Here is a 49,607-nt window from a genome sequence, read left to right on the forward strand (position 1 = left end):
AACATCCCTGTGCATAGTTTTCGGACTTTGTTGGAAGACCTGGGGACAATTTGCTTGAATACAGTAGAATGTACGATTAGAGAGGGAAGTTATCGTTTTTCTAAGATAACTCGACCGACCCAACTGCAACAATCATGCGTTAGATTTATTAGGGGTTTCCCTGATTTGTACCCAGTAACGGGGCATCAGAAATTCTCTTAATCCCTCCTACAGCATAGGTTATGGCCTTTTGTCAACGGGGAAGTCCAGTTATTAAGCTGACGTGGAGATGCTTAAAGGGAGCATCTTGCTTTTCCAAATAAGTTTTTGGACAATTCACAGTAAATATCTACAGATTTGACCGTTGGGCGGGTCTAGGCTTAACCATAGTCTCTGTATCGGTTTCAGGCTTTTCTTCTCATTTTAACTCTCTTAGATTGATGAAAGAGAGATAAGTTGTGTTGAGAAATGTGTAGAGTTGCGGCCGACCCTTGACTGGAACCCAAGCTCTCGTGATAACTTGTAAAGGAGTTATCGACAAGACACCATCAGCTAGACAACCCTTCCAGTTTCTCTATGTTTCATCCTAACCAATCGGAAACCCGTGAAGATATCCGCGAGTATGTAGCTCAACTACAGCTTCACATGGCTTTACAAGCTCGTAATCTCGTGCCTAGTCTGACTAATACTAGCGATAGTCGCGAGAAACTGCTGCAGGATACCCAAGCAACCATCGAAAAAATCGTTTCCCGTCATTTCTAGTTGACCGATTTTACCATAGTCAATTGAGCGGCAGGACAGGCAATACAATTGCCACTGCGCCAAGGGATTATCTAATGCAACCTGGGGAGTATTTTCGCCTCTCTTGGGTTTATGGTGATGGGCAAATCTTATGCAAGAGGGGGATTATAGGCCCCCACCAATCATAGCAGCCGCAGTGCAGGGTCGCAAAGTGGTCAGTGCTTGCGCCCATAATGTGATGCGGTCAACATTTTTCACCCAAGGACCCAGAGGGCCATCTTTTCTTGATTAGGTAAAAATTTCCCGACTGTCTCCTCAATTCTAGTCTCAACTTTACCATCGCTCTCGGGAATCTTATCTTTAGAATGACTGCCTAGCTAAACGGCTGCCCATTTATTGACTTAAATCTGTAATATGCCAGCAATTTTTTTCATTATTAACCACATGACAAAGTGGCCACTGCTGTGGTATTAATTTAGGATAGGAAGTTTTCGGGAGTCAGTCGTCGGTCGTTCATACCAAATTAGCCTACACTTCATCTTGATAAGAAAGGCTATATTTTTTGCAGCTTCTTAGGGAAATTATGACCACTAATCCTCTTAACTCGCTCATTTTAGAGCAGATTATAGCGTTTTTCAGTCGGCTGAGGTACAAAAGTTATGGTTTTTAGGCAAAAGGCAAGGGGCAAAAGGCTTCGGCCGTTAGCTCAGCATTCGACTTAGCTCGCCGAACGTCCGAAGTCTCACGCCGAAGTCCGAACGGCAAAAGGGAAGAAAAATAGGCGTACCTCACTAGCTTAGGAAACGCTATAAGATTTTTTTTAAAGGTCTAAAAAAACTATTTACCAACGCTATATTATAGATAGAAAAACTGCGTGGATATTAGAAAGTAAAATGGAAGAGCTAGATGAGGATCGGCTTGAACTTTTAGAACGACGGCTTGCTGATCGGGTGACGGAGCGAGTTCGTTCAGAGTTGTTGAAATTGTATGCAGCTATGGGGGCAACAGCGTTTAGTGTACTCGGTTTGGTCGGCTGGAATGTTTTCCAAAATCTTGAGTCTGGTATCAAAGAAAATATCAAAGATAATTTAGAGAAAGAGATTAAACCAACACGAATCCAAATCAATAAGCAGCTTGCAGAGACGGAAGTTTTAGCAAAACAAGCAAACGGGATTGTGGAAAAGGTAAAAAAACAATTAGATGCCTTCCAGCCGCAAGCTGAGAACCTGGACAATAACATTAAACTGATGGAAGAACTGAGTGTAGGAGTACAAGAACTGAGTGTAGGAGTACAAGAACTGAATACAAACTTAAGATCAGTACAAGGTTCAACTGAGAGAGATTTGGAGCCGACCGCCTCAAGCGTAAAGTCTCTTCAACGCCAACTGACAGAGTTAGCTATACAGGTAGATAAACTGAATACTATCGTCACAGTTAGTGTACAAAAACCGGGGGGCGAATCAGCACAGGCTGCCCAGCAAAGGAAAGCTGCTATTCAGTCCGTGATTTCAGCAACCCAGAAAGCAGAGCAAAGTTTAGCAAAAAAACGTGAAAGGACAACGGTGTTCTTCCAGTTCGCAGGGGGGAAACGTGAGCAGGCAAAGGCTCTATCGAAGGCCCTCAAAAAAGCAGACTATATTGTTCCTGGAGAAGAGAGGGAGGGTGGAGCCGCTGGTAAGCACCAAGTTCGATACTTCTACACTCCAGATAAGGAGGCAGCAGAAAATCTCGCCCAAGATGCGACCCGTGCTTTGCGGAATCTCGGATATTCTATTAGTCAAGTTCCTAATATTGAAGCAATACCTTTTGTATCTTATAGCGGGAAAAAGCCTAGTCAGGGAACTGTTGAATTATGGTTAGAAATTCCTTCAAGGTAGATTATTTATCGACGATAGGATATTCCTCTTTGCTGATAAGCATATTGTGTTGTTTGTCAACGAATCGGGCTATTTTCACTTAATGCGGCGTGCAGTGCCATTGTAAGGACTCTTAACCACAGGTAGGAAAGCGATCGCTTCTTATTGGGCGATCTGGCTCTGAGGTTGGGGAGGGCGAGTGCCAACGCAGTCAGACTGGCAATGCTACAGTCAGGAGGTTGGCAAAGTTCATGGCATAGGCGAGATGCTGAGAGGTTTATATCATTTCTCTAAATGAAAACTACATATCGAATTTAAGTCCCCCCAAATCCCCCTTAAAAAGGGGGATTTAGGGGGATTAAACTTCTGTAGTCAGACTTTGGAGAATTGGTATAAGAAAAAACTGGAAAAATTAGCTAAATAATCATTCAATTTCGGGGGGTGAATAGCTCCAAGGTGATTCTCAATTTTTTTAGGGAAAGAACGACCACATCTCATCATGAGCGATAATTAATTTATCTTGAGGTTTTGCCAAAACCCCGATCTGACGAGGAACAGCTGCATCTAAATCATTGGCAACTATTGTCAACTCCGCCCATAGTATATATGATAGTTGAACTCTAATTTAGGATCTAGCTGGGTCTAGAGAGGATAACATGGATAAGATCAAGGTAGGATTGTTGTTTGGTGGTCGATCGGGAGAACACGAGGTATCTATCAATTCGGCTCGATCGATCCTGCAAGCTTTTAATTATCCCGAAAATCTTGACAAATACGCCGTTACCCCCTTCTATATCGATAAAAATGGCTGTTGGCATTCGGCAGCAACTGCTAGACAAATTTTAACCTCTGGGCAACCCCTAGCTATTGAGAGTAATATAAAAGTCAATATCTGGCAATTTCCCCCAGAAGTGAGGGAAATGGAGGTTTGGTTTCCAATTCTCCACGGACCGAATGGAGAAGACGGCACTTTACAAGGATTACTCACTCTCATGCGGGTTGCTTTTGTGGGTAGTGGGGTACTGGGTTCATGCCTAGGCATGGATAAAATTGCCATGAAAACTGCTTTTGCAGCCGCTGGATTACCCCAAGTTAAGTATAAGGCTATAACCCGCTCGCAAGTGTGGTCAAATGCCTGTGTTTTTCCGCAATTGTGCGATCAAATCGCCGAGGAAATAGGTTATCCTTGTTTTATTAAACCGGCTAATTTAGGTTCTTCGGTGGGTATTAGTAAAGCACGCAACCGGCAAGAATTAGAGGCTGCTTTAGATAGTGCTGCTAGTTATGATCGACGGATTATTGTTGAAGCAGGAGTAACCGCAAGGGAGATCGAATGTGCGGTTTTAGGTAATGATAATCCCCAAGCTTCTTTGGTGGGAGAAATTACTTTTGATAGTGATTTTTATGACTATGAAACTAAATATACTGACGGGCGATCGAGTATGGTGATTCCCGCTAATATTCCTGATAAAATTGCTAATCAAGTGCGAGAAATGGCTGTAGAAGCATTTAAAGCTGTGGATGCTGCGGGATTGTCGCGGGTGGATTTTTTCTATGTGGAAAAGACTGGGGAAGTGTTGATCAATGAAATTAATACTCTGCCGGGGTTTACTAATTTTAGTATGTATCCCCAACTCTGGAAAGCCACCGGTTTAGAGTTTGATAAATTGGTCGATAAGTTAGTACAATTAGCCTTAGAAAGACAGGAAAAATAAGGTTAAATTACCAACATTTCTAGGATAGGAATTACCTATCCTAGAGATATTTATCAATTAGATAGTTTCGGGATCAATGCCCAATTCTCGTAATTTTTGGGCTAATTTTTCCTTTTCTAAGATAGCTTGTTCTTTTTCGAGGATAGCCTGTTCCTTCGCTTGTCGTTCCTGTTCCCTTTCTAAAAGAATCTGTTCCTTTGCTTGTCTTTGCTCTAATTCAGCTTCTTGGGGAGTGGGAACCAATTGACCATCGGTGGTAAAATAACGCAGTTTACGGTCAAAAATGCCTAAATAGAGTTCTAATTGTTCACTCCATAAATAGCCGTTTTCATTAGCAGCAATAGCCTGATATTGTCCCGCAATTAGTCTAAATCCTTGCAATTCTAAGGTATTAGGATCGAACCAGAAATAGTTAGGAGTGCGAAAGGTATTTTGATAGAGAATTTTCTTTTTAGTGCGGTCAATATTGGCCGTAGAATCGGAAAGAATCTCCACGATCACATTGGGATATTTACCCTGTTCTCCCCAGACTACCCAACTTTTGCGGGGACGTTTTTCTGTATCTAAAACCACAAAAAAATCAGGACCACAAAAATCACGTTTTTTCAGTTGTTCTTCGTTATAGTAGATAGTCAGATTACCGGAAGCATAGTAATCGTTTTTCTCTTGCCATAATAATTCTAGACAACTGAGGAGAATTATGATCTGTTGCAGGTGTAAATCACTTTCCAAGGGTGGTTCATCACTCCATAAATCGGTGGGGGGACAGGTAACTTCCGGTAAAATGTCGAGAGTTGTCATAGTTTTTCCCCGTTATACTAGCTTGGTTTAATTATAACTGTTACGCTCTTTTCTGGTCATAGAAAACTAACTTTTGGCTGACTCACGAGTAAAACTGTAGATAATTTGGGTAGCTAATTGTGGTAATTGTGAGAAATCTTCATCGGACATTTTTTGACGATCAAGTTTCATTTGTAATCCCGTCATCGAATCGTCTCCGTCGGAAATTAAAAATTCTAGGCGTTCAATTTCCGACCAATCTTTAATGTCATTTAATATCTTGTCAATAACCAGAAGATAAGGATGGGAAGGATTTTTATACCAATTACTGCTGACACCCTGACGAATATCTAAACCTAAATGTACGATCAAAGGGGCGCGATCAAAAAGGGCATTGGCTACCGGTCGGGTTTCTTCTTGGAGAGATAATTGATTAGCGCGACTTAACTGCCGTAATTTCTCTAATTGATGATATCTTTGCGAAATTGACGGCGGATTTTCCCCCCAACTGAGAGCGATGGTGACTAGATAGGTTTGTAGGAATAGATGTCCTAACTTTTCCGCTTTTGTGGCCAGATAATTGGAATTATAATCATTAGCCTCGATCAGCAAAGGTACTCGCTCGACTATTTCCAAACCATAGCCTTTTAATCCGGCAATTTTACGGGGATTATTGGTAATTAAACGAATATTTCTCACCCCCAAATCGTTGAGCATTTGCGCTCCCATGCCGTAATCGCGCAAATCGGCGGGAAATCCTAACCTTTCGTTGGCTTCCACCGTATCTAGTCCTATATCCTGTAAAGAATAGGCTTTTAGCTTATTAATTAAGCCAATTCCCCGTCCTTCCTGTCGCAGGTAAACCACCACCCCCAAACCGTTTTTTTCGATCATTTTTAGGGCAGTTTGTAACTGTTGGCGACAATCGCAACGCAAGGATCCCAAAGCATCCCCGGTCAGACATTCTGAGTGCATTCGTACCATTACAGGTTGATCGCCAAAGAGAGCGGGATCGCCTTTCACAATAGCGATGTGTTCGGTTTGATCTAATAAATTTCGGTAGGCATAAAGCTGAAAAGTGCCGAATTGACTGGGAAAATCACAGACCGTTTCCCGATGGACAAAGCGATCGTGTTTTAAGCGATAACCGATCAGATCGGCAATGCTAATTAACCTGAGATTATGTTGACGAGCGTATTCAAATAGTTGCGGTAAACGGGCCATGGAACCATCGGGATTTTGGATCTCACAGATAACTCCCGCCGGATACAACCCGGCTAACCGAGCTAGATCCACGGCCGCCTCCGTATGACCGGCACGTTTTAAGACCCCACCGGCTTTAGCACGAATCGGGAAGACATGACCGGGACGGGTGAGATCGTCGGGACGAGTGACCGGATTAATGGCAACTTGCACGGTTTTCGCCCGATCTTCTGCCGAAATGCCAGTTTTAACCCCTAAATGGGGAGCGGCATCGATGCTAACAGTAAAAGCGGTTTGATTGCTATCGGTGTTTTTTGTCACCATCAAGGGTAATTCGAGAGCATCAAGACGCTCTCCTGTCATGGCCAGACAGATTAAACCGCGAGCTTGCACTGCCATGAAGTTAATCAGATCGGGGGTGGCAAATTGGGCCGCACAGATTAGATCTCCTTCATTTTCGCGATTCTCATCATCAACTACGACAATGGCACGTCCGGCTTTGATTTCCGCTAAGGCAGTATCGATAGAGTCAAAAGCGATCGAAGTGACAGTCACAGGCATTAAAACGAGGGAATTATTTTCATTCTACAGGTTTGCTCGATCTGCTGAGGGTCAATTTCTGCCAGTTCCCTAGAAAAAAGTCTCCCGGTGAACCTGACGGCTGCCCGGGAGACTTTTAGTTATCTTAAGCTAGAAAATTAGTTCAAACTAGCGGGGGTGATGCTGGCAACTTTGCCACCGAGACGGTTGATCTGTTGCAGGGTGTTATTTAACTGTTCAAAGGGGACGATAACCGCTTTGCTACTGCGACGGACACTGGGATAACCCGGTTTGCTGATGGCGGCAATTTCCACGCGATAGAGCTTACCCACATTACCATAGGCCACACTACCACCAAGAGCTTTACTGGGGGTGTTGCGTTGACCGGAGGGACGATAGGCCCAACCATCGCTGCCACCAGAGGGACCGACCACTGCCGAAGCGCCGTTTTGAGCTAATTCCACCGCTAAACGGGAGGTTTTGCCGGCAATCTGAGAGCGATCGCTGTTGGCATAACCGCGATAGAGTTGGAACATCCGGGTAAATCCCACGGTTTTTTGACCGGGTTGGCTGGCAAAACCGCGATAGTAGGGAACGATGCTATCGCCGAAGTTTTCGGTATATTCGGCGGAATCGATGTAGGAGTCGATATCGGCCTCGAATCCTTTGTTTTCGTAGAGATCGAGGTGATAGACCACTTCCGACTCATCGTAGGGAGCGCGACCTAAAAGATGTTTGATATTAAGTTCGATGACGCGGGTTTGGAAGTTACCGTAGAAGAATTTGTTCTTATACAGTTCCGATTTGGCCACGGCGCGGACGAATTCCCGCACGGTGATCGAACCATTGCAGAGTAACGATTCGGCACTGGTAAGGCGCTCGGAACGCATGATATAGTCATTGCCTAGCACCTGACGATAGACAGCGCGAATAACCGCCTGTGCGTCGTCACGGGACCAATCGGGACGTAATTCCACGGGAGCAACCTCGCTAAAAGCGGTTGTCCCTAAACGGGAAGCTGCGGTAGTAATTGCCACTAAAGTTCTCCTACAAAAAAATGATCATTTTCTGACCGCTCAAAGCTAGGCGAGGATCAGTTCGATTACCTGGCCGCCTTGACGGTTGATTTCTTGCAATTTGTTCGATAGTTGCTCGTAGGCAACGAGATACTCGCTCACACTGCGACGCACACGGGTTTTTCGTCCCGCTTTTGCGCCACTCACCACGCGCAAGCGATAGAATTTGCCCCGATCGCCCCCAGCTAATCCGGTTAAGGATTGACCAGTTCCGTTAATATAAACGGGGGAAGCACTGTTATAGGCTAGTTCCCTGGTCAGTTTTCCCTCTTTTAACGGCGCCCGATCGCTGGTCGCATAACCGCGATAGACTTGGAACAGCCGACTAAAACCGACGGTTTTCTGACCGGTTTGGCTGGCGAAACCGCGATAGTAGGGGACAATGTTCTCACCGAAATGTTGGTTGTATTCGGGGGAATCGAAATAGGAATTAATTTCTGCTTCGTAACCCTGTTGATTGTAGAGATCGGTGTGGAAAGCGATCTCAGCTTGATCGTAGGGAGCGCGACCGAGCAGGTGTTTATAATTCAACTCGATCAAGCGATTTTGGGGATTGCTGTGGAAAAATTTCTGCCGATATAATTCTGATTGAGCGATCGCCCGAACAAAATCCCTGACGCTAATCGAACGATTGCGTAAGAGGGATTCTAGGCTGATCAGGCGCTCGCTGGACATCAGATGCTCGTTGCCCAAGATCTGTCGATAGGCCCCGCGGATCACCACTTCTACCTGTTCATCACTGTCGGTGGAGCGTAATTCCAAGCGGGGGGAACCGTTGTAGGGTTCAAATCCCAGTCTTTGGGCCGCTATCAAGCTAGTCATCGTCGATCCTCCTGAAACTAACCTTTAATGGATATAACAAGGTCTGGAAGAACAGGTGATTGCTAACCCTTTTGCTAACAACCTCCTGTCTTTCCAGACCAGCAGTTTTTTCGATCGGACTAGCTGAGAGCGTTGATAGCGTAGTCGATATAGGAGTTGGCTTCTACCGCAGGGTCGCCACTTAAACCATGGTTGGCTTTGATGTATTTGAGGGCTTCGATGTACCAGCTAGGAGACAGGTCGAAGGTGCGGTTGATTTCGTCGATACCAGCGATGAGGTACTCGTCCATCGGACCGGTTCCACCAGCAACTAAGCAGTAGGTCACCATGCGGAGGTAGTAACCGATGTCACGAGCGCATTTGTCTTTACCGCGTTGATCCGCCGCAAAGTTAGCCCCTTGCATTTGGGTGGTGTAGGGGTACTTGTTGTACACGGCTTGAGCAGCACCAGAGATCAAAGAACTGGCTCTTTCGGTCAACACTTTAGCGGCGCTGAGGCTGGCAGAAGCTTGACGAAAACGACCGAAAGCAACTTGGATTTCGGTGCTGCTTAAGAAACGTCCTTGAGAATCAGCGGCTGCTACGGCTTCGGTAAGGGGGGTTTTCATTGTTTGGTATCTCCCAATAATCTTGCAATAAGTTTCCTACGGTTCAATTGAGACTAGCCCCAGGGACTAGGCGACAGCAGCGGCGGCGCGGTCGAAGTAGCTGGCAATTTCAGACATTAAAGCACTGCAATCGCCGGGGGTGACACCGTTGCGATCGTTAGCGATGGACAAAGCAGCTTCTTTCATTTTGCTTACGCCAGCAGCTACGGAAGCTCCTGGTACTCCTAAAGCTACATAGGTTTCGCGCAGACCATTTAAGCAACGATCATCGAGAACACTGCCGTCGCCAGAGAAGGTAGCGTAGGTGACATAGCGCAAGATGATTTCCATGTCCCGTAAGCAAGCGGCCATACGACGGCTGGTGTAGGCATTACCACCGGGGGTGATCAGTTGGGGCTGTTCAGCGAACAGGCTACGAGCGGCGTTGGCAACGATGGTGGAAGCGTTACTGGTGATCCGGTTAACAGAGTCCATCCGTTTGTTGCTGTCGGCAACCATGGCGCTGAGAGCGTCTAGTTGGGAAGAGCTTAAATATTCGCCGCGAGCATCAGCTTGGGATACTACCCGGGTGAATGCGTCAAACATTGTGACAATCTCCTAAATTTAAATGGGATTTGCTTGCAATTAAAAGGTTTTCCCTCTTAAGGGATTTCACGGTGAGCCTAGACTAGCCTTGACCGCGATTGTTGCGACCTACTTTAAGAAACCTGAAAAAACTTCATGGCTCTCTCATAAATCACCTAAGGAGGTTAAACAAGTATCCAGCTTAACTTTTGTCTGTTATCTTGGCCCCTCAAATTAAATTTATACACTGCTGTCGAAACTTTGTTTGTTACATATTATTAAGTTTTTTGCTGTCTTTTTGTAACAGTCACTTAACAATAACTCGATCGAGTTGGTCATCAATTCCTGACCATGGCTCAAAGCCTCTCACCGTCGGGAAATCAGAGACAGCAAGGCTTTAAGGGTATAAAGGGCAGCAAGATAAAAATTTTAAGTTTTTTTTAATATTTCCCCGCTTTCCCTTCCCCTATTGCCCAAGGATTGCCCTTTCCGGCGCTCAAATTACGATGAAGTTTTGTAAAGAAGGGTGTGGGGAGTGGGGAGTGGGGGAGTGGGGAAGTGGGGAGCGGGGAAGTGGGGGTGTGGGGAAGTGGGGAGCGGGGAAGTGGGGGTGTGGGGAAGTGGGGAAGCTGTCTCATCACCCTATCACCCCAAAACCCTATCACCCCAAAACCCTATCACCCTATCTCCTGACGACCAACGACCGACGACCGACGTTAAACTAGAAATCGGTGCTCAAAAAATCTAGCCGTCCGAACCCGATGATTTCCTCCTTTCCCGTTCCTAATAGCTTAAATTGCCCTCAAATTCGCCTTGCCATTCGTTGCCTGCAGCCGCAATTAGTCCACTGGCGCCGACAAATACACCAAAAACCAGAACTAGGCTTTCAAGAACATCTCACCGCCTCCTTAATCAGTCAAACCCTGACTAAATACGGAATTGAGCATCAAACCGGCATCGCCGGCACCGGAATTGTCGCCACCATCGAAGGCAGTCAACCGGGGCCAGTTTTAGCCCTGCGGGCCGATATGGATGCACTACCGATCGCCGAAGAAAACCAAGTCCCCTATCGTTCCCAACATCCGGGCCAAATGCACGCCTGTGGTCACGATGGCCACACAGCGATCGCCCTCGGCACAGCAGTTTACATAGCACAAAACCGTCACGATGTCAAGGGGACAGTAAAAATTATTTTCCAACCCGCCGAAGAGGGGCCGGGGGGGGCGAAACCGATGATCGAAGCGGGAGTGCTGAAAAATCCCGACGTGGAGGGAATTATCGGGCTGCATCTCTGGAATAATCTGCCTTTAGGGACAGTGGGCGTGAAAAATGGTCCGTTAATGGCGGCGGTGGAATGTTTCGATCTCCAGATTCAAGGCCGGGGCGGCCACGGGGCAATTCCCCATCAAACCGTCGATTCACTACTGGTGGCGGCCCAAATCGTCAACGCCTTGCAAACCATCGTCGCCCGCAACCTCAACCCCCTCGATGCTGCCGTGGTGACTGTGGGTAAATTAGCAGCGGGAACCGCTAGAAACGTGATCGCCGATAGTGCTAATCTCAGTGGGACGGTGCGCTATTTCAATCCCCAGTTAGGGGGCTATTTCCGACAACGGATGGCAGAAATTATCGCGGGCATCTGCCAAAGTCAGGGGGCTAGTTATCAATTCGATTACTGGCAATTGTATCCCCCGGTAATCAATCATGATCAGATGGCGGAATTAGTGCGCTCAATCGCCGCACAAGTGGTGGAAACCCCGGCCGGAATCGTTCCCGAATGTCAAACCATGGGAGGGGAAGATATGTCATTCTTTTTACAGGAAGTACCAGGCTGTTATTTCTTCTTGGGGTCTGCCAATCCCGAATTAGGATTAGCCTATCCCCACCATCATCCCCGCTTTGATTTTGATGAATCGGTGTTAGCGATGGGAGTCGAGATTTTTGTCCGTTGCGTCGAAAAATTCGGCAACTCTAGGACTTTCTAGAAATCCGTTCAAGGTGAACAGTTTTTGTCAAACCTGAAACCGCTAAACTGATCACTGAATCAGACGAGTAAAAAAACGCATGAATAATAATATCCAGGAAAACGATGCCCAACGGGTGAAAATCCTCAGCGAGGCCCTACCCTATATACAAGAATTTCGCGGTCGTACCGTAGTGGTTAAATACGGTGGTGCGGCCATGAATAACAGCGATATCAAAGACACGGTCATGCGAGATATCGTTTTTCTCTCCTGTGTGGGGGTTCGTCCCGTTATTGTCCACGGCGGCGGTCCAGAAATCAATAGTTGGCTGGATAAATTAGGCATTGAACCCCAATTTAAAGACGGTTTACGCGTCACCGATGCCGACACCATGGATGTGGTAGAAATGGTGCTGGTGGGACGCGTCAATAAAGAAATTGTTGCCCTGATCAATCAAGCCGGCGGTAAAGCGGTAGGATTATGCGGTAAGGATGGCAATCTGATCACTGCTCGTCCCGTGGGTAAAGAGGGCATTGGTTTTGTTGGAGAAGTCAGCAGTGTCGATACTAGCGTCGTCGAATCCTTGGTCAATAGTGGCTATATTCCCGTGATTTCCAGTGTGGCCGCCGATGAAACCGGCCAAGCTCATAATATCAATGCCGATACGGTAGCCGGAGAAATAGCGGCGGCTTTAGGGGCAGCTAAACTGATTTTGATGACCGATACAGCCGGAATTTTAGAGAATTACAAGGATCCTTCCACTTTATTGGCTAAATTAGATATCCAACAGGCCCGGGAGTTGATTCAAAAAGGCATCGTTGCCGGCGGGATGATTCCCAAAGTTGGCTGCTGCGTGCGATCGCTAGCCCAGGGAGTTCAGGCTGCTCATATTATCGATGGTCGTCTTCCCCACGCCCTTTTACTGGAAATTTTCACCGATCAAGGCATCGGTTCCATGATTGTGGCCTCCAGTTATACTAATCTATAGTAGTAATTACCGTACTTTTGGTTAAAAAGACTTGCCTAAAACCAGAGATCTGGTGTACAAGTAAGTTAATAAACGCGCTTCTCGCTCCTTTGTAATGGCAAAAGTCTTAGTCTTGAGTTAGTTTAGCCGGGAAGCGCAAAATCCGAAGTTTTCATAGCAATTGAATTTATGACCAAACAAGCTGTAGCTCACCCGATGGTGAAGTTTCAACGCAAGGTTAGCAAGTGGATAGATGCAAAAGTAGTCAAACCTAGCGATAGTATCTGGAAACTGGCTCTTTTATACGGAGATGAGTGGGGATACTGGAAGCAAGAGTTGCTCGATTTCGGTTTCTCCATGCAAGACCCTCTCAGCGAAGTGGTAGCGGTAGAAGCTTGGGACGAGGAATAAGCGACCATCGACTCAAAAGCCGCTTTCTACCAAGATTATCGCCATGGGATCGACTCCGATTATCCTTTCCGCTCTGGTTATCTTATCCTTAAGCGCGAGTTGTTCTCCCGGGACCGAAACCCAACCACCGCCACCGGCGGCCCGTACTACTACCGTCAACGTCACCAGGGCTAAACCAGCAACCATCGAACGCAATCTCGATTACACAGGAACCACCCGACCTTTAAAAGTCGTTTCTCTGCGATCGCAAGCCACGGGTCAGTTACTCAATCTCCTCGTCGATGTGGGAGATGAGGTGCAATTAGGGCAAATCCTCGCCCGTGTTGATGATCGTCTCCTCGCCACCGTTGTCCTGCAAGAAAAAGCCGCCTTGTCGGCCTTAGAAGCGGAATTAGCCCGGGCGAGAATTGAAGTCAGTAACGCTGAAATTGAAGTGGAGCGCCTACAACTACAATACCAACAGACCAAAAATGATGCCGAGCGCCTGCAAAAATTAGCCCTAGAAGGGGCGATTCCCCTGCAACAGGGCGAAACAGCCCAAACCACGGCGGCAGTAGCTTTAAAAGCCGTTAATAGCGGGCGATCAAGAATTAAAGTCGAGGAGCAGGTAGTGGCGGCAATTATCGGGAGAATTGCCGCCCAAAAATCGGTCATCGCTCAGGAACAACAACGTCAGGCCTACGCTATTCTTAAATCACCAGCGACGGGGATAGTTATCGAAAAACTGAAAGAGCCGGGGGATTTAGTCAGTATCGGCGATGAAGTCCTCAAAATTGGCGATTTTCAACAGGTCAAGGTGGTAGTATTATTATCGGAATTGGATTTAAAAACGATTAATTTAGGACAAAAGGTTAATGTCAGCCTTGATGCTTTCGGTGAGAGAAATTTTTCCGGTCGCATCACCAGGATTTTTCCCCTCAGCCAAGGCACGGCCCGGCGGATTCCCGTGGAGATTGCTCTACCCAATGGGGATGGTTTAATCAAAGGGGGATTATTGGCCCGGGTACGGTTTAATAATAATTCTGCCCCTCAGGTGATTGTTCCCGAAACAGCAATTGTCAGTCAAGGGGAATCCTCGGCCATTTTCGTCCTTTCCGAGGAGAACTCGCAAGTAGAAAAACGTCCCGTTCGTCTCGGTCAAGCGCTTGACGGTCAAGTAGAAATTATCACTGGACTCGAACCGGGGGAGCGTTTCGTCGTTAATAGTAGTAAACCTTTGCAAAATGGTGAAAAAGTCCGGGTCAGTATCCTGAGTAATCCTTGAGCAAACCATTGGAGATACCTTTGAAGAGGTTCAGGAAAATATTAAAGAAGCGATTGAACTTTACCTTGAGGTTTTGCAAGAACGCGGGGAAACCATTCCAGAACCCACAACTAAAGTCGGTGGTTGGAGTGGCTGCAGGAGGGTTCTTGCCGACTACCCAAAAACTGCTGGGGTTTCACTGACGAAGAACAAGGGCGACCTGATCAGCTACGATTGACAGGGCAATCGCACGGGTTGTCTTGCTCTTTTTTCTCACAAATTTAATTTTCGCACAGGTCTAAGTAGGGAGGCACAATTATTTGTAGGATGGGTTAGCGGTAGCGTAACATGAGCAGGCGTTGGGTTTCATGCTTCAACCCAACCTACGTTCATCTTATATTTAATTCCACCCACCCACTTAATTGGTCTATAGTAGTGATTGTGGCTGTCCTTCTAGGTTGAGCCAAAATGGGGGGGGTCTTTTTGGCGCCAAAAATGTCCTTAAAGATGATAACCATCTCCCTTGATCTTTAGGGTCAATTATTGCCAGAAATAACCAAAATAAAGTAATTTCTTGCCATCCCCTTGCATATTTTCTCGATCGAGCGGCTTTTCAGTCCCGAAAATCCTTACAATAGGAGATGAAGATAGCCTGAAAAGTTGGAGAATATGAATTATCTCATTGCCGTGTTAGCTGATCGCATAGAAGCAGAAGAAGCTGCCGTTGCCCTCGAAAAAGCGGGAATTCCCCAATCTCAAGTGACCATTCTCGGTCGCGGCTATAAAAGTGCCGATGAGTTCGGTTTGATCGATCCCTTCCAACAGGCCAAAAAACGGGCTACTCTCATGGCTTTTTGGCTAATTCCCTTCGGTTTTGCCGGTGGCTACCTTTTTAACCTGATTACGGGATTGCATACCTTTGATTGGGCCGGAGAACCGGGGAATCATATTGTTGGCGGCATTGCTGGGGCGATTGGGGGGGCGATGGGTAGTATTTTCGTCGGTGGTGGCGTGGGTTTGTCGTCCGGCAGTGGCGATGCACTTCCCTATCGCAATCGTCTCGGCGCCGGAAAATATATTATTGTCGTGCAGGGTTCCGAAAACTTGAAAAATCAAGCGACTCTTATCCTCCGTCAATTTAACCCCGAAAATCTGCAAGGATACGCCCTAGAACAGTGAACGGTTATCGGGAATAAGTTATCGGTCATTTGATTTTTTCCTAAGAATTTTTGATTAATTACCAGAAAACAATGTCACCAAGAGAAGAATTACTAAAGGGTGTCGAGAATCGCGAGGAGATAGCGAAAGTTATTGATAAAGCCGAACAAGCGATCAAGACTTGGGAAGTGACGGTGACAGACTTTCTTTCTCCCGCGGTTTTAGCGGAAGTAGAACGGGTTTTTCAGCGTTTAACCGATGTGTCAATGCAAAAATGGGGCGGTTATCCCCAAGCAGAAAGACAGCGCCTCGGTATTGCTAGAGTTGATCTACCTTTGACAGTAACAGATATTCCCCTATCTGCCCTTGATATTGCCGGTAATTTTCTTTTTGATACCGCTAACCACCGGGATTTTTTAGGGGCGATGTTGGGGACGGGTATCGTCCGGGAAAAAGTCGGCGATATAATCGTTTTAGGTGAGCGAGGAGCGCAGGCGATTGTAGTGCCTGAATTGGCAGATTTTTTATGTGCTAATTTACTACAAGTGCGTTCAGTTCCCGTGAAAACTAGCCCGATTCCTTTGACGGAATTAAAAGTTAGACCACCGCAAAAAAAAGAAATTAATACGGTGGAAGCTTCCTTGCGTTTAGATGCGATCGCCTCGGCGGGTTTTGGCATTTCTCGCAGTAAAATGGCCGAAGCAATTAGCGCTGGGGATGTGCGAGTTAACTGGAAAGATATCAGTCAATCTAGTTATAATGTTAAAACCGGTGATTTGATTTCTTTTCGGGGAAAAGGTCGTCTAGAAGTGGGTGAGGTTACTGTGACAAAAAAAGAGCGCTATCGGGTTCATTTAACTAGATTTATTTAGTTTTTTCTGTCTCTAGAATTTGTGATTAGACAGATTAATTGCCATGGCTGAGAATTTCGCCGTAATCGTGCAACTGTGTCAAGTTAGTCCCATCGGTAAACTATTACCGGGGGCGCTTTATGTTCATCGAGAAGCATTACATCAACTGGATCCTATCCTCCAGAATTACGAACAAAAAGCAAGAATTAATCAGCATTTATCCGAGGCAACAATAATTAAATTTAGCACCGATAAACCGAAAATATCCTATCTTTTTTATCCCGATTTTGATCGGGAACCTCACCCAGCTTTAACTAAAAGTTTAGTGGTAGATATGGGGACATTAATCTTAAGTGAATGGAATTATCAAAATGCCGATAATCCGCCCATTTTACACCGAAAAGAAACTTTTGTTACTAGGGACTATCCCCTTTATCAAGAATTCGAGCATCTCACAAAAATCGAGAGTGCTTTAGGACTTTTAAACAGTTCTTATCCCATCGGTACTAAACAGGAATGGCAACGGCTTTTAAGAAAGCATAACCTTGATTTTGCAGGAGATTATTTAGTTTGTAATCTAGAGGGAAAAAAGGAAAAATCGATAATAATTGATCGCCACAAAGCCGCTCTTGTTCGCAAAACCCTTTCTCGTCCGACAAGATTAGCATTAGCGGCGGGATTATTCCTTCCTGAAACCACTTTTTTTGATTACGGTTGTGGTTATGGAGGTGATATAGAACGCATAGCCGAACAGGGTTATCAAAGTGAAGGTTGGGATCCTTATTATCGTCCCGATAGTCCTTTAATTGAATCTGATATTGTTAATTTAGGCTATGTAATTAATGTTATTGAATCCGCCGAAGAACGGCAGGAAGCCTTATTAAAAGCTTGGCAACTAACCCGTCAAGTTTTAATTGTTTCGGCACAGATCCTAATTGATGATAGCGAACGGGGTTTAATGGCTTATGAAGATGGAATTATAACCCGTCGTAATACTTTTCAAAAATACTATCAACAGGAAGAACTAAAACAGTATATTGATAGCACTTTGGGGGTTGATTCTATTCCGATAACTTTGGGAGTTTATCTAGTTTTTCGAGAGGAAGAAAAAGCGGAAGCTTTTCGTTTATCCAGATGGCGTTCCCGCGCTACCACTCCTAAAATTAAAACCCATCTCAAATGCTTTGAAGATTACGAAGATTTATTGACTCCCCTGATGGAATTTTACACCCAGCAGGGACGTTTACCCGTCGCGGGAGAATTATTACAAGAGGAAGAAATTAAGGCAGAATTTGGCACTTTTAGACGAGCTTTTCAAGTGATTTTACAAGTAACAGAAGCGGAAGAATGGGAGATAATTGCCGATAAAAGACGCGCCGATCTTTTACTTTATTTAGCTTTAAGTCAATTTAGCCACTGTCCGAAAGTACGGGAATTATCTCCCGCTACCCGTGCCGATTTTAAAGCTTTATTTGGCAGTTATCGCAATGCTTGCGCTTTAGCAGAAGAAGTGTTAATAAGTGCGGGAAATCTGCCAGCGATCGCTTGTACTTGTGAAAATAGTTCTTTAGGCAAACTTTCCCGTTATTCCCTAACTATTCATATTAGCATTCTGGAAAAATTACCGATGTTATTACGCTTATATGAAGGTTGTGCTAGTCAAACTATCGGACGGTTAGAAAATGCTAATGTTATTCGTTTATCCTTTCGTCAACCCAAAATTTCCTATCTCTATTACCCCAATTTTGATACAGAAATACATCCGATTTTAGCCACTAGCATGGATGTATATTTAGGTTCGGCTGATTTTAGTTTTCGGGATTATCGGGATAGTCCTAATCCGCCAATTCTACACGAAAAAGAGCTTTTAGTAACGGCGGATTATCCTAACTATGATAAATTGCTTCGCTTAACTAAATTAGAAAAGGATTGGGGATTGTTAGAAGATCGAAAAGCGATCGAACGTTTACAGGGTTGGCAAAAATGTTTAGAGGATCATTGTGCTACAATCAAGGGCCATCAGATCCTGTGGCGAAAAGATGCTGATCCCTATAAAGTTAGGATTTTACGCGCTAAAATTCAGACCAGAAGAAATCAAAATAAGTCTTCCTGAGTAATTAAGTAAAATAGATGAGGTAATTAATTTTATGATGACTACGATTCGGTTACAAGGATTAGAAGGTTTCGAGTTAAAAGCTAATGATCCTGAACAAAGAATCTTTATTTCTGGGGTGAATTGGCAACAGTACGAAACCCTCTTAAAACATTTAGAAGATAGTTCCAGTTATCGCATTACTTACTTAGATGGAATGGTAGAAATTATGGCTCCTAGTCGTCGTCACGAAGTTAGCAAAAAAAATATCGGTAGATTGGTAGAAGTTTATTTAGAATATGCTGAAATTGATTTCTGGGGATTAGGTTCCACCACTTTGCGAAAACAGGAAAAAGAAGCGGGAAAAGAACCAGATGAATGTTTTTGTTTATTCACAGAAAAAGAGTTTCCTGATTTGGCGATCGAAATAATTTTAACCAGTGGCAGCCTGAAAGTCTTGGAAGTTTATAAAAGATTGGGAACTCAAGAGGTTTGGTTTTGGCAAGATAATCAGTTAAAAATCTATTCTTTGCAAGAGAATGGCGAATATATTTTAATCCCTAAAAGTGCTTTATTACCGGATTTAAATTTAGAATTATTAGCCGAATATGTCAACCATCCTAATCCCCGTCTTGCTGTCAAAGAATTTCGCTCGCGTTTACCAGAAAATTCCTAGTTATAATAACTATTATCTTGCCGTGAATTCTCAAGTAAAATTTAACCTATCTATCCTAGCAATATTTTTATTTTCTCTGGTGATAAGATTCTGGAATCTCAGTCAGTTTAATACTCTTGTTTTCGATGAAGTTTATTATGCTAAATACGGCAATGAATATCTAATCGGTAAAGAATTTTTCCAGTCTCATCCACCGTTAAGTCAATATTTAATTGCTATTAGTATCTGGATTGGTTCCCATTTTCCTGCCGATCCTGAAACCATTAATAATTTAACAGGTTCCCCGCGCTCAACTTTTAGTTATCGCTGGTTAAATGCTTTCACTGGTTCTTTTATTCCCCTAATTATTGGCGCAATTGCTTATCAATTAACCCAGAGAAAAACTGTATTTTTAATCACAACTTTTCTGGCTAGTTTAGACGGATTATTTCTGGTGGAATCCCGCTATGCTCTCAATAATATTTACTTAATTTTATTCGGTTTGTCTGGACAATTATTTTTTTTATTAGCGCTCCAGAAAAATCAAAAACTCAATTGGTTATTATTATCGGGGGTTTGTTTCGGTTTAGCGGCAAATATTAAATGGAATGGCTTAGGATTTTTACTGGGAATATTTATTTTTATCGGTATTGCTTGGTTAATAAAATTATTGAAGCAAGAGCAGTCAAAAGATAATCTTTGGACAAAGGCAACTAACCTGAGATTAGAGGACATTTTTATCGCCTTAATTGTCTTTCCCCTAGTCACCTATAGTTTGCTGTGGATACCGCATCTTCTCGTCAACCATCAATATAATTTTTGGCAAGTACATCAAGAAATTTGGTCATTTCATCAGAGAATAAAAGGTAATCAATCTGATGTTCACCCCTATTGTTCTCCCTGGTATAGTTGGTTAGTAATGGGGCGACCTGTGGCTTATTATTTTGAGAGAGTAGGTGATAAAATTTATGATGTTCACGCTATGGGAAATCCGTTTTTATGGTGGTTTTCTACGGGAGCAATTCTAGTAGTTTTTAGTCGATTATTTAACCGAAAAGAGCGAGTAATTTCCGCCTATCTTATCTGTAACTATATTGCTAATCTGCTGCCTTGGTTAAAAATTAGTCGCTGTACCTTTCTCTATCATTATATGGCTGCCTATAGCTTCACTTGGATTGCCCTAGCTTGGCTCTTAGCCGATGGTTTAGAAAGTTCCAGTCCTATTTATAAAAATTGCTCGCGCTACCTCATAATTTTGATAATTTTTGCTTTTATCCATTGGCTACCAATTTATTTAGGCATTCCCCTGTCAGTGCGGGATTATTATCTGAGAATGATTTTTCCCAATTGGATTTAGGATGAAATTAGCGGCAAAAACTGATACAATAAAATCATGAAAAAAAGCGATCGCAAGAGTTATGGGTAAACAAAGAATCTTATCTGGTGTGCAACCAACCGGCAATTTACATTTAGGCAATTATCTCGGTGCGATCCGCAATTGGGTGGAGGGACAAAAAGACTACGATAATTTCTTTTGTGTGGTCGATTTACACGCGATCACCGTTCCCCATAATCCCGCCACTCTTGCGGAGGATACTTTAGCAATTGCCGCTTTATATTTAGCCTGCGGAATTGATTTAGAATACGCGACTATCTTTGTCCAATCCCACGTTAAAGCTCATACAGAATTAACTTGGTTATTGAATTGTATCACCCCTTTAAATTGGTTAACTGATATGATTCAATTTAAAGAAAAAGCGATTAAACAGGGGGAAAATGTTGGCACGGGTTTACTCGATTATCCCGTGCTGATGGCTGCCGATATCCTACTCTACGATGCCGATAAAGTACCCGTGGGAGAAGATCAAAAACAACATTTAGAATTAACCCGCGATATAGCCGTTAGAATTAATCATCTTTTTGGGCAACCGAAACAACCAATTTTAAAACTGCCTGATCCGATGATCCGCAAGGAAGGAGCGCGGGTGATGAGTTTAACCGATGGCCGGAATAAAATGTCTAAATCCGATCCTTCCGAGATGAGTCGGATTAATATTCTCGATAGTCCCGATGTCATTGCCAAGAAAATTAAACGCTGTAAAACCGATCTAGTTAAGGGTTTAACTTTCGATGATCCGGAACGTCCGGAATGCCATAATTTATTAACTCTCTATAGCATTTTATCGGGAAAAAGTCAAGACGTGGTTGCGGGAGAATGTGCCGAGTTAGGTTGGGGACAATTTAAACCGATGTTAACAGAAGTCACCATAGAATCTCTGCAACCTATTCAGGAAAAATACACCGAAATTAGAGATGATAAAGATTATTTAGGCACAGTTTTGCGGCAAGGTCGTCTCAAAGCAGAAGCGGTGGCCAATCAAACTCTCGATCGAGTCAAAAATGCCATGGGTTATTTACCACCATTTTAGGGATAATTTTCGGGTGCATCCCCTAATTATCAATCTACTCAGTTGAGATTTTTCAAGGAAAACTCGCTGCTTTATCAGTCAATCTTTAACTCTTGGTGGGGTTCTACCTCCCCATCCAGGGTAAGGGAAGGAGAATGATTACAAAAGTTATTAAATTAAGCACAACTCCAGTGATATTTTGGTAAAATAAGGGCATAATTGAAACTATCAAAATACTTACCTGTCCTTTGAAATTATGGTTGTAGAGTCCCAGGGGAAACAAAAAAAACTATCGTCTAGGGAAGATGAGTCTCGTCCAATTGCCAGCAAGGAACAAAACTCTTATCTAGCAGAGGGAATTGTTGATCATCAATCAACTCAGATTGCTCCTTCCTCCTTACTACAGCCATTTTCTCCAGAGTTAGAAAAAGATAGAGCCAACAAATTTAATTCTCTTAAAGAAATTCTGGTTAGTCATCTTGGTCAACCTTTTTACTCGGACAACGGCTTTATTCTTTATCAAGGAGATGCCACAGACTTTTTGTCTAAACTATCTCATAGTGACATAAAAATTGACCTCACTGTTACATCACCACCTTATAATATTGGCAAAGAATATGAACGAGTTCTTTCAATCAATGACTATGTTGATTGGTGTGCTAATTGGCTAGGGCAAATTTATCAAATTACTCAAGATAACGGTGCTTTTTGGCTAAATGTTGGTTATTTAGAAGTACCAGAAAAGGGATTATGTGTTCCGATTCCCTATCTTCTTTGGGATAAGTCTCCCTTTTATCTTTTACAAGAAATTGTCTGGAAATATGGGGCAGGTGTTTCTACAAAAAATCGTCTTAGTCCTCGCAATGAAAAATGGCTTTTTTATCTCAAAAATTGCCAAGAATATACTTTTAACTTAGATAATATTCGTGACCCTAACGTTAAGTATCCCAATCAAAAGAAGAATGGTAAATATCGTTGTAATCCCCTCGGTAAAAATCCTTCTGATGTGTGGGAAGTTCCTAAAGTCACTACAGGAGAAACGCGCAGTTCTAAGGAAAGAACTGGACATCCCGCACAATTTCCTTTAGCAATTGTCGAGAGAATTATACAAGCTTCATCTAACCCCGTAGAAATAATTCTTGATCCCTTTGCTGGTTCTTGTTCTACAGGAATAGCGGCCTTGGGATTAGGAAGAATTTTTGTGGGTTTTGAAATTCGACCAGACTATTGCGAGATAGCTGCAGAGAGATTTAAAAGATTTAAAAAAGAAAGAAGCAATACTTATATTCAAGGATCATTATTATAGTATTAAAAACGGATTTAGTATGATTAGCCTTTTTAAACTTGTTTTCGCAGTTGCAATCCTTGGCAATGCGATCGCCAATAAAAATAGCAGAGTCCGGCAGTTACCCCAAGACTAAGAATTGTTATCCCCGTGAGAATTTACCACATCCCCGACTCGGTTGCTAATATGTTGTACTATTGTAATAAGAGGATTTTTTTCCTGAAAAATTGTCATATTTGAGGTTTTGATTATGCCTTATACAAACGAAGAAGGTGGACGCTTAAATAATTTCGCCGCCGAACCGAAAGTTTATCAAGCGGCTCCCCCGACTAAATCGCAACAACGTAATTATCTTGTCTGGGGCGTTGCTGCGATCACACTTGTGGGTGGACTGTTAGCCGTCGCTTTTTACGCATCTCAAGCTGGCTAAAATTTAGTCCCTCGTAGTTGCGATTTAGCCCCTTTCACTCCTCTTTACCGCTAATATCACAACTACTCCCTATTTTAAGGCTTTTGACCCTGAATTAATGCCACTGCTGACTGAGACTTAGCCGCAGTCCCCTGTTTACCCTGAGATAACGCTAGACGGGCTGCTTCCTCTAAATCAGCGATCGCTTTTTCCCTGTTTCCCAATTTATAATAGGTCAAACCCCGATTGTGGTACGCTTCGGCAAAATTAGCATTGATTTTCAGACTCTCATTATAGTCCCTTAAAGCCATTTCCTGCTGTCCGGCTCGGTTATAGGACAGGGCGCGATTATAGAAAATGCGATCCTGTCCTCTAGTTCCCTGTAAACTCAAAGCTTTTGTGTAATCCTCGATCGCTTCTAGGTGTCTTCCCAAGTCATCCTTAGCATTACCGCGATAAATAAAGAAATCAGCAAAATTTCCGTTTAAAGCGATCGCTTTTGTGCAATCTTCCACCGCTGCCTCGTATTTTTTCGTCAGATAATGCACATAACAACGATTACCGAGAGCATTAACATAATTGGGGTTGATTGTCAAGGCCTGGGTATAATCTGCGATCGCTCGCTCGTACTGGCCGAGAACTAATTCCGCGTAGCCGCGATTATAATAAGCATCGGCATCCTTCGGTTCTAATTGTAGAGCTTGAGTAAAATCAGCGATCGCCCCTGAGTAATCCCCTGCGGTTAAACGATCCACCCCCCGATTATAAAATTCTACAGCTTTCACGGGGTTAGCGGTAGTTTGAGCGCTTAGGGGAGAGATAGTCAGTAAAAAAGTCGCTATAGCTATAATAATTGTCAATTTTTTCTTAATTTTCATAATCCGTTCACCTAAACAATTCAAGGTAAAATTAAACAGCCCTACTTACAGGTCAAAATATCATGATTAAATCTCTTTTGGCGACTTTCCTCCTAATTACCACCCTTCTCTTAACTGGTTGTGCAACTCCCATCGCTGGACTGCAAGGATACACCAGTGGCAGCCAAGGCTATCAATTTTTATATCCTAAGGGTTGGACGCAGGTGGATGTGAAAAAAGTTGCAGGAGTAGATGTGGTTTTTCATGACCTGATCGAAACGAGCGAAAATTTAAGCGTTATTATCAACCCCGTCCCCGACAATAAAACCTTAACAGATTTAGGGACTCCCTCGGAAGTTGGCTATCGTCTCCTGAAAAATAACAGTCTTAACCCCAATCTCGATAAGGAAGTAGAATTAATTCGCTCAGAATCCCATCAAATCGACGGTCAAGATTATTATATCCTCGAATATCAAGTTAAATTAGCCAACGGCCAAGAACGTCATAATCTGGCCAGCGTCACGGTTAATAATAATAAACTCTATTCTTTTAATCTTTCCACTTCCCAAAAACGTTGGACGCAAATTCAAGAACTCTTTGAAACTATCGTTGATTCTTTCTCGGTTAGTTAGGGAAACTGGCAACAGGCAATAGTAAAACGTAGGGTGCGTTAGACGGCAAAAATTCCTGTTTTGACTTAAAGGTAAAAATCCGTCGTAACGCACCACCTATCATCAACTAGGTAGCCGGTCACAATTAAAGATAAAATACTTACTTAATCAGTAATCAGTAATCAGTAAACAGTGAAAAGACAGTAGGAAACTTCTATTTAATACTGTCACCTAAAACTCAAATCTAATAACTGGTAACTGATAACTGATAACTGATAACTGATAACCGGTAAATGAATATGAGTAACTCGGAAGAAAATAGACTAGATAGACTCGAATCTCTTGCTGAAAATACCCTAACAGAACTACGGGAGATTAGATTAGGATTACAGGAGATTAAATTAGGACTACAGGAAACCAATCAGGGATTAAAAGAAACTAGAGCGATCGCTAATTCTAACGCCACATCGATCGAAGCGTTAACTAATAGTCTTGCTGAGTCTAAAAAAGAATGGGAAAAAGATAGACGGGGACTTTATCAACTGCTAGGACAATTAACTCGATCGAGGTCGGATTTTTATGAGGTTCAGTCGGATTTTTACAATCGATTTGACAAAATTGAAGAAAGAGAATCACGCATGGTTGAGATTTTAAATCGTTATTTCCCCCCCGAAAATCCTGCCAATTCCTAGCAGAAATAGCTAAAAAACTGATAACTGATGGTGGGTTACGGCAAATAGATAAATTGATAATTAAGTCTAATAATTTGTCATTGCCTAACCCACCCTACCTAACTATCTCCTATCTTGTTTACTGAAAAAACTTATGTCCATTCCCTTGATTCTTGCTTCCGCTTCTCCTGCGCGTAAAAAACTATTACAAATGGTCGGAATTGATCCGATTGTGCGGGTGAGTAACTTTGATGAATCGACAATTAATGCTGATGATACTCTCCATCTTGTCCAAACTTTAGCCCAATGTAAAGCGCAAACGATCGCCCCCCAATTTGATACAGGATTAATTCTTGGTTGTGATTCCGTCTTAGAAGTAGCGGGGGAAGTCTATGGCAAACCCAAGGATAAATCAGAAGCGATCGATCGTTGGCAAAAAATGCGCGGTCAGGTGGGTACACTCTATACAGGTCATGCTTTAATCGATCGAGTTAATAATCGAACTTTGACTCGTTGTGGGATCACTAAAGTTCACTTTGCCAATATCAGCGATGAAACAATTATTGCCTATGTTGACAGCGAAGAACCCCTCAAATGTGCTGGCTGTTTTGCCCTAGAAGGAAAGGGGGGTCTATTCGTGGAAAGATTGGAGGGATGTCACAGTAATGTTATCGGTTTAAGTTTGCCCCTATTTAGGCAGATGTTAACGGATTTTGGCTACCAAATCACTGACTTTTGGTGATCTTTTTGCCGATGATTTCCCCAAATTTATTGACAAAAAGACTTGACAAATTCTCAGATTTGTGTTAACCTTTTATTATAATGGGAATCCGTGTCGCCCTGCGAACCCCTCTTTTTTCTATCCGATAGCTCCAAAATTTTTAACCCTTTCCTTGTCACTTTTTCCCGAAAAAACTATGTCTTGCTTGCGCGTGGGAATTGCCGGTCCGGTGGGTTCAGGAAAAACAGCCCTGCTCGATGCCCTGTGTAAAAATTTGCGGGATCAATATCCGATCGCCGTAGTCACCAATGACATTTATACTCAAGAAGATGCCCAATTTTTAGTGCGATCGCAAGCTTTAGCTCCGGAAAGAATTTTAGGAGTAGAAACGGGAGGATGTCCCCATACAGCTATTCGCGAAGATGCCTCAATTAACTTAGTTGCCATTGAACAGTTAGAGAGAAAATTTACTAACTTAAAGCTAATTTTTCTGGAAAGTGGTGGTGATAATTTAGCGGCAACCTTTAGCCCCGAATTAGTAGATTTAACCATCTATGTGATTGACGTGGCAGCCGGAGATAAAATCCCTCGCAAAGGAGGACCAGGTATCACCAAATCGGATTTATTGGTAATTAATAAAATAGATTTAGCCCCGATGGTGGGGGCAGATTTAGGAGTGATGGATAGAGATGCAAAAAAAATGCGCGGGGATAAACCCTTTATCTTCACCAACTTGAAAACACGGGAAGGATTAGAGCGAGTGATTGCCTTTATCGAAAAGAATTTATAATAACTATTACTAGGAATAAAAAAGAGAGCGCCAGAAAAATTTAGGTAAAGCTAACATTCTTTTCCAACGCCAAGGTTCCTGATAGAGTCGATACAACCACTCTAAATTATTGTCACAGAAAAAGCGAGGGGCGCGGATTTTTGTCCCAGACCAGATATCAAAACTACCCCCCACACCTACCCAGATAGCTTGGGGACAGAGATGGCGATGTTCCCTAATCCAATATTCTTGTCGGGGTACTCCTAAACCAACTAAAATTAACCGCGGTTGTTGATCTTTTAATACCTCGATCCAATCGGACATTTCCTGGGAGGATAGATAACCGTGGTTAGACAGAATACGGATATTAGGTATCTTTTTTTGCCAATTACTTGCCGCTTTTTCCGTAATCCCCGGTTGACCACCAAAAAAAGCAATAGGAAAACTCTCTCCCTGCATTCCTAACTCAGTAATTAAGGATTCTGATAGTTCAATACCGGGGCAGCGGGTTTGTTTTCTGCCCCTTAATTTTAAGTAAATAACAATCCCCGCGCCGTCGGGAATAACTAAATCTGCTTCCCGAATAACTTGGGCTACTTTAGCATCATTTTCCCCTAACATTGCCATTTCTGCATTGAGAGTGACAACGTGGGAACCAAAACCTTGATAGAGGCGATCAATTAGCCAACGACTGTAGTTATCGAGGAGATGAACTGGTAAACCAAGAACAGAATATTTGGGGGGAGTTTCTAACATATAAGTCATCTTGATTTAGTTGTCATTTTATCGAGAAATTGGCACAAAATCCACCCCAAAACTAGAACGAGAACCGGGTTGAACTACCACTAATTGCACGGATTGATTGCGATCGCCAGAGGGTAAAAATCGCACGGGATTAGTCGCCCCAGGCACAGAAAAATCACTGCTTCTTAACGCCTGTTGAACTCCCTCTCGGCTAGATTCTGCCTTAATTCCAGCGATTAAAGCCTGGGTAGCGTCATAGGCGGTGGCAGTGCGCCAATTTACGTCTCCTTGCCACAATTGGCGGGAATTATTCACAAAAGTACTGTTCGGATTAGCCCCTAAATGCCAAGCGACAGCGACAATCATGCCAAGGGCATTTTTTCGGCCTAGATCCAGAGTTTTGGGGCTATAAACGTCATCACCCGCCACAATCGGTAATTTTTGACCATTGATTTGAACCACCTGCAAAGCCTTATCTAGGGTACCACTATCCCCAAGAAGGGCGATTAGATTTGCTCCCTCCTGTTGAGCTTGTTGGAGGCTTTTAGAAGGGGTAAAAGTGAGGGAAGATAGATCAAATTCACTCACCGCTTGACCTCCTCCTAATCCTAAAGCGGTGATAAATTCAGATTTTAGGGATTGACTATAATTACTTTGGGAGTTAAAAAATACCACTGCCTTGACGTTAGGAATTTTTTGCAAGCTGGATTCGGCTAATGCCCGTGCCGCCACAAAATCACTGGGAACAGAACGAAAGATATAGTCACCAAAATTGGAGAGTTTAACTGAGGTACTGATGGGGGAAATCATTACTAATCCTGCTTTTTGATAGATAGCGGCCGCCGCTAAAGAGGTGTCACTGCTAGTGTGTCCTACTACTCCTAAAATGCTGTTGTCAGCCGTTAATTTTTGGGCAATTTGAGCGGCAATTTCGGGACTATCAGCATCATCAGCAATGAGAACTTTTAAAGGAATGCCATTAATTCCCCCAGCTTGATTGATTTGATTTTGAGATTGGGCGACTCCTCGTAAAACTTCTAGGGCAGTGTTGACATCGCTCCCAATTGGCACGGAAACGGCGATAGTATAGGACTTAGCTTCACCAATACGGGCGTTATTTAAGTAGATGAGAGCTTCCGGATCATTTTGATTAGCTCGCAGGGATTTTTCTAGGAGGTAAACTGCTTGCTGAAAGTCTCCTTTTCCGAGGGCCTGTATAGCAGCTTGTTTGTCAGAAGAAGCCCCGTCAACTATTAATAAGTTTTCCCCTTGACTAAATTTTGCTTGTGCCGATACCGATTTTTGCTCTGGTGATATTTTCTCGATTTCAGAACGATTGATTGGGTTATTTTTTCCTTGAAAACGATTGTATAACCACCAACTACCTACCCCAAAAAATAATAGGGTAATCAGCAGGGATAAAAGCAGGGTAACTGTATCATTTTTCTGGCTCATGGGCTGATCAACTAAGATTAAATTAATGGTTTAATCGAGATTGATAGTTAATAAAAACACCAATTCAATTCTGAATTGCACCACTATCCGATCTACCTTGATAGAATACCTCATTTGGGGTCTGATAGTCAAGACATTGTTTAAATGTGTCTTAGCTTATTAGCCATATTTTACCTTTTTGTTTGGGATTGTTCAAAATGTTTTATTAAAACATTCGAGGATAAAGGACCGTGTAAATGACTCCAGGGTAAAACCTGTTCTAAACGCCATTGCTGATGGACGTAATAATCTAGAGGGGGAATTTGTCCTTTTAGTTCCTTAAAAGCCCGTTTATAACTGCCTAAAGAATCACCGTAGCCACGGGTTAATTCTAACAGGGAAGTCAAGCGGCGATCGCCTCTAGATAATAAAGCTTGAATCACTGACCAATTATAACTTTCTGGTCGAAATTCTATGCCCTGTTTACCTAATTGTTTCTCTAGATATTTTAATCTTTTTTCGGCCATTTTATTAACGCCAAACCACTGAAAAGGAGTATGGGATTTAGGCACAAAGGTGCTGCAACCGAAAGAGATTCGCAGTCCAGAGGCGGCTTTTTTTAAGGCTATTAACATTTCCACAGTTGCCCCAATATCTTCAGTTTCTTCTCCCGGTATTCCCACCATACCATAGAGTTTTATCCCTTTTAAACCGCCAGCTTTGGCATTAATAGCAGCTTGGATAATTTCATCATTGGCTAACTTTTTGTTGATAATTTCCCGCAAGCGATCGGAACCACTTTCTACGGCAATAGTAATTGATTTGGTGTCTCTTTGGGATAAAATTCTAGCTAATTTTTCCGTGACGGTATTAGTTCTAACTGAAGCAATCGAGAGTCTAACTCCCTCAAATTTTGGTTGAAAAAGATAATCGAGTAAGGTGTCAAATTCGGGATGTTGACTGACGGAAGCACCTAATAAACCCAGGCGATCGGTCACTTTTAAACCTTTTTCAATGGCAGGGATTAAAGATTCTAAACTAGCGGTACGAAAGGGTAAAGTTAGATAACTAGCTAAACAAAAACGGCACATTTCTGGACAACTTCGCACCACCTCTACCATATAAATATTCTCCCATGCCGCTTGTTTTGTTACCACCGTAGAAGCAGAAAGGGTATTACTGCGATAGGTTTGTTTACTAACAAAGGTAGGAACATTATTATCTATGGGTAGAATTGCTGTAATTTCACCTTCAGAACTATCATAATTAACGGTATATAAACTAGGAACATACACCCCCGGAACCTGGGCCAAATGACGGAGTTTGGTCGGTCGATCGGCGTTTCTCACCTCTTGATAGGCATTAATAAAATCGGCAATTAAATTTTCACCATCTCCCAATAAAATTACATCAAAAAAAGCGGCAAAAGGTTCGGGATTAGCAGTTAAAACTGGTCCCCCTCCAAAAATTATCGCTTGCCGATCTTGCCGTTGATGACTGTGGCAAGGAATTTCTAAAGATTCTAACAGCGAGAGGATATTAACATAGTCTAATTCCCAAGAAAAGGAAAAGCCGACTAATTCGGGATAACGGGGTAAAGATTCTTGAAAATCCGTAAATAAACGACTAACTTGTATATCCGATCGCAGGGCTAAAGTTGCCCAAACAATTTGATAACCTAAACTGGTTATACCCACAGAATACTGATTAGGAAAGGCAAAAATAGTTCTAAGGGCATCACTGTGGGGTATTGCGGGAGTAAAGAGGAGTTTTTCGTCTTGTAAGATGGTCATTTCAGTTATCAGTTATCAGGTATCAGTTATCAGTTATCAGAACGTAGGTTGGGTTGAAGAATGAAACCCAACGCCCGCATGGGTTACGCTACTGCTAACCCATCCTACAAATAATTGTGCCTCCCTACTTATAAGTTTAATTTAATCCGGAGGTGAAGGAGGGGAAAATATCTCAATATACAGTTCTAGGATCATATCTAAGGTTATGATCCTAGGGAGTCGGTGGTCAAGAACAAATTCAAGTTATACTTCCTCCCTAGGGATAGCTATTGTATTTACAGGAGATTTTCTCTTATATCCTAGCAATTTTCACAGCTTAACTAGGTGTCGATTTTATTCCTGAGCGCTGCTTTCAAGCAACTCTTTATCTCCTTCACCCCAACCAGAACGAAATCTATGAATAACCCAGAAGAATACGTTATAATCATGGCGAAAATCCTAGATTTAACCATTCCCGATCGCTATTTAAATTCTGTGGTTGAAAACTGGCAACGCTTGCAAGAAATCGCCAGTTTAGTGACAGAATTTCCCTTAGAGGATGACGGGGAAAGCGCCCTCAGCTTTGAACCATGACTATTTCTGTGTGCAATTTAGCTCGATCGATCCAAAATCGTCAAACTAGAGCCTTAGAAGTTATTAGCCAGACTTTGGCGGAGATAGAGGCGAAAAATCGCCATTTAAATTGCTTTACCGACATTTTACAGCCTAGGGCGCTCGCTCAAGCCCAAAAAATCGATCAAGCGATCGCTAATGGGGAATCCGTCGGTGTCTTAGCAGGAGTCCCCTTCGCCGTCAAAAATCTCTTTGATATCGAGGGTATTGTCACCCTTGCCGGCTCCAAAATCAATCGAGATCACCCTGCCGCCGGACAAGATGCGATCGCTATACAAACCCTAGAAGCAGCCGGGGCAGTTTTGGTGGGGGCGACCAATATGGATGAGTACGCCTACGGTTTTGTCACCGAAAATGCCCATTATGGAGCCACTCCCAACCCCCGCGATCCTAGTCGCGTGTCGGGGGGAGCCTCCGGCGGTTCCGCCGCTGCCGTTGCCGCTAATTTAGTGCCTCTCGCCCTCGGTTCCGATACTAATGGTTCCGTGAGGGTTCCCGCCGCTTGCTGTGGCGTGGTGGGGCTAAAACCCACCTTTGGGCGCGTATCCCGTCAGGGCCTATTTTTGTTCGTCAGTAGTTTAGACCATCCGGGATTTTTTAGCGGCAATGTGGCGGATATGGCGGCTATTTGGAGTCTTTTTGCCAAAAATAACCTTAAAGCTTCTTTAAATGGCTTAGAGGGCGTAAAAATAGCCCTTGCCGATGATTATTTTCAGCAGGGAGCCGAACCGGAAGTAATCGAGGCGGTGACAGCGATCGCCGAACGTTTAGGAGTTACCAAAAAAATCACCATTCCCGAAACCGTCCGCGCCAGGGCAGCCGCCTATATAATTACCGCTTCCGAGGGCGCAAATTGGCATTTACCGCGTTTACAGACCAGATTAGAGGATTTTGACCCCGCAACCCGGGATCGCTTCTTGGCAGGGGCATTAATTCCCTCTAGCTGGTATTTACAGGCTCAACGTTTTCGCCGTTGGTATCGCGATCGTTTGCGAGAGATCTTCACCGAAGTCGATATTATCCTCACCCCGACAATTCCCTGTATTGCACCACCGTTAGGAGTAGAAAAAATGATTATTGACGGGCAAGAGCTATTAATTAGACCTAATTTAGGCAGATTTACCCAACCTTTTTCTTTTATCGGTTTACCTGCCCTTTCGTTGCCGATTAAACGCCCATCCCGGCTACCGTTAGGTTTACAAATCATCGCCGCACCCGATCGCGAAGAGTTAATGCTAAGCGTAGCAAGGGTTTTAGAGGAAATGCTCATAGATATCCCGCACAAGTGAGATTTCAAGAGCTTACTTCCTCTTAAAATCCCTAATTTAGGCACTTATTAAGCGAAAAGGTTACTTTTATAGTCTGAGTAGGGTTGGCTGAATAAATGTGAAATATAGACGAGGTAAGGGGTTTGAGGGAATGTTTGGCGAAGCAGCTGCAAGATTTTCAAGCTAGTGGCTCAAAAACCTTGCATCTTGAGCGGCTGGCGTCCTGGTAGGTCTTCAAATAATATCTGTAGGGGCGAAGCATTCGGGCAATAACCTATCGCTGAAACCGTAGATTTTCTATCCGAATGCTTCGCCCCTACTTTTTCAGCATACCCTAAGTAAACAATCTACTGACTGGGAGACTCCTTTTCAATCACATCTAACCAAGCGGCAGCCGATCGCTCCCAAGTGTCAGTTAGGGCAATTTGACGACATCTTTCGCGCTCTTGGGCTAAAAGCTGGGGATTTTTCAGTAATTCGACAATTTTCCAGGCTATAGCTTCCTGAGTAGCCGGATCGGTTACTTCCCCCGCTACTTTCACACAGTAGTCTTTTTCTCGAAAAACGGCAAAATCCGTCACCACTGGCAGACAACCCACCACTGCCGACTCGCGCACAGAAATACAATCGATCTCACGATAGGTGCAACCGTAGTAATGAATAGCAGAGCGCGCTTTTTCCTCGATTAGTTGACGATAACCGATCATTCCGCGATCAACTACCCCCGCACTAGCTTTAATCAAAGCCATTAATTTATCCCGCCATTCCTTGCGATCGCCAATTTCATCCCGTTTAGTAAAACCATAGTAGAGATGTAACTCGGCTGCGGGAATTGCCGCCTTGATCATCGGCCAGCCATGCTTTAACATCGACTCTAGTCCGCGATAATAACGAGAGGCATAGACTAGACGATAGGGAAGATACTCACTTTCTGGCACCGTCTCGCTTACAGCCAAAAGGGAAGTATCGATACCATTAGGAACAATCGGACATTGATGATCGGGGCAGAAATCCAGTAAATCTCTTTGATATTGGCTTTTACAGAAAATTTTGTCGTATCTAGCCAAAATTTCGGGGGTATAGGAGGCTGCCGGCACTTTAATATCTTGCCAATCAAAAAAAATTCGTTCTGCCTTGGTACCCGGACGGCAATAGGTGGGATGACGAGAGATCACCAATGTCTCAAAGTGATCTTGCCAATTCATCTGGTAATAATTAACATAGCGAATACCGTCCTCTTCCCCTTCCATGCCCTCACAATTGCCAAAAATCGTCACTTTATAGCCGCGTTTCGTCCATTCCTGCGCTAAAAAAGCCACCGATGCCTGGGTACCACTGGCCCCCCGTTGCCAAATTTCCGCCGGAAGCATGGGACGATATTTTTCTGTGTAAATAACGATCGATTTTTTCGGCCAACGACGGGCACTCAAACGCTGTTTAATTTGAAATAGGGAAGGTGCGCTGGCTCGTAGCCATTTTTTGAGATTAGATTGTAGGGATGGAGTAGCTTGCGACACTCTTTTTCTCCAAGATCGAGGGAAAATAGGGGCGATGGGTGATAGAGTCTTAGTTTCTCGAATTTAACTCGATTTCTCAACTCAGTAGAACAATTCGAGCCTATCATATAATGGGTTCAAGTCAAAAATCAATCTTTTTATTGCCAGCTATCTGCAAGGAAATCTATGAAAATTGTCATCCCGATCGTGTTTTATCGCAAAGGAGGAGTAGAAAGAGTCATTATCTCTTTAATACCTAGCTTATTAGAATACGTCGAACAAATTATTATCGTCCTCCCTCCTAATGACATTGAATATTTTAAGTCTTTAATGCACGATTCCGATAAACTTATCTACGAAGATTTTAATTTTTACCCCCAGAGTTCTGAAACAAAATTAATCTATTTTTATGGTCTTCTAGCGAATTTTTACAAAACCCTAAGACTGAATTCTATTCATCGTCTTTTCTCTCGTAGAATTGAACTTTTACGCATCGAAGCAAGAATTAATCAGATTATCAAGCGTTACCAAGCTGATCACTGTTTGTATGGGATGACTAATCGGATTTCTCCCCCCAATGTTAACGTTACTTTAAGTGGCATTATTTATGATGTCTTTTGGGAATTTGCTCCCTTAACTTACTCAGAATCCTATCAAGAACCCTACAATGAAGTCTTAAAAGAATGGTTAGATAAGGCCGATCTACTCTTCACAATTTCCCAAAAAACTAAAGACGATGTTTTAAAAGTTTTTCCCAATGCTACCTATGCTAGTAAATTAAAAGCTGTACCCTTAGCCGGATTTATCGATCAGTCTAATCCCAAGAGTGATTTAGTCAAAAGTGAGCTAGTTACTTTTTATTTTCCTTCCTCTTTTGGTATCTACAAAGATCATCTGACTTTACTCAAGGCAGCAATTACACTAGCGAAAAAAGGCTTAAACTTTAAGGTTGTTTTCATCGGGAAAGAAACCGATAATCTAGTTAATGGAAATCTGCAATTGTCTCAACAGTCCAAAACCCAAGAATACCAAGATTATCTCAAAGAATGTACCCGACTTTATCGGGAAAATCAAGAAATTTTCCAGAGTCATATCAAGGGATTAGGTTATCAAGACTATGAAACCTTGCAATTTTATTATCAAACCTGTTCCTCTGTGGTATTTCCCTCAAAATATGAAGGTTTTGGATTGGCAATAGCGGAAGCCATTTTACAAGGTATTCCCGTTATTGCTTCCGATTTAGAAGTGTTTCAAGAACAGGTAGAATTATATAATTGTCCCGAAAGAGTGCAATTCTATCCTAGGGGAGATGCAGACAGTTTAGCCAATTGTTTAGAACAATTTATCCTCAATCCAATTCCTCGCTTGTTACCCGAAGATATTCCCAATAAAATTAATCTCTGGACGTGGGAAGATGTGGCTAAAAAATATGTAGAACTACTGAAAGAAAATGCAGGTTACTGATCTCTATATCTACCCGATTAAATCCTGTCGAGGTATTCAATTATCCCAATCTGAAGTGACTCCTAAAGGTTTACTCTGGGATCGGGAAATGATGTTAGTGGATGGCAAGGGTAAATTTATCACTCAAAGGGAATATCCGCAATTAGCCAGGGTTTCTGTCACGATGACAGGAGATAATTTTTCTCTGAAAACATCTCAAGATTCCCTGACTTTCCAGCCTAATTTCACAGGAGAAAAAAGAGCGGTTCAAATCTGGGAATCCCAAACCATAGCCATGGATCAAGGGGATGAAATCGCTGAATGGTTCGAGAAAATTCTCGACATTCCTTGTCGTTTAGTGCGACAATCTCCCGATTATCCACGTCCCGCGAATCCTCGCTATGCAGGGAACGATCATACTCCCGTCAGCTTTGCCGATGGTTATCCAATTTTATTAACTAATACTGCTTCTTTAGAGGACTTAAATCAGCGTTTAGTTGCACCAGTGCCGATGAATCGTTTTCGGACTAATATTGTTATTAGTAGCGAGCGAGCTTTTAGCGAAAGTAGTTGGCAAAAGATCACAATTGGAGAGATAAATTATGCCCTAGTTAAACCCTGTAGTCGCTGTATTATCACCACCACCGATCAAGAAACAGGTAGGAGAAATCCCCAACAGGAACCTTTAAAAACCTTAAGCACTTTTCGCCGTTTCCCCGGGGGCATCATGTTCGGAGAAAATGTCATCCCCGAAAAGACAGGTACAATTAAAGTCGGCGATCGTATTACCGTAATCTAGGGATATAGGGGCAGCCCTTTCAAGGTCAGTCAAATAAAACCGGAAATACTGGCAACCAACTCTTGAAAAGCTAAAAATATGCCTAGAAATCAGCACCGAACTCTTGACGGAGGGAGCGCAGTATATCCGTCCCCAAAGTTGTCTCACCAGTTTGCACTAACCAACGTTCCAAGTTACGATTGGCATCGATAAACTTCTGGGATGAGTCTCCCTTGTATCCGACCACTAATCCATCCGAACAAACGATCCACTCGAATCCAGCGATCGCACCTCTGGGATTACTGAGGATCACCCCTCGATAACCCAAATTGCCACTAGGTTCACCAGCTTTGGTAGGGGACAAACGCTGCAGTCGTTGGAGTAGTTCCTGACTATCGCGCTCATTAAGAGTCCAATGGGGATTGGGACGACCACTAAATATATCGAGTTCTACTTGCACGATCGCCTCCACTGTCTGAGTGTAAACTATTAGGCCGAGCAGGCAAAAGAGGGACATGGCGATCACCACAATTGCTGCCACCTTTCCCCTCCTTCCCTCAGGTTCTATCTTAGCCATCTAACTGACCTGAGTTGAAACGTTTAACGAATTTTTTGGCTCTTACAAGTATAGAAATAGCCGCAAAATTGCGTATAAATTCCGCGATTACAGGTTTCGGGATTTGTAATCACCCGGTTACTATTATCAACATTTCTGACCGGCGTGGAACCAGGTTTATGACTCCAGAAACCCTCTTTATTCAGTCGATACCAGTGGAAATCTCGTCCTGGAGCTATAACTAGGGCCACCAGATAGCGAGGGGCTTCGGAGGCGGGGAAACAATTATAACGCACGTGTAAGCCATCACACAGGGAAGCTCGGGTCACTTCCGCACAGGTGAGCGAGCGATACATACTACCACAACCGCGTCCGGGTTGGGCAAAGGTATCGGTGCGTTTGTTACTGGCGTAATTGTAGCAGTTATTGTTCCGCAGGATAGTTGCGTTGTTGTTCCAGAAATTGGGATTATAAGCTCCCAATTCGTATTGGCAGGCGGCCTTGGGGGTTTCGAGGGGGATTTCCACAGCTTCGGGGGATAATTCTAATCCTTCCGTATCGAGGAGCGTCAAGCGCTCACCTACATATAATTGTTCCTGCAAAAACCCCTGTAGATCTTCATCTAAAGATAGAGCTTCTTCTTCAGGGGTCATTCTGGTGGTTATTTCAGCACTATTGATTAAACCGACCAGTCTTTCGGCAATAGCATTGGCTTTAGAACTGGTAGCATACTGTCCAGCCGCTAGATAAATACTCTCTGGCAGATTGTAATTGCGGCCTACCTCATCGTTGAGGGGTTCTACTAAAAATCCCCGTAATCCTAGACCAGCGTTGGCTGGTGCCGATTTAGCGATGACACTAGCATTATTAGCGATTTCCCGCAGGGTAGCGCGAATTTCCTGTTCATCGCTGATAATCCACTCTGGATTCGCTCGTCCAGAATATAGATCCGCAGTAATTTTTAACATCTTTTTTCCCTTTGTTTGAAGTCAACAATCTTGTCTTAGTTGTTCAGTGACTTGTCCCACGAGTGTCAAATTTATGCACTCGCAAAAGTGACTTGCTCCCAGATGATCCCACTATACATTTAAGAAAATACGGGAGCATCTCTCTTAGGCCATAAGTAGAAATATCAAGGTTAAGATAAATAACCATAAGAACAATACTTGACTAGAGACACTGAAACCATGCCCCTTGATACCGCCTCGATTTTAGAAGTATTACGTCCCGTTCAAGATCCGGAACTGCAAAAAAGCCTAGTGGAATTGAACATGATCCGCAATGTGGCGATCGATGGCGGAAAAGTTAGCTTTACCCTAGTTTTGACCACTCCCGCCTGTCCTTTGCGCGAATTTATCGTGGAAGACTGCCAAAAAGCCGTTAAACAGCTGCCCGGGGTGGAAAGTGTCGCTGTGGACGTAACTGCCGAAACCCCGCAACAAAAAGCTTTACCCGATCGCCAAGGTGTGGAGGGGGTTAAAAATATTATCGCCGTTTCCAGTGGTAAGGGCGGTGTGGGGAAAAGTACCGTGGCTGTCAATATCGCCGTCGCCTTGGCTCATTTAGGGGCAAAAGTGGGGCTATTAGACGCGGACATCTACGGCCCCAACGCCCCGACAATGTTGGGCTTAAATGACGCACAAGTGACCGTACAGGGCGCAAATGGCGAGATATTGGAACCCGCTTTTAACCATGGCATCAAAATGGTTTCCATGGGCTTTTTGATCAACCCCGATCAACCGGTCATCTGGCGCGGTCCGATGTTAAACGGCATTATCCGTCAGTTTCTCTATCAAGTCAACTGGGGCGATTTAGACTATTTAATCGTCGATATGCCTCCCGGTACCGGGGATGCACAATTAACTTTAATTCAATCGGTCCCCCTAGCGGGTGCGGTGATTGTCACCACTCCCCAGACGGTTTCTTTAATTGATGCGCGCCGGGGTTTAAAAATGTTCCAACAGCTAGGGGCGCGGGTTTTGGGTATCGTGGAAAATATGAGTTATTTTATCCCCCCCGATCAGCCCGATCGCTCCTATGATCTATTTGGGTCCGGTGGTGGGGAAAAAACCTCGCAAGAATTGGGCATTCCTTTACTGGGATGTGTGCCTCTGGAGATAGCCCTCCGGGAGGGCGGTGATACTGGTGTACCAGTGGTTTTGGGGCAACCGGAATCGGCCTCAGCTAAAGCCCTGATAGCGATCGCTCGTCAGGTGGCGGCGAAAGTATCCGTGGCAGCCTATAGTTAGGGTTTGCGGCAAAAAGTTTTTCCTAGGGGCAGGGTGTGGCCCCCCAACCCCCCCGACATCGGGGGGGGCAGGGTGTAGGGTGTAGGATTTTACCCATTTTCAGGGAAAAAGTCCCTAAATTTTCCCCCCGATCACTCCAAGGGCCGGTGCTTTTGGATTTCAAAAAGGTCTAAAAGTATTATCGAACAATGTTTTTAGATTGATTCAGCAAACCCTAGTTAGTCAGTAAATATGGGGAGAGAAATGGTGAGAAGACAGTCCCTTGTTAGTAGGAAACTAAGGGGTTTTAGTGAGCAGTTTAGCTTCATTTTCCGTGATATAGCCCAAATTGATTGGCTTTTGTTCGTTTTAGTGACGGGTTTAACCGTTTTCGGTGGTTTAATGATTCGTAGTGCCGAAAGACATACCACTGCTCTCGATTGGTGGCAACACTGGTTATTCGGATGCGTGGGAGTGGCGATCGCTTTATTTCTAGCCCGTTGTCGTTACGAAAGTCTGTTGAAATGGCACTGGTTAACCTATCTTCTCACTAATCTCTCCCTAATTGCGGTAATTGTCCTGGGGGTGACGGCGAATGGGGCGCAAAGTTGGATTAATATCGGCAGTTTTAACGTGCAACCGTCGGAATTTGCCAAGGTAGGTTTAATTATCACCCTAGCAGCCCTCCTACATCATCGTCCCGCCGATAATCTTTTTGCGATCGCTCGTGTCTTTGCCGTCACTGCCATCCCCTGGGTGTTAATTATGGCGCAGCCGGACCTGGGGACGGGATTAGTCTTTGGGGCAATTACCCTAGGCATGATTTACTGGGCTAATGCGAAACTGCCTTGGATGATTATCCTCTTATCTCCCCTCGCATCGGTTTTTCTGTTTAATTTACTTTTTCCTGCTTGGATTGTTTTAGCAATTATCATCGCTGTGCTTGCTTGGTTTACCCTTCCCTACCGTTTTTTATCTACTTTCATCGTGGTGGCAACTAATCTGGCAGTGGGTAAATTAGGCGAGGTTTTTTGGGGTTTATTAAAAGAATATCAAAAAGATCGTTTAACCCTATTTCTTCACCCAGAAAAGAATCCTTTGGGGGGAGGTTATCAATTAATTCAATCCCGCATTGCCATCGGATCCGGAGAATTATTGGGACGGGGATTACATCAAGGCACCCAAACCCAATTAAATTTTATTCCCGAACAACACACCGATTTTATCTTCTCCGTAGTCGGGGAAGAATTCGGTTTTGTCGGCAGTATTCTAGTTTTAATAGCTTTCTGGTTAGTTTGTTGGCGTTTGTTAGTCATTGCTAATACTGCTAAAGAAAACTTTGGTTCTTTAATAGCGATCGGTGTTCTCTCGATGATCGCTTTTCAGGCAATTCTTAATATTAGCATGACCGTGGGATTAGCCCCGATTACAGGGATTCCTCTACCTTGGTTAAGTTATGGACGTTCATCTTTATTAACCAATTTTATCGCCTTGGGTTTAGTGGAATCCGTGGCTAATTATCGCCCCCGTAAGCGTTTGTACTAAGTAGTCGTGCAGCTATCAGTTATCAGTTATCAGTTATCAGATTTGAGTTTTAAGTGACAGAGTATGGCTCTTGTGGTTTCTGTGTGGCAACTAGGTCTATAATGATAGTTTCTACTGTCTTTTCACCGATCACTGATTACTGTTTACTGATCACTGATTACTGAGTACAAGATGCCTCCTGTTGATCTTGGGTACGGGGGAGCCAATAACCGACATTAAAAAACTTTCTTTCACCACAAAACTCAGAAGTGTTGAATGTTAAGATATTGAAGATCATGACCAAGTTATGTATTCGCTCTGATGATACCAAAAAGGACTGATTATTGACTCCATTCCCAATAGCGAATCTAATTTAGCACTGTAAAATACTGGTTTTGTGAAGTTTTATTGCCGGATTCAACACTTCTGCATAAAACTCTCGAATCGAAGGACTACAATTTAAATCATCCAATCTACTAATCTATTTATTTTTATCCAGTTGCCTTTTGCGTGAGTGCCTTTTGCATAAGTGCCTGTCCTCATAAATAGCCGATAATCAAAGGATTTAGTATGATTTAGCGGAAATTTTTCTTAAATTTTTCTTAAGTGCTTGACATTGGCTGGATTAGTGCTTATGATGTTTTCCATCACCCAAACAAAGGCAAATTATTTGCACAATCCCGATTCTGAGAGCCATGCACAGCAAAGCTTTCAGGGGTAAGTACAGGTTGTTAGTTTTGTCTGAGTGATTAAACCTATTCACTCGAAATTACCAGAGGAATAACTATGGCATATCCCAACGATCAACAAGGTAAAGCACTTCCTTTCTTTGCTCGTTTCTTGTCCGTAAGCAAAGAGGAATCTTCCATCAAGTCTCCTTCCCCTGAGCCTACCTTCGGGACCACCTTTAAATACCCTTCTGACTGGGAAGATTATTAAACTCAGATCACTTGAGTAATTACAGCACTTTTCTTGATTACACCGTACAGACAAAAAGCTAAAAGCTCCACTAAGCAAGGCTCGCAGCCAAAAAAACTGCACGTTGAGATCCTGAGAAGTGCTGTAAAGTAACTTTAGTAATTACTCAAGAAAAAACCAATACTGCAATAAGTCAAGCAAAAGCAAGACTTTTTGCAGCATTTTCTTGAGATTAGGATCAATAAAGACCGACCCAAAAGCCTTAAGATGGGTTAAAATGTAAGGACTTGCAACTGATATGAAAGAATCGCCTAAAGTTGTTTTATTGTTGACCCATAGCGGCGATTTTTTCACGATTGACCGCGTGGCTGAGGCGATAGAAAAAAAAGGAGCCACACCTTTTCGCTTAGATACCGATAAATTTCCCTTAGAGGTTCAATTAGCAGCCCAATTTAATGGTAAAAAAAGTTTTTATCAATTAACCTATAACCATCAATCTATTGATAGTCAACAGGTGCAATCTGTTTGGACAAGACGTATTTGGCAACCTGAAATAACAGGAGATTTAGATCCTCAGTTTCGGGAGGCTTGTGTGCGAGAATCCCAGACGACTTTGGCTGGTTTTTGGGATAGTTTAAGGTCAGCGCGTTGGTTAGATAATTTAGCGCAAATTGAGAAGGCTAAAAATAAGTTATTACAACTTCGTTTGGCCTCAGAAGTTGGCTTGATTATTCCCCCTACCTTAGTTACCAATAATCCTGATGCTGCCCGGGAGTTTTTTTCCCAGGTTCAGGGACGAATGGTGAGTAAATTGTTAACTGCGATCGCCCGAAGTATGGAGTCGCCGGAATTTTTTCTTTATACCAGTAGGGTGAAAGCAGAAGACCTTGAGGAAGCGGAATCTTTACGTTATTGTCCTATGGTTTTTCAAGCGGAAATTCCCAAACAATTAGAATTGAGAGTTGTCGTGGTTAATGGACAGACATTTGTGGGAGCTTTAGAATCTTCTCAGTATAATAATTCTGCCGTAGATTGGCGAAGACCGGGTATTGATCCGGGTGCTTGGCAACATCATACTTTACCCGATTCACTATTGCAGCAACTTCAGATTTTTATGGCTAATTTAGGGTTGAATTTTGGGGCGTTTGATTTTATCTTAACTCCTGGGGGAGAATACGTTTTTTTAGAAGTTAATCCCTGTGGTGAGTGGGGAATGTTAGAACGGGATTTAGATTTACCTATTTCTAATGCGATCGCTGATTTTTTAGTCTTCGGTTGATCGGCAAAGCTGGCGCTCAAAAAATTGTTAATCCTAAGTTTTCAAGGAAATCTATGACCGTTTTAATTGTTACTTTTAGCCACGATAATGAAAGTATTCCTCTGGTAATCAAAGCCATAGAAACGATGGGGAAAAAAGCCTTCCGTTTTGATACTGATCGCTTCCCTACAGAGGTGAAAGTTGATCTTTACTCAGGCGATAAAAAAGGCGGAATTATTACCGATGGAGAACAAAAATTAGAGCTAAAAGAAGTTTCTTCTGTCTGGTATCGACGCATGAGATACGGACTAAAATTACCCGATGGGATGGATAGTCAATTTCGCGAAGCTTCTCTTAAGGAATGTCGGTTAAGTATTCGAGGAATGATTGCTAGTTTATCTGGTTTTCATCTTGATCCAATTGCTAAGGTAGATCATGCCAATCATAAACAATTGCAGTTACAAGTAGCGCAACAATTAGGTTTATTAATTCCGGGGACTTTAACTTCTAATAATCCTGAAGCTGTCAAGCAATTTGCTCAGGAGTTTGAAGCGACGGGAATTGTGACTAAAATGCTTTCTCAATTTGCTATTTATGGAGACAAGCAAGAGGAAATGGTTGTTTTTACCAGTCCTGTTACAAAGGAAGACCTAGATAATTTGGAAGGTTTGCAATTTTGTCCCATGACTTTTCAGGAAAACATTCCTAAAGCTTTGGAATTACGCATCACTATCGTCGGTGAACAAATATTTACGGCGGCGATTAATTCCCAACAATTAGACGGCGCTATCTACGATTGGCGAAAAGAGGGAAGAGCGCTCCATCAACAATGGCAACCCTACGATTTACCGAAAACTATTGAAAAGCAACTACTTGAATTAATGAAATATTTCGGTCTCAATTATGGTGCAATTGATATGATTGTCACACCAGATGAACGTTATATCTTTTTAGAAATTAATCCCGTTGGTGAGTTTTTCTGGCTAGAACTTTATCCTCCTTATTTTCCCATCTCCCAGGCGATCGCTGAAGTCCTAGTTAACTCATAAACCAACAAATACAGAGCCAGAGTATTTTATCGCATCGACGAGGCTCTGACTCCAGATTTCCCCCCCGACTCCTGACTTGAAAGAGGGTGTAGGGTGTGGGGTGTGGGGTGTAGGGTGTGGGAAGTGGGGAAGTGGGGAGTTTTCTCAGTGAACTGATAACTGATAACTGATAACTGATAACTGACTCCTAACCCCACCAACAAACTTTTTCAGCAAACCCTACTTAATTTCCAGACCAAGACTTTCTCTCGTGCTTCTATCAGATCCATGCCTATTTTTTCTAAAACTCGCTTTGAAGCTATATTATCGGGAGCGCAGCCGGCGGTCACTGTTTGCATACCAGGTTGAGAAAGTGTCCAGTCCATCATTGCTTTTGTCGCCTCGGATGCGTAGCCTTGTCGTCGATATAACGGCGCTACTTGATAGCCAATTTCTACAGCATCTGTGGGTAAACCTGTGACATCAGGAATAATTTTGATCATCACATGACCAATAAGGGTATTTTCTGTTTGATGAATAATTAAACTCCCCCACCCCCACTCATTTTGGAAGGGGAATTGCAGCAAAATATTCGCAATATCAGGGAAAGCTTGAATCAACTCTTGTTCGGCCCAGTCAGCTGCAACTTTTACCCCCAAAATTGTTGCCAATTCATCGATACCTATAATTGCGGCCTTGAGAAGTTCAAGCTTTAAGGGGACTAAATATAATCGTTCCGTCACCAGTTTTTCCAGTGCTTTCATTTGATAAAACTCCTATACCAGTTATCAGTTATCAGTTATCAGTTATCAGTTAGTAGCTTGTTAATCAACTTACCCAGCAAAAACCTGATTCTCTAGTTCTCCTGAGAGGGGGAAGTCTGAATACTCTGTCTCACTTTCAATCTGTTTGTCACCCCATTAGCTATATTCTCACCCATTTTAAGGTTTTTGGGTCTTTATCGTAACGATAATTAAAACCATCTTTGGCAGTAATAATTTTACCTAAACTGGCTCGATTACGAACGCTACTTAAAGAATAATCAGTTAGGGACTGCATTTGTTGATGGGACAAACCTTCGGCTATTTCAGAAACTCCTGCAATTTCCGCATCATGCTCAGTTTTAACCTCAGACAAAGGCTCTATTTTTACCGCCGAAAAATCTTCTGATTTTTTTGACATCATTACCATGTCATTAACTTTTTTGCGCTGATAATCTTCTACAGTTGACAGCTGCCAATGGGAATTTTCTGTTAACTCTAAGACCCATCGATGATAATTAAATAAACTTTCCCGATGACCAACACTAATAAAAGTGGTTTCACTTTCCTGTAATTGCTGATATAAGCTGGCTTCATTGGTCAAATCTAAAGCGCTGGTTGCTTCATCTAAGATAGTAAAAGTGGGTTTAGTGATTAATAGTCGAGCAAAAGCTAGTCTTTGCTGTTCTCCGAGGGATAAAATCTGTTCCCAATTGACTTGTTTATCTAAGGTATTTTTGTCAGTTAATAAATGTTGCAGGTTGACTTTTTTTAAGATGTTTTCTAATTCTTCATCGCTCACCTGCTCATTGGTATGGGGATAAAGTAATTGCTGCCGTAAAGTGCCAAGGATAATATAAGGACGTTGGGGCAAAAATAACATTTTAGCTAAAGGAGGACGCACTAAACGGCCGCTACCTGCTTTCCATAAACCGGCGATTGCTCGTAACAAGGAACTTTTTCCTCGACCACTGGGGCCAATAATCAGTAGGCTTTCTCCCAAAGGGACAGAAACCGATAAATTCTCCACGATTACCTTTTCATAATCGGGAGTTTGTAGGGTAAAATTTTCAAAAGCTAGACGATTATCTTCCAGGGTGGTAATACGACTTAAGTTTTTCGGCTCTTCACTGGCAACTTTTAAGGCATCTGTCAAGGTAGCTAACCGTTCAATATAACTTGAAACTTTACCCGATGTTCCCCATTCAGTAATTAATTGTCCCAAGGCATTAGAAAAAAGGAAACAGCATAAACTCGCTTGACTAATTTCCCCATAATCGATTTCGTTTTTAATAAACATCGGGGTCAAAATAAACATTGAAAATACACTAATCGCTGACTGATAACCTCGATTAAAAAGATTATTAAACCGTTCCCAATTGATCAGTTTTTCCGAGCTTTGAATAACCCGTTCAAAACGGCCTTCAATGATTTTTTCTTCCTGCTCTTCTCCCTGAAAAAAAGCAATGGATTCGGCGTGGTTACGCACATGGGTTAAAGCATAACTATAATCAGCTTTATTATTAAGCTCCGATTGATTAATTTTGTTTAATTCTTGAGTTAGATAAATTGCTATTAAATTTCCTGCGATCGTATAAATTATTAGATAAACCGCAATTTGCCGAGAAATTGTCCAAAGAATAATTGCAAAAGTAATCATTTGTAACCCTTTTTCCACGAAGGTAATTAAAAACCTCAGGGTCATGGTCGTAATTGGTTCAATTTCTTGAGATAATCTTTGATCGGGATTTTTTAAAGCTGAGGTAAAATCGATGTTATAATAAGCGCGATAATTGAGATATTTTTTGACGGTTTGTTTCGTTAACCACTTATACCAATCCAATGCCACTTGACGACGAATAAATTGAGAAAAAGCAAATAACCCCGTTGTTCCTATAATCAACAAACTGGATAACCAAAGCGTATTGAGATATTTAGAAAGGTCTCTATCTTCAATAATAATATCGAGTACATAACGATTCCAGTAGCTACTAAAAGCTTCTACCCCCACCGTTGCCAAGATACTTAAAAGGATCAAAGCTGACATCCCCCAAGAAATGATCACATCTCCAAAGGCGCGTCCATTTAACTCCGTTGGATACCAATAGGGTTGAGCGACAATTTTTAGGCTTTCCCAAAATTGACCAAATAGTGAAAAGGGATTCTTGGCGGACTGGTCGGACACAACAGGGTTTTCCGTTGCTTGTTTAGTAGTATATTGAGGCATCTAGATCCAATTGGCAGTTCTTTTACTGTTCTCTTGACAACTCGCTATCATATTGTAGCGGCCGAATTACCTCTTGTTGTCTTTTGATAACATTTTTATCTAGAAGATGAAAGCCAGCTATGGCCAGAAAGCTCTGACTTGACTAGAACTACTTGACCCACTTTTGTTACTGTGGCAGTCTAGATGCTGTTTACTGATCACTGAAAAACCCCCATCTCTCAATCTCCGTGATCCTCAAAATGATTAGCTAGTAGGAATTTTTGACTGGTATTCAACTCTTGCCAAAGCTGGTTAATTTTCTCGTAAGCTTCCGTGGAGGTCAGCTTTCCCCCACTGTGTAAACCAGCGATAAAAGAGACTCTCAGGGCGAATTCCTGCAAATTAGCGTTAAAAACTAAATTTTGTGGCGTGAATAAACCCCTGTAGCTGGTTTTAGGGTAGAGAAAGTTATCTTTAGAATTGAATTTTTCCATTGTTACCGACCCCCCAGTATAGGATATCTACATTATTATATTATTTAACCTTTTGTTAACTTAAGCTTAACCTAAGAATTTGAACTTGTCTCTAGATTCTTAAGAGAGTAGCTGCTGAACTTGATTAGCTGCCGCTATCCCAGAAGTTAAGGCCGTTTCTAGGGAAGAATTTCTCGATAAATCTCCCCCTTGACACCAATCACCACAGGCAACTAGAGGTAAAGGACTATTAACACTTAAACAGGGTACAGCTAAACCCTGACGGACTAAAGCATAACGCCAACGGTGCAGCTGAGACCAATCGGGGAGAGGCAAAGAAGCACGAGCGAGCAAATCTAGCTTAACTGCTTCTAAATCCTCGCTATCGAGATATTTAACCGCAAAATCGGCACTACTATGCACAACAAAGACATAATCAGGGGATGATTGCCGTTTACTGCTATCAAGTCCTAACCAAGCGATATCGGTGGCGGGAGCAACTGCGGGTAAAGAATCGCCATAACCCGCCATTACCGTTAAACAGGGATCGTAAACGATTGATCGCAATTCTGGCATAGTAGTTATATGAGAGTTTTCTAATAATAACGCCGCTTGCGGGGCGGGAATAGCCAGGACAATCGCCGAAAACTCCCCCCGAATTTGACCGTTATTGTTTAAAACCCATTTTCCTTGACGATTTTCCAGACGAGTAACCAGAAAATCTCGTTCAATTTCTAACCCTTGAGCTAAAAATTTCGCCACGCTATTGATGCCAGAAGGAGCAACATAGCTAGAATCAAACCAAGAAGTAACTATATTCTCTCTCAGAAGATTATCAATTAAAGCCGCCGTTTTTTCCCCCTGAACAGTCAAAAAAGGCAAGCCATGATCCACAGCAATCTCTTGATTAGCTCGATTAACCCGTCGCGTGGCTAAACGACCACCAATGCCTCTAGACTTATCAAATAGCTTAACAGTATAACCTCGATCGCACAACTGACGAGCGCAGGTTAACCCGGCTAAACCCGCACCAATGATCCCAACCTTAATCGAAAAATTTGTCACTAGCCTTCCTAATCCTGTGAACCCTTGAGTTAATATTAGTAGTAATCAGCACTAGCGAAACTGATTTGATTATTGGGGCTGAGGAGGAAAAACCACATTGGACGAACTACGCACAGCTTTGGAGTTAGCCACCGAGGAGGAACTACAGCAAATCACTAACATCCTCTTTTGCCGTCGTTTTAACCCTCTCGATTATCTACGAGCGCCGGACGCAATCGCCGTTCAAAGTCAAGATTGGGATAGTTGGTTAGATAGCGTCGAGGATCGTTTTCGTTACTTGGCTGCCGATGGTGTGACAGTATTAAAAGGTCAAACGGAAAAAGTTAGTTATCGTCAAATTCTAGTTCGTGTCTGTCATTTCCTCAAGGTTCCCTACTCCCAAAAAATGCCGACAACGGAAATTGAAGCGGAAATCTATCTTCACCTCGTTAACAAAGCTTGGAAACGTCTCCCCCCATCGGAACAAAAATCCCTCTCGATTCAAATTCAAAAAGCACTCGCGGATTGCCGCACTCCCCAACCCTTACCGGTTCACCTACAACACAATCCCCTCGATATAGTCCTCAAAGGCAGTAGCGTCATCGCCGTTAATTCTATCCTGAAACCGATTCTGCTCAAACATATCGCCGGGCAGTTCGCTCTTCATTTTGCCCGCTATCAAGGGGCAAAAACTGCCCTAGTCCAGGGTGGGGCAATTGCTAATCAATTAGCCCTACAAACGGCTAAACAGGGCATGACTAGGGCGGCGGCCCGGTACGGAGCCGTCAGAACCGTGTTAAGTTTGGTAGGACCGGCTTTATGGGGTTGGTTTATTGCTGATCTCGGTTGGAAGGCGATCGCCACCGATTACGGCCGGATTATCCCGACTATTTTTGCCCTTGCCCAAATTCGTCTGACCCGTGACGATTGTTGGCAACCTGCATAGCTTGACATCCTCGCCGCCGTAAAACGGACGGCGATTCCCAAACCTCACGATTTAGGTTTCTGCTTCTTTCCCTTGCGGGGTTCCGCACCTGCCTTAACAGATTTACTCTGTTCTGGTCTTATGGTCGCTCTACAGACTGAC

The 49,607-nt window shown here is 43.1% G+C and carries 46 protein-coding genes and 2 pseudogenes; 31 read left to right on the plus strand and 17 right to left on the minus strand.

Annotation, left to right across the window (positions count from 1 at the left end; translation table 11 throughout):
* The 4 genes and pseudogenes from IM500_RS24565 to IM500_RS16930 all read left to right on the plus strand — a co-directional run.
* Nucleotides 1–178 (plus strand): annotated as a pseudogene (locus tag IM500_RS24565) (IS1634 family transposase); the annotation flags it as partial.
* 377 nt (nucleotides 179–555) lie between these two features.
* Entirely contained in the window at nucleotides 556–741 is a 186-nt protein-coding gene (locus IM500_RS16920) for a hypothetical protein (protein ID WP_002759041.1), read from the plus strand.
* Nucleotides 742–1,613: 872 nt separating this feature from the next.
* Nucleotides 1,614–2,597: a methyl-accepting chemotaxis protein gene (locus tag IM500_RS16925; RefSeq protein WP_287739093.1), complete on the plus strand. Its 984-nt coding sequence runs from the start codon at nucleotides 1,614–1,616 to the stop codon at nucleotides 2,595–2,597.
* A gap of 635 nt (nucleotides 2,598–3,232) precedes the next feature.
* Entirely contained in the window at nucleotides 3,233–4,291 is a 1,059-nt protein-coding gene (locus tag IM500_RS16930; protein WP_287739095.1) for a D-alanine--D-alanine ligase family protein, read from the plus strand.
* A gap of 57 nt (nucleotides 4,292–4,348) precedes the next feature.
* On the opposite strand, the gene IM500_RS16935 is transcribed toward IM500_RS16930, so the two are convergent.
* From IM500_RS16935 to cpcB, 6 genes are all read right to left on the minus strand, one after another.
* On the minus strand, nucleotides 4,349–5,092 hold the full coding sequence (locus IM500_RS16935) for a Uma2 family endonuclease (protein ID WP_287739096.1): 744 nt from the start codon (nucleotides 5,090–5,092) through the stop codon (nucleotides 4,349–4,351).
* Between the two features lie 66 nt (nucleotides 5,093–5,158).
* A complete protein-coding gene (ribBA, locus tag IM500_RS16940; protein WP_287739097.1) occupies nucleotides 5,159–6,835 on the minus strand; it encodes a bifunctional 3,4-dihydroxy-2-butanone-4-phosphate synthase/GTP cyclohydrolase II in 1,677 nt (558 codons plus the stop codon).
* A 137-nt stretch (nucleotides 6,836–6,972) separates the two neighbouring features.
* Nucleotides 6,973–7,851 carry a phycobilisome linker polypeptide gene (locus IM500_RS16945; RefSeq protein ID WP_287739098.1) on the minus strand — a complete coding sequence of 293 codons (879 nt, stop codon included), beginning with the start codon at nucleotides 7,849–7,851 and terminating at the stop codon, nucleotides 6,973–6,975.
* A 45-nt stretch (nucleotides 7,852–7,896) separates the two neighbouring features.
* Nucleotides 7,897–8,712: a phycobilisome linker polypeptide gene (locus IM500_RS16950; RefSeq protein WP_190722402.1), complete on the minus strand. Its 816-nt coding sequence runs from the start codon at nucleotides 8,710–8,712 to the stop codon at nucleotides 7,897–7,899.
* 119 nt (nucleotides 8,713–8,831) lie between these two features.
* Complete coding sequence (cpcA, locus tag IM500_RS16955; protein ID WP_190722401.1) at nucleotides 8,832–9,320, minus strand: C-phycocyanin subunit alpha; 489 nt, start codon at nucleotides 9,318–9,320, stop codon at nucleotides 8,832–8,834.
* Nucleotides 9,321–9,386: 66 nt separating this feature from the next.
* Entirely contained in the window at nucleotides 9,387–9,905 is a 519-nt protein-coding gene (gene cpcB / locus IM500_RS16960; RefSeq protein WP_002771747.1) for a C-phycocyanin subunit beta, read from the minus strand.
* Nucleotides 9,906–10,645: 740 nt separating this feature from the next.
* Here cpcB and IM500_RS16965 point away from each other — a divergent pair.
* The 13 genes and pseudogenes from IM500_RS16965 to psb34 all read left to right on the plus strand — a co-directional run bounded on the left by IM500_RS16965 (nucleotide 10,646) and on the right by psb34 (nucleotide 23,348).
* Nucleotides 10,646–11,869 (plus strand): M20 family metallopeptidase, encoded by a 1,224-nt coding sequence (locus tag IM500_RS16965; RefSeq protein WP_190722411.1) that lies wholly within the window; start codon nucleotides 10,646–10,648, stop codon nucleotides 11,867–11,869.
* A 79-nt stretch (nucleotides 11,870–11,948) separates the two neighbouring features.
* On the plus strand, nucleotides 11,949–12,836 hold the full coding sequence (argB, locus tag IM500_RS16970) for an acetylglutamate kinase (RefSeq protein ID WP_190722400.1): 888 nt from the start codon (nucleotides 11,949–11,951) through the stop codon (nucleotides 12,834–12,836).
* 168 nt (nucleotides 12,837–13,004) lie between these two features.
* Complete coding sequence (locus IM500_RS16975) at nucleotides 13,005–13,226, plus strand: DUF4327 family protein (RefSeq protein ID WP_002759020.1); 222 nt, start codon at nucleotides 13,005–13,007, stop codon at nucleotides 13,224–13,226.
* A gap of 43 nt (nucleotides 13,227–13,269) precedes the next feature.
* A complete protein-coding gene (locus IM500_RS16980; RefSeq protein WP_190722399.1) occupies nucleotides 13,270–14,490 on the plus strand; it encodes an efflux RND transporter periplasmic adaptor subunit in 1,221 nt (406 codons plus the stop codon).
* 4 nt (nucleotides 14,491–14,494) lie between these two features.
* Nucleotides 14,495–14,672, plus strand: a pseudogene (locus tag IM500_RS16985) (type II toxin-antitoxin system HicB family antitoxin); the annotation flags it as partial.
* 466 nt (nucleotides 14,673–15,138) lie between these two features.
* Complete coding sequence (locus IM500_RS16990; protein ID WP_002796683.1) at nucleotides 15,139–15,648, plus strand: hypothetical protein; 510 nt, start codon at nucleotides 15,139–15,141, stop codon at nucleotides 15,646–15,648.
* A gap of 71 nt (nucleotides 15,649–15,719) precedes the next feature.
* Entirely contained in the window at nucleotides 15,720–16,499 is a 780-nt protein-coding gene (locus IM500_RS16995) for a photosystem II electron transport protein, Sll1252 family (protein ID WP_061430251.1), read from the plus strand.
* Nucleotides 16,500–16,542: 43 nt separating this feature from the next.
* Complete coding sequence (locus IM500_RS17000; RefSeq protein ID WP_190722398.1) at nucleotides 16,543–18,591, plus strand: DNA phosphorothioation-associated putative methyltransferase; 2,049 nt, start codon at nucleotides 16,543–16,545, stop codon at nucleotides 18,589–18,591.
* Between the two features lie 34 nt (nucleotides 18,592–18,625).
* Complete coding sequence (locus IM500_RS17005; RefSeq protein WP_190722397.1) at nucleotides 18,626–19,246, plus strand: Uma2 family endonuclease; 621 nt, start codon at nucleotides 18,626–18,628, stop codon at nucleotides 19,244–19,246.
* Between the two features lie 22 nt (nucleotides 19,247–19,268).
* A complete protein-coding gene (locus IM500_RS17010; RefSeq protein ID WP_190722410.1) occupies nucleotides 19,269–20,582 on the plus strand; it encodes a dolichyl-phosphate-mannose--protein mannosyltransferase in 1,314 nt (437 codons plus the stop codon).
* Between the two features lie 61 nt (nucleotides 20,583–20,643).
* The gene (gene trpS, locus IM500_RS17015; protein ID WP_002759008.1) at nucleotides 20,644–21,654 is read left to right on the plus strand and encodes a tryptophan--tRNA ligase; all 1,011 of its coding nucleotides are present in this window, start codon (nucleotides 20,644–20,646) and stop codon (nucleotides 21,652–21,654) included.
* Nucleotides 21,655–21,889: 235 nt separating this feature from the next.
* On the plus strand, nucleotides 21,890–22,939 hold the full coding sequence (locus IM500_RS17020) for a DNA-methyltransferase (RefSeq protein ID WP_287739103.1): 1,050 nt from the start codon (nucleotides 21,890–21,892) through the stop codon (nucleotides 22,937–22,939).
* A gap of 229 nt (nucleotides 22,940–23,168) precedes the next feature.
* Complete coding sequence (psb34, locus tag IM500_RS17025; protein ID WP_002759001.1) at nucleotides 23,169–23,348, plus strand: photosystem II assembly protein Psb34; 180 nt, start codon at nucleotides 23,169–23,171, stop codon at nucleotides 23,346–23,348.
* A gap of 74 nt (nucleotides 23,349–23,422) precedes the next feature.
* Here psb34 and IM500_RS17030 read toward each other — a convergent pair whose 3' ends face one another.
* A complete protein-coding gene (locus IM500_RS17030; protein ID WP_002775527.1) occupies nucleotides 23,423–24,205 on the minus strand; it encodes a tetratricopeptide repeat protein in 783 nt (260 codons plus the stop codon).
* Nucleotides 24,206–24,267: 62 nt separating this feature from the next.
* On the opposite strand from IM500_RS17030, the gene psbP reads away from it, so the two are divergent.
* The 4 genes from psbP (at nucleotide 24,268) to ureG (ending at nucleotide 26,977) form a co-directional block, all read left to right on the plus strand.
* Nucleotides 24,268–24,816: a photosystem II reaction center PsbP gene (gene psbP, locus IM500_RS17035; RefSeq protein ID WP_190358493.1), complete on the plus strand. Its 549-nt coding sequence runs from the start codon at nucleotides 24,268–24,270 to the stop codon at nucleotides 24,814–24,816.
* Between the two features lie 278 nt (nucleotides 24,817–25,094).
* Entirely contained in the window at nucleotides 25,095–25,487 is a 393-nt protein-coding gene (locus IM500_RS17040) for a hypothetical protein (RefSeq protein ID WP_287739105.1), read from the plus strand.
* A gap of 133 nt (nucleotides 25,488–25,620) precedes the next feature.
* Entirely contained in the window at nucleotides 25,621–26,208 is a 588-nt protein-coding gene (locus IM500_RS17045; protein WP_287739107.1) for a Maf family protein, read from the plus strand.
* Between the two features lie 175 nt (nucleotides 26,209–26,383).
* Nucleotides 26,384–26,977 carry an urease accessory protein UreG gene (gene ureG, locus IM500_RS17050; RefSeq protein ID WP_190722392.1) on the plus strand — a complete coding sequence of 198 codons (594 nt, stop codon included), beginning with the start codon at nucleotides 26,384–26,386 and terminating at the stop codon, nucleotides 26,975–26,977.
* 9 nt (nucleotides 26,978–26,986) lie between these two features.
* Here ureG and IM500_RS17055 read toward each other — a convergent pair whose 3' ends face one another.
* The 3 genes from IM500_RS17055 to IM500_RS17065 form a co-directional block, all read right to left on the minus strand.
* Entirely contained in the window at nucleotides 26,987–27,712 is a 726-nt protein-coding gene (locus IM500_RS17055) for a WecB/TagA/CpsF family glycosyltransferase (RefSeq protein ID WP_190722409.1), read from the minus strand.
* A gap of 27 nt (nucleotides 27,713–27,739) precedes the next feature.
* The gene (locus IM500_RS17060; RefSeq protein WP_190722391.1) at nucleotides 27,740–29,155 is read right to left on the minus strand and encodes an ABC transporter substrate-binding protein; all 1,416 of its coding nucleotides are present in this window, start codon (nucleotides 29,153–29,155) and stop codon (nucleotides 27,740–27,742) included.
* 170 nt (nucleotides 29,156–29,325) lie between these two features.
* A complete protein-coding gene (locus IM500_RS17065; protein ID WP_190722390.1) occupies nucleotides 29,326–30,927 on the minus strand; it encodes a B12-binding domain-containing radical SAM protein in 1,602 nt (533 codons plus the stop codon).
* A 396-nt stretch (nucleotides 30,928–31,323) separates the two neighbouring features.
* Here IM500_RS17065 and IM500_RS17070 point away from each other — a divergent pair, with 396 nt between their 5' ends.
* Nucleotides 31,324–31,500, plus strand: a complete 177-nt coding sequence (locus IM500_RS17070; RefSeq protein WP_002740449.1) for a DUF4089 domain-containing protein — start codon at nucleotides 31,324–31,326, stop codon at nucleotides 31,498–31,500.
* A complete protein-coding gene (locus tag IM500_RS17075) occupies nucleotides 31,497–32,828 on the plus strand; it encodes an AtzE family amidohydrolase (RefSeq protein ID WP_287739109.1) in 1,332 nt (443 codons plus the stop codon). Before IM500_RS17070 ends, IM500_RS17075 begins: the two co-directional genes overlap by 4 nt.
* Before the next feature lie 326 nt (nucleotides 32,829–33,154).
* On the opposite strand, the gene IM500_RS17080 is transcribed toward IM500_RS17075, so the two are convergent.
* On the minus strand, nucleotides 33,155–34,324 hold the full coding sequence (locus IM500_RS17080) for a glycosyltransferase family protein (protein WP_287739110.1): 1,170 nt from the start codon (nucleotides 34,322–34,324) through the stop codon (nucleotides 33,155–33,157).
* Nucleotides 34,325–34,489: 165 nt separating this feature from the next.
* Between IM500_RS17080 and IM500_RS17085 the strand changes: the two genes are divergently transcribed.
* Together IM500_RS17085 and IM500_RS17090 are read left to right on the plus strand one after the other, a co-directional pair.
* Nucleotides 34,490–35,767 carry a glycosyltransferase gene (locus tag IM500_RS17085; protein ID WP_287739111.1) on the plus strand — a complete coding sequence of 426 codons (1,278 nt, stop codon included), beginning with the start codon at nucleotides 34,490–34,492 and terminating at the stop codon, nucleotides 35,765–35,767.
* Complete coding sequence (locus tag IM500_RS17090; protein WP_287739113.1) at nucleotides 35,754–36,545, plus strand: MOSC domain-containing protein; 792 nt, start codon at nucleotides 35,754–35,756, stop codon at nucleotides 36,543–36,545. The genes IM500_RS17085 and IM500_RS17090 overlap by 14 nt, the downstream gene beginning before the upstream one ends.
* Nucleotides 36,546–36,627: 82 nt before the next feature.
* Here the strand turns inward: IM500_RS17090 and IM500_RS17095 are convergent, their stop codons facing one another.
* A complete protein-coding gene (locus IM500_RS17095) occupies nucleotides 36,628–37,065 on the minus strand; it encodes a hypothetical protein (RefSeq protein WP_079207925.1) in 438 nt (145 codons plus the stop codon).
* Nucleotides 37,066–37,124: 59 nt separating this feature from the next.
* Nucleotides 37,125–38,048 carry a hypothetical protein gene (locus IM500_RS17100; protein WP_287739116.1) on the minus strand — a complete coding sequence of 308 codons (924 nt, stop codon included), beginning with the start codon at nucleotides 38,046–38,048 and terminating at the stop codon, nucleotides 37,125–37,127.
* 219 nt (nucleotides 38,049–38,267) lie between these two features.
* Here IM500_RS17100 and IM500_RS17105 point away from each other — a divergent pair, with 219 nt between their 5' ends.
* The 5 genes from IM500_RS17105 to IM500_RS17125 all read left to right on the plus strand — a co-directional run bounded on the left by IM500_RS17105 (nucleotide 38,268) and on the right by IM500_RS17125 (nucleotide 44,057).
* A complete protein-coding gene (locus IM500_RS17105; protein ID WP_002782914.1) occupies nucleotides 38,268–39,329 on the plus strand; it encodes an Mrp/NBP35 family ATP-binding protein in 1,062 nt (353 codons plus the stop codon).
* A gap of 243 nt (nucleotides 39,330–39,572) precedes the next feature.
* Nucleotides 39,573–40,853: a rod shape-determining protein RodA gene (gene rodA / locus IM500_RS17110; protein WP_287739118.1), complete on the plus strand. Its 1,281-nt coding sequence runs from the start codon at nucleotides 39,573–39,575 to the stop codon at nucleotides 40,851–40,853.
* A gap of 765 nt (nucleotides 40,854–41,618) precedes the next feature.
* Nucleotides 41,619–41,771 (plus strand): microviridin/marinostatin family tricyclic proteinase inhibitor, encoded by a 153-nt coding sequence (locus IM500_RS17115; protein ID WP_071825016.1) that lies wholly within the window; start codon nucleotides 41,619–41,621, stop codon nucleotides 41,769–41,771.
* A gap of 277 nt (nucleotides 41,772–42,048) precedes the next feature.
* Nucleotides 42,049–43,029 carry an MvdC family ATP-grasp ribosomal peptide maturase gene (locus tag IM500_RS17120; RefSeq protein ID WP_190722168.1) on the plus strand — a complete coding sequence of 327 codons (981 nt, stop codon included), beginning with the start codon at nucleotides 42,049–42,051 and terminating at the stop codon, nucleotides 43,027–43,029.
* A gap of 53 nt (nucleotides 43,030–43,082) precedes the next feature.
* Nucleotides 43,083–44,057, plus strand: coding sequence for an MvdD family ATP-grasp ribosomal peptide maturase (locus tag IM500_RS17125; protein ID WP_190722167.1), 975 nt, complete (start codon nucleotides 43,083–43,085; stop codon nucleotides 44,055–44,057).
* Nucleotides 44,058–44,266: 209 nt separating this feature from the next.
* Here the strand turns inward: IM500_RS17125 and IM500_RS17130 are convergent, their stop codons facing one another.
* From IM500_RS17130 to IM500_RS17145, 4 genes are all read right to left on the minus strand, one after another.
* Complete coding sequence (locus IM500_RS17130) at nucleotides 44,267–44,800, minus strand: GNAT family N-acetyltransferase (RefSeq protein WP_190722166.1); 534 nt, start codon at nucleotides 44,798–44,800, stop codon at nucleotides 44,267–44,269.
* A gap of 160 nt (nucleotides 44,801–44,960) precedes the next feature.
* Nucleotides 44,961–47,024, minus strand: a complete 2,064-nt coding sequence (locus IM500_RS17135; protein WP_190722165.1) for an ABC transporter ATP-binding protein/permease — start codon at nucleotides 47,022–47,024, stop codon at nucleotides 44,961–44,963.
* Nucleotides 47,025–47,242: 218 nt separating this feature from the next.
* Complete coding sequence (locus IM500_RS17140) at nucleotides 47,243–47,497, minus strand: DUF7219 family protein (protein ID WP_002740468.1); 255 nt, start codon at nucleotides 47,495–47,497, stop codon at nucleotides 47,243–47,245.
* A 99-nt stretch (nucleotides 47,498–47,596) separates the two neighbouring features.
* Complete coding sequence (locus tag IM500_RS17145; RefSeq protein WP_190722164.1) at nucleotides 47,597–48,541, minus strand: NAD(P)/FAD-dependent oxidoreductase; 945 nt, start codon at nucleotides 48,539–48,541, stop codon at nucleotides 47,597–47,599.
* A 97-nt stretch (nucleotides 48,542–48,638) separates the two neighbouring features.
* On the opposite strand from IM500_RS17145, the gene IM500_RS17150 reads away from it, so the two are divergent.
* Entirely contained in the window at nucleotides 48,639–49,466 is an 828-nt protein-coding gene (locus IM500_RS17150; RefSeq protein ID WP_287739119.1) for a YaaW family protein, read from the plus strand.
* Nucleotides 49,467–49,607: the final 141 nt, after the last annotated feature.

The organism is Microcystis sp. M179S2, from assembly GCF_020245805.1.
In the GTDB taxonomy this organism is placed as follows: domain Bacteria; phylum Cyanobacteriota; class Cyanobacteriia; order Cyanobacteriales; family Microcystaceae; genus Microcystis; species Microcystis aeruginosa.

Excerpts from the sequence above, each read along its gene's own strand:
- IM500_RS16920 (WP_002759041.1), top strand. The coding sequence starts at position 556 with ATGTTTCATCCTAACCAATCGGAAACCCGTGAAGATATCCGCGAGTAT.
- IM500_RS16925 (WP_287739093.1), top strand. The coding sequence starts at position 1,614 with ATGGAAGAGCTAGATGAGGATCGGCTTGAACTTTTAGAACGACGGCTT.
- IM500_RS16930 (WP_287739095.1), top strand. The coding sequence starts at position 3,233 with ATGGATAAGATCAAGGTAGGATTGTTGTTTGGTGGTCGATCGGGAGAA.
- IM500_RS16935 (WP_287739096.1), bottom strand. The coding sequence starts at position 5,092 with ATGACAACTCTCGACATTTTACCGGAAGTTACCTGTCCCCCCACCGAT.
- ribBA (WP_287739097.1), bottom strand. The coding sequence starts at position 6,835 with ATGCCTGTGACTGTCACTTCGATCGCTTTTGACTCTATCGATACTGCC.
- IM500_RS16950 (WP_190722402.1), bottom strand. The coding sequence starts at position 8,712 with ATGACTAGCTTGATAGCGGCCCAAAGACTGGGATTTGAACCCTACAAC.
- cpcA (WP_190722401.1), bottom strand. The coding sequence starts at position 9,320 with ATGAAAACCCCCCTTACCGAAGCCGTAGCAGCCGCTGATTCTCAAGGA.
- cpcB (WP_002771747.1), bottom strand. The coding sequence starts at position 9,905 with ATGTTTGACGCATTCACCCGGGTAGTATCCCAAGCTGATGCTCGCGGC.
- IM500_RS16965 (WP_190722411.1), top strand. The coding sequence starts at position 10,646 with ATGATTTCCTCCTTTCCCGTTCCTAATAGCTTAAATTGCCCTCAAATT.
- argB (WP_190722400.1), top strand. The coding sequence starts at position 11,949 with ATGAATAATAATATCCAGGAAAACGATGCCCAACGGGTGAAAATCCTC.
- IM500_RS16975 (WP_002759020.1), top strand. The coding sequence starts at position 13,005 with ATGACCAAACAAGCTGTAGCTCACCCGATGGTGAAGTTTCAACGCAAG.
- IM500_RS16980 (WP_190722399.1), top strand. The coding sequence starts at position 13,270 with ATGGGATCGACTCCGATTATCCTTTCCGCTCTGGTTATCTTATCCTTA.
- IM500_RS16990 (WP_002796683.1), top strand. The coding sequence starts at position 15,139 with ATGAATTATCTCATTGCCGTGTTAGCTGATCGCATAGAAGCAGAAGAA.
- IM500_RS16995 (WP_061430251.1), top strand. The coding sequence starts at position 15,720 with ATGTCACCAAGAGAAGAATTACTAAAGGGTGTCGAGAATCGCGAGGAG.
- IM500_RS17000 (WP_190722398.1), top strand. The coding sequence starts at position 16,543 with ATGGCTGAGAATTTCGCCGTAATCGTGCAACTGTGTCAAGTTAGTCCC.
- IM500_RS17005 (WP_190722397.1), top strand. The coding sequence starts at position 18,626 with ATGATGACTACGATTCGGTTACAAGGATTAGAAGGTTTCGAGTTAAAA.
- trpS (WP_002759008.1), top strand. The coding sequence starts at position 20,644 with ATGGGTAAACAAAGAATCTTATCTGGTGTGCAACCAACCGGCAATTTA.
- IM500_RS17020 (WP_287739103.1), top strand. The coding sequence starts at position 21,890 with ATGGTTGTAGAGTCCCAGGGGAAACAAAAAAAACTATCGTCTAGGGAA.
- psb34 (WP_002759001.1), top strand. The coding sequence starts at position 23,169 with ATGCCTTATACAAACGAAGAAGGTGGACGCTTAAATAATTTCGCCGCC.
- IM500_RS17030 (WP_002775527.1), bottom strand. The coding sequence starts at position 24,205 with ATGAAAATTAAGAAAAAATTGACAATTATTATAGCTATAGCGACTTTT.
- psbP (WP_190358493.1), top strand. The coding sequence starts at position 24,268 with ATGATTAAATCTCTTTTGGCGACTTTCCTCCTAATTACCACCCTTCTC.
- IM500_RS17040 (WP_287739105.1), top strand. The coding sequence starts at position 25,095 with ATGAGTAACTCGGAAGAAAATAGACTAGATAGACTCGAATCTCTTGCT.
- IM500_RS17045 (WP_287739107.1), top strand. The coding sequence starts at position 25,621 with ATGTCCATTCCCTTGATTCTTGCTTCCGCTTCTCCTGCGCGTAAAAAA.
- ureG (WP_190722392.1), top strand. The coding sequence starts at position 26,384 with ATGTCTTGCTTGCGCGTGGGAATTGCCGGTCCGGTGGGTTCAGGAAAA.
- IM500_RS17055 (WP_190722409.1), bottom strand. The coding sequence starts at position 27,712 with ATGTTAGAAACTCCCCCCAAATATTCTGTTCTTGGTTTACCAGTTCAT.
- IM500_RS17060 (WP_190722391.1), bottom strand. The coding sequence starts at position 29,155 with ATGAGCCAGAAAAATGATACAGTTACCCTGCTTTTATCCCTGCTGATT.
- IM500_RS17065 (WP_190722390.1), bottom strand. The coding sequence starts at position 30,927 with ATGACCATCTTACAAGACGAAAAACTCCTCTTTACTCCCGCAATACCC.
- IM500_RS17070 (WP_002740449.1), top strand. The coding sequence starts at position 31,324 with ATGAATAACCCAGAAGAATACGTTATAATCATGGCGAAAATCCTAGAT.
- IM500_RS17075 (WP_287739109.1), top strand. The coding sequence starts at position 31,497 with ATGACTATTTCTGTGTGCAATTTAGCTCGATCGATCCAAAATCGTCAA.
- IM500_RS17085 (WP_287739111.1), top strand. The coding sequence starts at position 34,490 with ATGAAAATTGTCATCCCGATCGTGTTTTATCGCAAAGGAGGAGTAGAA.
- IM500_RS17090 (WP_287739113.1), top strand. The coding sequence starts at position 35,754 with ATGCAGGTTACTGATCTCTATATCTACCCGATTAAATCCTGTCGAGGT.
- IM500_RS17100 (WP_287739116.1), bottom strand. The coding sequence starts at position 38,048 with ATGTTAAAAATTACTGCGGATCTATATTCTGGACGAGCGAATCCAGAG.
- IM500_RS17105 (WP_002782914.1), top strand. The coding sequence starts at position 38,268 with ATGCCCCTTGATACCGCCTCGATTTTAGAAGTATTACGTCCCGTTCAA.
- rodA (WP_287739118.1), top strand. The coding sequence starts at position 39,573 with ATGGTGAGAAGACAGTCCCTTGTTAGTAGGAAACTAAGGGGTTTTAGT.
- IM500_RS17115 (WP_071825016.1), top strand. The coding sequence starts at position 41,619 with ATGGCATATCCCAACGATCAACAAGGTAAAGCACTTCCTTTCTTTGCT.
- IM500_RS17120 (WP_190722168.1), top strand. The coding sequence starts at position 42,049 with ATGAAAGAATCGCCTAAAGTTGTTTTATTGTTGACCCATAGCGGCGAT.
- IM500_RS17125 (WP_190722167.1), top strand. The coding sequence starts at position 43,083 with ATGACCGTTTTAATTGTTACTTTTAGCCACGATAATGAAAGTATTCCT.
- IM500_RS17130 (WP_190722166.1), bottom strand. The coding sequence starts at position 44,800 with ATGAAAGCACTGGAAAAACTGGTGACGGAACGATTATATTTAGTCCCC.
- IM500_RS17135 (WP_190722165.1), bottom strand. The coding sequence starts at position 47,024 with ATGCCTCAATATACTACTAAACAAGCAACGGAAAACCCTGTTGTGTCC.
- IM500_RS17140 (WP_002740468.1), bottom strand. The coding sequence starts at position 47,497 with ATGGAAAAATTCAATTCTAAAGATAACTTTCTCTACCCTAAAACCAGC.